General features: G+C 62.8%; 55 protein-coding genes and 2 pseudogenes (1 of these 57 running past the window's edge). 39 read left to right on the top strand and 18 right to left on the bottom strand.

The features are described 5' to 3' along the window. Together uvrB and BSP239C_RS03690 are read left to right on the top strand one after the other, a co-directional pair. A protein-coding gene (gene uvrB, locus BSP239C_RS03695; RefSeq protein WP_101570280.1) for an excinuclease ABC subunit UvrB crosses the window boundary here: on the top strand, positions 1-832 show its end. Its footprint begins 1,301 nt before the window's first position; the window shows 832 of its 2,133 coding nt (coding positions 1,302-2,133); its start codon lies off the left edge, out of view; it ends in the stop codon at positions 830-832. Positions 833-1,035: 203 nt separating this feature from the next. Further along, on the top strand, positions 1,036-2,097 hold the full coding sequence (locus BSP239C_RS03690) for a TerC family protein (RefSeq protein ID WP_101570279.1): 1,062 nt from the start codon (positions 1,036-1,038) through the stop codon (positions 2,095-2,097). Positions 2,098-2,200: 103 nt separating this feature from the next. Here BSP239C_RS03690 and BSP239C_RS03685 read toward each other — a convergent pair whose 3' ends face one another. Continuing rightward, a complete protein-coding gene (locus tag BSP239C_RS03685; RefSeq protein ID WP_101570278.1) occupies positions 2,201-2,491 on the bottom strand; it encodes a YciI family protein in 291 nt (96 codons plus the stop codon). 66 nt (positions 2,492-2,557) lie between these two features. Here BSP239C_RS03685 and BSP239C_RS03680 point away from each other — a divergent pair, with 66 nt between their 5' ends. The 10 genes from BSP239C_RS03680 (at position 2,558) to secG (ending at position 16,130) form a co-directional block, all read left to right on the top strand. After that, a complete protein-coding gene (locus tag BSP239C_RS03680; protein WP_101570277.1) occupies positions 2,558-5,083 on the top strand; it encodes an RNA helicase in 2,526 nt (841 codons plus the stop codon). Between the two features lie 15 nt (positions 5,084-5,098). After that, positions 5,099-7,969 carry an excinuclease ABC subunit UvrA gene (gene uvrA, locus BSP239C_RS03675; protein ID WP_101570276.1) on the top strand — a complete coding sequence of 957 codons (2,871 nt, stop codon included), beginning with the start codon at positions 5,099-5,101 and terminating at the stop codon, positions 7,967-7,969. Continuing rightward, positions 7,962-9,821 carry an excinuclease ABC subunit UvrC gene (gene uvrC / locus BSP239C_RS03670; RefSeq protein WP_101570275.1) on the top strand — a complete coding sequence of 620 codons (1,860 nt, stop codon included), beginning with the start codon at positions 7,962-7,964 and terminating at the stop codon, positions 9,819-9,821. Before uvrA ends, uvrC begins: the two co-directional genes overlap by 8 nt. A 91-nt stretch (positions 9,822-9,912) precedes the next feature. Then, complete coding sequence (gene rapZ / locus BSP239C_RS03665; protein ID WP_101570274.1) at positions 9,913-10,809, top strand: RNase adapter RapZ; 897 nt, start codon at positions 9,913-9,915, stop codon at positions 10,807-10,809. Position 10,810: 1 nt separating this feature from the next. Continuing rightward, positions 10,811-11,806: a uridine diphosphate-N-acetylglucosamine-binding protein YvcK gene (yvcK, locus tag BSP239C_RS03660; RefSeq protein ID WP_101570273.1), complete on the top strand. Its 996-nt coding sequence runs from the start codon at positions 10,811-10,813 to the stop codon at positions 11,804-11,806. 26 nt (positions 11,807-11,832) lie between these two features. Next, on the top strand, positions 11,833-12,816 hold the full coding sequence (whiA, locus tag BSP239C_RS03655) for a DNA-binding protein WhiA (RefSeq protein WP_009881375.1): 984 nt from the start codon (positions 11,833-11,835) through the stop codon (positions 12,814-12,816). Between the two features lie 9 nt (positions 12,817-12,825). Then, complete coding sequence (gene gap / locus BSP239C_RS03650; RefSeq protein ID WP_101570272.1) at positions 12,826-13,827, top strand: type I glyceraldehyde-3-phosphate dehydrogenase; 1,002 nt, start codon at positions 12,826-12,828, stop codon at positions 13,825-13,827. Next, positions 13,824-15,041 (top strand): phosphoglycerate kinase, encoded by a 1,218-nt coding sequence (gene pgk, locus BSP239C_RS03645; RefSeq protein ID WP_101570271.1) that lies wholly within the window; start codon positions 13,824-13,826, stop codon positions 15,039-15,041. The genes gap and pgk overlap by 4 nt, the downstream gene beginning before the upstream one ends. A gap of 14 nt (positions 15,042-15,055) precedes the next feature. Then, positions 15,056-15,841, top strand: coding sequence for a triose-phosphate isomerase (tpiA, locus tag BSP239C_RS03640; protein WP_101570270.1), 786 nt, complete (start codon positions 15,056-15,058; stop codon positions 15,839-15,841). Positions 15,842-15,884: 43 nt separating this feature from the next. Further along, positions 15,885-16,130, top strand: coding sequence for a preprotein translocase subunit SecG (gene secG / locus BSP239C_RS03635; protein WP_101570269.1), 246 nt, complete (start codon positions 15,885-15,887; stop codon positions 16,128-16,130). 191 nt (positions 16,131-16,321) lie between these two features. Here the strand turns inward: secG and BSP239C_RS03630 are convergent, their stop codons facing one another. From BSP239C_RS03630 to tkt, 3 genes are read right to left on the bottom strand one after another with little or no spacing between them, the layout of a single operon-like run. Next, on the bottom strand, positions 16,322-17,944 hold the full coding sequence (locus BSP239C_RS03630; protein ID WP_101570268.1) for a glucose-6-phosphate isomerase: 1,623 nt from the start codon (positions 17,942-17,944) through the stop codon (positions 16,322-16,324). Then, positions 17,941-19,044: a transaldolase gene (gene tal, locus BSP239C_RS03625; RefSeq protein ID WP_101570267.1), complete on the bottom strand. Its 1,104-nt coding sequence runs from the start codon at positions 19,042-19,044 to the stop codon at positions 17,941-17,943. The genes BSP239C_RS03630 and tal overlap by 4 nt, the downstream gene beginning before the upstream one ends. Beyond that, a complete protein-coding gene (gene tkt, locus BSP239C_RS03620) occupies positions 19,041-21,122 on the bottom strand; it encodes a transketolase (RefSeq protein ID WP_101570266.1) in 2,082 nt (693 codons plus the stop codon). Before tkt ends, tal begins: the two co-directional genes overlap by 4 nt. A gap of 142 nt (positions 21,123-21,264) precedes the next feature. Here tkt and BSP239C_RS20670 point away from each other — a divergent pair, with 142 nt between their 5' ends. The 3 genes from BSP239C_RS20670 to BSP239C_RS03605 are packed head-to-tail and all read left to right on the top strand — an operon-like array spanning position 21,265 to position 22,611. Continuing rightward, complete coding sequence (locus tag BSP239C_RS20670; RefSeq protein ID WP_180958913.1) at positions 21,265-21,441, top strand: hypothetical protein; 177 nt, start codon at positions 21,265-21,267, stop codon at positions 21,439-21,441. Further along, positions 21,402-21,623, top strand: coding sequence for a hypothetical protein (locus BSP239C_RS03610; RefSeq protein WP_145997405.1), 222 nt, complete (start codon positions 21,402-21,404; stop codon positions 21,621-21,623). The genes BSP239C_RS20670 and BSP239C_RS03610 overlap by 40 nt, the downstream gene beginning before the upstream one ends. A gap of 10 nt (positions 21,624-21,633) precedes the next feature. After that, on the top strand, positions 21,634-22,611 hold the full coding sequence (locus tag BSP239C_RS03605; protein ID WP_101570263.1) for a heme o synthase: 978 nt from the start codon (positions 21,634-21,636) through the stop codon (positions 22,609-22,611). Between the two features lie 401 nt (positions 22,612-23,012). On the opposite strand, the pseudogene BSP239C_RS03595 reads toward BSP239C_RS03605, so the two are convergent. The 4 genes and pseudogenes from BSP239C_RS03595 to BSP239C_RS03580 form a co-directional block, all read right to left on the bottom strand. Continuing rightward, positions 23,013-23,422, bottom strand: a pseudogene (locus tag BSP239C_RS03595) (VOC family protein). A gap of 16 nt (positions 23,423-23,438) precedes the next feature. Continuing rightward, positions 23,439-24,338 (bottom strand): heme A synthase, encoded by a 900-nt coding sequence (locus BSP239C_RS03590; RefSeq protein WP_101570262.1) that lies wholly within the window; start codon positions 24,336-24,338, stop codon positions 23,439-23,441. A gap of 8 nt (positions 24,339-24,346) precedes the next feature. Then, positions 24,347-25,078, bottom strand: coding sequence for an ABC transporter permease (locus BSP239C_RS03585; protein WP_226830499.1), 732 nt, complete (start codon positions 25,076-25,078; stop codon positions 24,347-24,349). A gap of 14 nt (positions 25,079-25,092) precedes the next feature. Next, complete coding sequence (locus BSP239C_RS03580; RefSeq protein WP_101570469.1) at positions 25,093-26,019, bottom strand: ABC transporter ATP-binding protein; 927 nt, start codon at positions 26,017-26,019, stop codon at positions 25,093-25,095. A 103-nt stretch (positions 26,020-26,122) separates the two neighbouring features. Here BSP239C_RS03580 and BSP239C_RS03575 point away from each other — a divergent pair, with 103 nt between their 5' ends. The 10 genes from BSP239C_RS03575 to BSP239C_RS03530 all read left to right on the top strand — a co-directional run bounded on the left by BSP239C_RS03575 (position 26,123) and on the right by BSP239C_RS03530 (position 35,229). Continuing rightward, positions 26,123-26,842, top strand: coding sequence for a metalloregulator ArsR/SmtB family transcription factor (locus BSP239C_RS03575; RefSeq protein WP_101570260.1), 720 nt, complete (start codon positions 26,123-26,125; stop codon positions 26,840-26,842). Continuing rightward, positions 26,839-28,269, top strand: coding sequence for a Fe-S cluster assembly protein SufB (gene sufB, locus BSP239C_RS03570; protein ID WP_101570259.1), 1,431 nt, complete (start codon positions 26,839-26,841; stop codon positions 28,267-28,269). The genes BSP239C_RS03575 and sufB overlap by 4 nt, the downstream gene beginning before the upstream one ends. A 36-nt stretch (positions 28,270-28,305) precedes the next feature. After that, entirely contained in the window at positions 28,306-29,481 is a 1,176-nt protein-coding gene (sufD, locus tag BSP239C_RS03565; RefSeq protein ID WP_101570258.1) for a Fe-S cluster assembly protein SufD, read from the top strand. Then, complete coding sequence (locus BSP239C_RS03560; RefSeq protein WP_101570257.1) at positions 29,478-29,801, top strand: non-heme iron oxygenase ferredoxin subunit; 324 nt, start codon at positions 29,478-29,480, stop codon at positions 29,799-29,801. The genes sufD and BSP239C_RS03560 overlap by 4 nt, the downstream gene beginning before the upstream one ends. A gap of 51 nt (positions 29,802-29,852) precedes the next feature. Continuing rightward, a complete protein-coding gene (gene sufC / locus BSP239C_RS03555) occupies positions 29,853-30,611 on the top strand; it encodes a Fe-S cluster assembly ATPase SufC (RefSeq protein ID WP_101570256.1) in 759 nt (252 codons plus the stop codon). Beyond that, positions 30,611-31,861 carry a SufS family cysteine desulfurase gene (locus BSP239C_RS03550; RefSeq protein WP_101570255.1) on the top strand — a complete coding sequence of 417 codons (1,251 nt, stop codon included), beginning with the start codon at positions 30,611-30,613 and terminating at the stop codon, positions 31,859-31,861. Before sufC ends, BSP239C_RS03550 begins: the two co-directional genes overlap by 1 nt. Before the next feature lie 10 nt (positions 31,862-31,871). Continuing rightward, the gene (gene sufU, locus BSP239C_RS03545; RefSeq protein ID WP_101570254.1) at positions 31,872-32,339 is read left to right on the top strand and encodes a Fe-S cluster assembly sulfur transfer protein SufU; all 468 of its coding nucleotides are present in this window, start codon (positions 31,872-31,874) and stop codon (positions 32,337-32,339) included. Positions 32,340-32,341: 2 nt separating this feature from the next. Then, entirely contained in the window at positions 32,342-32,677 is a 336-nt protein-coding gene (locus BSP239C_RS03540; protein ID WP_101570253.1) for a metal-sulfur cluster assembly factor, read from the top strand. Positions 32,678-32,887: 210 nt separating this feature from the next. Then, on the top strand, positions 32,888-33,634 hold the full coding sequence (locus tag BSP239C_RS03535; RefSeq protein WP_101570252.1) for a ribonuclease H: 747 nt from the start codon (positions 32,888-32,890) through the stop codon (positions 33,632-33,634). Continuing rightward, positions 33,631-35,229: an ABC-F family ATP-binding cassette domain-containing protein gene (locus BSP239C_RS03530; RefSeq protein ID WP_101570251.1), complete on the top strand. Its 1,599-nt coding sequence runs from the start codon at positions 33,631-33,633 to the stop codon at positions 35,227-35,229. The genes BSP239C_RS03535 and BSP239C_RS03530 overlap by 4 nt, the downstream gene beginning before the upstream one ends. Before the next feature lie 82 nt (positions 35,230-35,311). On the opposite strand, the gene BSP239C_RS03525 is transcribed toward BSP239C_RS03530, so the two are convergent. Genes BSP239C_RS03525 through BSP239C_RS03515 form a run of 3 tightly spaced genes read right to left on the bottom strand, consistent with a single transcriptional unit; the run spans position 35,312 to position 36,863 of the window. Further along, a complete protein-coding gene (locus BSP239C_RS03525) occupies positions 35,312-36,214 on the bottom strand; it encodes an SURF1 family protein (protein WP_101570250.1) in 903 nt (300 codons plus the stop codon). Then, a complete protein-coding gene (locus BSP239C_RS03520; RefSeq protein ID WP_101570249.1) occupies positions 36,214-36,426 on the bottom strand; it encodes a hypothetical protein in 213 nt (70 codons plus the stop codon). Before BSP239C_RS03520 ends, BSP239C_RS03525 begins: the two co-directional genes overlap by 1 nt. Beyond that, positions 36,423-36,863 (bottom strand): DUF3099 domain-containing protein, encoded by a 441-nt coding sequence (locus BSP239C_RS03515; RefSeq protein WP_101570248.1) that lies wholly within the window; start codon positions 36,861-36,863, stop codon positions 36,423-36,425. The genes BSP239C_RS03520 and BSP239C_RS03515 overlap by 4 nt, the downstream gene beginning before the upstream one ends. Positions 36,864-37,010: 147 nt before the next feature. Here BSP239C_RS03515 and BSP239C_RS03510 point away from each other — a divergent pair, with 147 nt between their 5' ends. From BSP239C_RS03510 to BSP239C_RS03500, 3 genes are all read left to right on the top strand, one after another. After that, positions 37,011-37,721, top strand: a complete 711-nt coding sequence (locus BSP239C_RS03510) for a beta-ketoacyl-ACP reductase (protein ID WP_101570247.1) — start codon at positions 37,011-37,013, stop codon at positions 37,719-37,721. 97 nt (positions 37,722-37,818) lie between these two features. Beyond that, positions 37,819-38,577, top strand: a complete 759-nt coding sequence (gene fabI, locus BSP239C_RS03505) for an enoyl-ACP reductase FabI (protein ID WP_101570246.1) — start codon at positions 37,819-37,821, stop codon at positions 38,575-38,577. Positions 38,578-38,599: 22 nt separating this feature from the next. Then, positions 38,600-39,109 carry a histidine phosphatase family protein gene (locus BSP239C_RS03500; RefSeq protein WP_257930060.1) on the top strand — a complete coding sequence of 170 codons (510 nt, stop codon included), beginning with the start codon at positions 38,600-38,602 and terminating at the stop codon, positions 39,107-39,109. 63 nt (positions 39,110-39,172) lie between these two features. On the opposite strand, the gene serB is transcribed toward BSP239C_RS03500, so the two are convergent. Both serB and BSP239C_RS03490 read right to left on the bottom strand, forming a co-directional pair. Continuing rightward, positions 39,173-39,853, bottom strand: a complete 681-nt coding sequence (serB, locus tag BSP239C_RS03495; protein WP_101570245.1) for a phosphoserine phosphatase SerB — start codon at positions 39,851-39,853, stop codon at positions 39,173-39,175. Continuing rightward, entirely contained in the window at positions 39,850-40,584 is a 735-nt protein-coding gene (locus tag BSP239C_RS03490) for a hypothetical protein (protein WP_101570244.1), read from the bottom strand. Before BSP239C_RS03490 ends, serB begins: the two co-directional genes overlap by 4 nt. Before the next feature lie 44 nt (positions 40,585-40,628). On the opposite strand from BSP239C_RS03490, the gene BSP239C_RS03485 reads away from it, so the two are divergent. The 4 genes from BSP239C_RS03485 to BSP239C_RS03470 all read left to right on the top strand — a co-directional run bounded on the left by BSP239C_RS03485 (position 40,629) and on the right by BSP239C_RS03470 (position 44,101). After that, positions 40,629-41,414, top strand: a complete 786-nt coding sequence (locus BSP239C_RS03485) for an ABC transporter ATP-binding protein (protein ID WP_101570243.1) — start codon at positions 40,629-40,631, stop codon at positions 41,412-41,414. Positions 41,415-41,434: 20 nt separating this feature from the next. Further along, on the top strand, positions 41,435-42,247 hold the full coding sequence (locus tag BSP239C_RS03480) for a sulfite exporter TauE/SafE family protein (RefSeq protein ID WP_101570467.1): 813 nt from the start codon (positions 41,435-41,437) through the stop codon (positions 42,245-42,247). A gap of 4 nt (positions 42,248-42,251) precedes the next feature. Next, complete coding sequence (locus BSP239C_RS03475; protein ID WP_101570242.1) at positions 42,252-43,166, top strand: RNA methyltransferase; 915 nt, start codon at positions 42,252-42,254, stop codon at positions 43,164-43,166. 164 nt (positions 43,167-43,330) lie between these two features. Beyond that, positions 43,331-44,101: a phosphatase gene (locus BSP239C_RS03470; RefSeq protein WP_101570241.1), complete on the top strand. Its 771-nt coding sequence runs from the start codon at positions 43,331-43,333 to the stop codon at positions 44,099-44,101. 9 nt (positions 44,102-44,110) lie between these two features. Here the strand turns inward: BSP239C_RS03470 and BSP239C_RS03465 are convergent, their stop codons facing one another. Next, positions 44,111-44,662, bottom strand: coding sequence for a YbaK/EbsC family protein (locus BSP239C_RS03465; RefSeq protein WP_101570240.1), 552 nt, complete (start codon positions 44,660-44,662; stop codon positions 44,111-44,113). Positions 44,663-44,838: 176 nt separating this feature from the next. Here BSP239C_RS03465 and BSP239C_RS03460 point away from each other — a divergent pair, with 176 nt between their 5' ends. Further along, the gene (locus tag BSP239C_RS03460; RefSeq protein WP_101570239.1) at positions 44,839-45,093 is read left to right on the top strand and encodes a type B 50S ribosomal protein L31; all 255 of its coding nucleotides are present in this window, start codon (positions 44,839-44,841) and stop codon (positions 45,091-45,093) included. Between the two features lie 117 nt (positions 45,094-45,210). Here BSP239C_RS03460 and BSP239C_RS03455 read toward each other — a convergent pair whose 3' ends face one another. Genes BSP239C_RS03455 through BSP239C_RS03445 form a run of 3 tightly spaced genes read right to left on the bottom strand, consistent with a single transcriptional unit; the run spans position 45,211 to position 47,315 of the window. Beyond that, complete coding sequence (locus BSP239C_RS03455; protein WP_101570238.1) at positions 45,211-46,035, bottom strand: PfkB family carbohydrate kinase; 825 nt, start codon at positions 46,033-46,035, stop codon at positions 45,211-45,213. Between the two features lie 44 nt (positions 46,036-46,079). Next, the gene (locus BSP239C_RS03450) at positions 46,080-46,544 is read right to left on the bottom strand and encodes a tRNA (cytidine(34)-2'-O)-methyltransferase (protein ID WP_101570237.1); all 465 of its coding nucleotides are present in this window, start codon (positions 46,542-46,544) and stop codon (positions 46,080-46,082) included. Between the two features lie 15 nt (positions 46,545-46,559). After that, positions 46,560-47,315 (bottom strand): class I SAM-dependent methyltransferase, encoded by a 756-nt coding sequence (locus BSP239C_RS03445; RefSeq protein ID WP_101570236.1) that lies wholly within the window; start codon positions 47,313-47,315, stop codon positions 46,560-46,562. A 284-nt stretch (positions 47,316-47,599) separates the two neighbouring features. Between BSP239C_RS03445 and BSP239C_RS03440 the strand changes: the two genes are divergently transcribed. The 6 genes from BSP239C_RS03440 to BSP239C_RS03415 all read left to right on the top strand — a co-directional run bounded on the left by BSP239C_RS03440 (position 47,600) and on the right by BSP239C_RS03415 (position 57,452). Next, entirely contained in the window at positions 47,600-49,189 is a 1,590-nt protein-coding gene (locus BSP239C_RS03440) for an HNH endonuclease signature motif containing protein (protein WP_101570235.1), read from the top strand. Positions 49,190-49,228: 39 nt separating this feature from the next. After that, positions 49,229-49,909, top strand: coding sequence for a DNA recombination/repair protein RecA (locus tag BSP239C_RS03435; RefSeq protein ID WP_257930059.1), 681 nt, complete (start codon positions 49,229-49,231; stop codon positions 49,907-49,909). After that, positions 49,899-51,584, top strand: a complete 1,686-nt coding sequence (locus BSP239C_RS03430; RefSeq protein WP_101570233.1) for a DNA polymerase Y family protein — start codon at positions 49,899-49,901, stop codon at positions 51,582-51,584. Before BSP239C_RS03435 ends, BSP239C_RS03430 begins: the two co-directional genes overlap by 11 nt. Beyond that, a complete protein-coding gene (locus tag BSP239C_RS03425) occupies positions 51,584-54,892 on the top strand; it encodes an error-prone DNA polymerase (RefSeq protein ID WP_101570232.1) in 3,309 nt (1,102 codons plus the stop codon). Before BSP239C_RS03430 ends, BSP239C_RS03425 begins: the two co-directional genes overlap by 1 nt. A gap of 201 nt (positions 54,893-55,093) precedes the next feature. Next, positions 55,094-56,416 carry an O-acetylhomoserine aminocarboxypropyltransferase/cysteine synthase family protein gene (locus BSP239C_RS03420; protein WP_101570231.1) on the top strand — a complete coding sequence of 441 codons (1,323 nt, stop codon included), beginning with the start codon at positions 55,094-55,096 and terminating at the stop codon, positions 56,414-56,416. Between the two features lies 1 nt (position 56,417). After that, positions 56,418-57,452 carry a homoserine O-acetyltransferase gene (locus tag BSP239C_RS03415; protein ID WP_101570230.1) on the top strand — a complete coding sequence of 345 codons (1,035 nt, stop codon included), beginning with the start codon at positions 56,418-56,420 and terminating at the stop codon, positions 57,450-57,452. 107 nt (positions 57,453-57,559) lie between these two features. On the opposite strand, the pseudogene BSP239C_RS21030 reads toward BSP239C_RS03415, so the two are convergent. Then, positions 57,560-57,671: pseudogene (locus BSP239C_RS21030) on the bottom strand (IS5/IS1182 family transposase); the annotation flags it as partial.

Genomic DNA, 57,671 nt, shown 5'->3' with positions numbered 1-57,671 from the left:
CGTCGACCCGGAGATCGTCGTCAAACCGACCAAGGGACAGATCGACGATCTGCTCGACGAGATCAGAACCCGCGTCGACGCCCAAGAGCGGGTCCTGGTCACAACACTGACGAAGAAGATGGCCGAGGACCTCACGGACTACCTCCTCGAACACGAGGTGCGAGTCGAGTACCTCCACTCCGACGTCGACACTCTGCGGCGAGTCGAACTCCTGACAGAGCTGAGAGCCGGCTCATTCGACGTCCTCGTCGGAATCAACCTTCTTCGTGAGGGCCTCGACCTGCCCGAGGTCTCCCTGGTGGCCATCCTCGACGCCGACAAGGAGGGTTTCCTCCGTTCTGCCACCTCCCTGATCCAGACGATCGGTCGTGCAGCGCGTAACATCAACGGCCAGGTTCACATGTACGCCGACACCATCACACGGTCCATGCGGGAGGCCATCGACGAGACCGACCGTCGACGCGAGATCCAGGTCGCCCACAACAAGGAACATGGAATCGATCCCATGCCGTTGGTGAAGAAGATCGCCGACATCACCGAACGGCTGCAACGGGAGGACGCGGACACACGTGAGCTGCTGACCGAATTCGACTACGGCAAGGGCAAACGCGGGTACAACTCGACACTCACCGACGAACAGCGTCAGGCTGCCGGCAAGGCCGGTTCCCTGCGTCCACCGGCAGCGGACCTGACCGAGCTCATCGAATCCCTGACATCGCAGATGCACACGGCAGCGGCGGAGCTGCAGTTCGAACTCGCCGCCCGCCTCAGAGATGAACTCTCGGACCTGAAGAAGGAATTGCGGCAGATGAAGCAAGCCGGGCACGCCTGAATCGGTGCGCATGTGCGTGGCCCAGCATCCGCCCGACTATACTGGTGAGGCTGGCGAAAGGGAGTATCCCGTCCATCCGTGCTCGTCATCACGATCCTTCGAAGGGTCCGGGCGCGGAGCGCACGCCGCCACTGCCGCAGTGGTCATAGCGTGGGAGAGACTTTCGGCACGGGTACATCACCGACTCCTTTTGAAAGGCATCCATGGATATCCTGTCCTCCACTCTCGCAGCAGGCGGTCAAGCCGCAGCTGGCAGCGAGTCCGCCATTCCTCCGTGGTTCATGATCACCTCGGGCATCGTCGTCGTCGCGATCCTCATCTTCGATCTTCTGCTCGTCGTCAAGCGTCCCCATACCCCGTCGATGAAGGAAGCGGGCATCTGGGTCGCGTTCTACGTCGGCCTCGCCATTGTGTTCGCCGGTGCGCTCTTCGCCATCGGCGACGCAACGCACGGCAGTGAGTTCCTCACCGGTTGGCTGCTCGAATACTCGCTCAGCATCGACAACCTGTTCGTATTCATCATCATCATGGGCAGCTTCTCAGTGCCACGGAAATACCAGCAGGAAGTTCTCATGGTGGGCATCATCATCGCCATCGTCTTCCGCGGTATCTTCATCCTGGCCGGTTCTGCGATCATCACCGCGTTCGTCGAGGTCTTCTTCATCTTCGGCATCTTCCTCCTCATCGTCGCGTACCGGCAGGCATTCAGCGATGAGGATGAGGGCGATGGAGAAAACGGACTCATCCGTCTTCTGCGCAAACGAATCAATGTCGTCGACGAGTACCACGGCAACAGTCTGCGCGTCACTCTCGAAGGCAAGAAGTACTGGACACCAATGTTCATCGTCTTCATTGCGATCGGTTCCACGGACGTCATGTTCGCGCTCGACTCGATTCCGGCGATCTTCGGTGTCACCCAGAATACGTTCCTCGTCTTCACCGCCAACGTCTTCGCGCTCATGGGTCTGCGCCAGCTCTACTTCCTGCTCGGAGGTCTCGTCGACAAGCTCGTCTACCTCCATTACGGAATCGCAGCGATCCTCGCCTTCATCGGCGTCAAGCTCTTCGTCCACGCTCTCCACGAATCGGACTGGGACTTCCTGTCCTGGGGCGCGTCAATCCCAGAGATCCCGACGTGGCTGTCGCTGAGCTTCATCGTCGTTGCCATGGCGGTGGCAACGATCGCTTCCTTGGTGAAGATGAAGAAGGACGGCATTCCCATCCGCAGCACCGACGCCGAGGAGTCAGACGACTCCCAGGACTGAGCGAAGGGCCCGCTGGCCACCGGTATGACTGTGCGCGGGTATCCTCCCGAATGGGGAGACCCGCGCACAGCGGCCATGCGGCCTCACTCCTGAGGGAATAGGCTCAGGCTGGGGAGAACGGACCGAAGACTGGGGTCCACTCCCGAACGACCGTTTCGTCGATGACACCGATCGAGGCGTAGGGATCGTTGGCCAGATGGGCATCGAGTTCCTTGCGGTCGGCGGCCTGCATCAGCAGCAGGCCACCGGGCACCGGCTCATTGTCCAGCGGACCCGAGGCCAGTACAGTTCCGGCTTCATACAGATCGGACTGCCACGCACGATGAGCGGGGCGCGCATCCATGCGAGTATCTGTATCGGGACCATAAACATAGTTGACGGCGAAAACCGGCATCTGAAACTCCTGAGGTTCGATCAATAGGATGGACATCAGTCTAAACGGAAAGGTCTGTGCATAGTTGTGGTGCGATTGCAGGAGATCCCAGCGGAATTCGCTGATGAAGACGCGGTGTACGAGGCCTTCGGCCACTACTGCGACGAGCTGGGAATCGAACCGTACCCCGCTCAGGACGAAGCCATCCTCAACATTCTGGCCGGCGACAACACGATCGTCGCCACGCCCACAGGTTCGGGCAAGTCACTGGTGGCGCTGTTCGCCCTCTACCAATCATTCACCCGGGGGATCAGGGCCTATTACACGGCCCCGCTCAAGGCTCTGGTGAGCGAGAAGTTCTTCTCCCTTATCGACGCCTTCGGTGCTGAGAACGTCGGTATGATCACCGGCGATTCCACCGTTAACGGAGATGCGCCCGTGATCTGTGCGACGGCTGAGATCCTGGCGAACCAGGCACTGCGTGAAGGCGGTCTGGTCGATGCAGGCATGGTCGTCATGGACGAATTCCACTACGTGGCCGATCCTTCACGCGGCTGGGCATGGCAGGTTCCGCTGCTCGAAATGCCGCAGGCGCAGTTCGTGCTCATGTCGGCAACCCTCGGCGACACGAGTGAAATCTGCCGCACCATGGAAGACACCACCGGCCGTGACAGCTCCGTAGTCACCTCGGCGACCCGACCGGTGCCTCTGGAATACGAATACTCCACCGAACCCCTCTCCGACACGCTGCGCTCCCTGGTGCGCAATGACAAGGCCCCCGTCTACGTCGTGTCCTACTCACAGGCGGGCGCCATCGACCTGGCCACAGGTCTCCTCTCCGTCGACCTCGCGTCGAAGGAGCAGAAGGCCGCAGTCGCGGCAGCCATCAAGGGCTTCACCTTCGCGAAGGGATTCGGGCAGAGTCTGCGCAAACTGCTCCTGCACGGAGTCGGCGTCCACCATGCCGGAATGCTGCCCAAATACCGCAGGCTGGTCGAACAGCTCGCGCTCAAAGGCCTGCTGTTGGTCATCTCCGGAACCGATACCCTCGGCGTCGGCATCAACGTTCCCATCCGCTCCGTGCTGCTGACAGGGCTGACGAAGTTCGACGGCCGGAAGATGCGCAAACTCAGCGTCCGCGAATTTCAGCAGCTGGCGGGCCGTGCTGGTCGCGCCGGTTTCGATACCCGCGGCTACGTCATCGCGCAGGCACCAGAACATGTCATCGAGAACATGCGGGCAGAAGCCAAAGCGGCCAATGCGGACAAGAAAAAGAAGAAGGTCAAGAAGAAGTCCGCCCCCGCCGGGTTCGTCGGCTGGTCGGAGGAGACCTTCACAAAACTCATCGAATCCCAGGCCGAATCTCTGCGCTCACGCATGAAGATCGACCATTCGACGATCCTCAACCTGGTCGCCCGCCCAGGCTCGAACGTGGCGATGATCAGCCGCTTCATCGACAAGACCCACGAAAGCCGGGAACGCCACCTCGATCTCAAACTCACGGCACTGAACATCGGGCGCTCACTGATCGACGCCGGTCTCATCGAAGCCGAGGACGGAGAGCTGGTGCCGACCACGGATCTGGGACCCCAGTTCGCTCTCAACCAGCCGCTGGCACCCTTCGTGCTCGCCGGACTCGAACTGCTCGACCCTGATTCAGAGACCTTTGCCCTCGATGTGGTCTCATTGGTCGAATCCACCACACCGGTGCCGTTCCCCGTCCTCAAAGGCCAACTCGATCGGATCAAGAAGGACACCTTGGCCGAGCTCAAGGCCGAAGGCCTCGAGTACCCCGAGCGGATGGCCATCCTCGACGAGATCGAAGGACCGAAGCCGCTGGCGGAGGTCCTCGAACCCGCCTTCGAACACTTCATCGAGGTGCACCCGTGGTTGCGCTCCGGCAACTTCGAACCGAAGTCGATCGTGCGCGACATGGTCGAGCAGGCGATGGGCTTCACCCAGTTCGTCAGCTACTACGCTCTCACCCGGGTCGAGGGCAGCCTCCTGCGCTACCTCACCGACGTCTTCCGGGCACTGACACACAATGTCCCCGCCGATGACAGGACCGATGAACTCTCGACCATCATCGAATGGCTGGGGGAGACGATCGCCCGAACCGACTCATCCCTGCTCGATGAATGGCGCACCCTGCAGGGACTGTCCCCGACGGACTTCGCGGACGAAGAGCTGCCCGACCTCGATCGGAAGTTCTCCGACAACGTGCGGGTCTTCACCGCCGAGGTGCGCAATGCTCTGTTCCACCGGGTGCTCCTGGCCGAACGCGCCGACTACGCGGAACTGGGCCGTCTCGATGCCGACAGCGGCTTCGACGCCACAGCCTGGGAAGACGCGATCGAAGACTTCTACGAAGAGTACGGTGACCTCCTCACCGACGGGAAGGCCAGAGGCAAGGAATATATCTCGATCGAACCTGGTTCCCAGACATGGACCGTCCGTCAGACCTTGGCCGATCCCGATGACAACCGGGACTGGGCCATCGACGCCGAGGTGGACGTGCGCGCCAGTGATGAAACCGGAGACATCGTGCTCCGTGTCCTCGCAGTCGGAGAGATCAGTGCCCGTCCCCATTCAAGCAATGTCAGTGCCGAGTAATACAGTGGACAGGTGATGAAAACTAACAGTGGTGAGCAGTCGGCAGGCGTGTCACATCTCGACACTCTGTGGGTCAAGGGCGCGCGCGCCCATAACCTCAAGAACGTGGAGGTCGCCCTGCCCCGCGATTCCATGATCGTCTTCACCGGTCTGTCGGGGTCAGGGAAGTCATCTTTGGCGTTCGACACGATCTTCGCCGAGGGGCAGCGCCGCTACGTCGAGTCCCTGTCCGCCTATGCCCGAATGTTCCTGGGCCAGATGGACAAACCCGATGTCGATTTCATCGAGGGTCTGTCACCGGCGGTGTCGATCGATCAGAAATCGACGTCGCGTAACCCCCGATCCACGGTCGGCACCATCACCGAGGTGTACGACTTCCTGCGTCTGCTGTGGGCTCGGATCGGAGTACCGCATTGTCCTGTGTGCGGTGAGATCATCACGAAGCAGACCCCACAGCAGATCGTCGATCAGCTGCTCGAACTCGAGGAGAGGACGAAGTTCCTCGTCCTCGCACCGATCGTCCGCTCCCGTAAGGGCGAGTTCGTCGATCTCTTCACCGAGCTGCAGGCCAAGGGCTTCGCCCGCGCCATCGTTGATGGCGAGCAGATCAGCCTGAGCGAACCACCAACCCTGGAGAAGCAGTACAAGCACACGATCTCCGTCGTCGTCGACCGGCTGGTGTCGAAGTCCGGCCTGCGCCCCCGGCTGACCGACTCCGTCGAGACGGCCCTCGGCCTCGCCGATGGACGCATCGACGTCGAGATGGTCGACGAGGGCGTGACCCGGACCTTCTCGGAGCACATGTCGTGCCCGAACGAGCACCCATTGGCCATCGACGAGATCGAACCCCGCACATTCTCGTTCAACTCACCCTTCGGCGCGTGCTCCACCTGCGACGGCATCGGCACTCGTCTCCAGGTCGACGAGACTCTCGTCGTCCCCGATGAGGACCTCAGCCTCGGAGAGGGAGCCATCGCCCCGTGGGCCGGCGGAAAGCAGGTGACGAAGTACTTCAACCGTCTCCTCAAGGGCCTCGGGGACGAACTCGGTTTCGACATGAAGACCGCGTGGAAGGATCTGCGCAAGTCAGACAAGACAGCGATCCTGACCGGCAAGGATTACAAGGTCCACGTCAAATACAAGAACCGGTTCGGGCGCGAACGCACCTACTCAACCGGTTTCGAAGGCGTCTACCAGTACATTCAGCGCAAGCACGAGGAGACCGAGTCCGAGTGGTCGCGGGAACGCTACGAGTCCTATATGCGCGAAATCCCCTGCGCGAGCTGCAACGGTGCCCGGCTCAAGCCGGAGATCCTCGCCGTCAAGGTCGGCGGCAAGTCGATCGCCGAGGTGTCCGAGCTCGCTCTCGACGAATCCGCGGAATTCCTGTCGCAGTTGGAACTGGATCCCCGCGACGCAGCCGTGGCAGCGCAGGTGATGAAGGAGATCAACGCACGTCTGGGCTTCCTCCTCGACGTCGGGCTCGACTACCTCAGTCTCGACCGTCCCGCTGGCTCCCTGTCCGGCGGTGAGGCTCAGCGCATTCGCCTGGCCACGCAGATCGGTTCGGGCCTCGTCGGGGTCCTCTACGTCCTCGACGAACCCTCGATCGGCCTCCACCAGCGTGACAACAGGCGCCTCATCGAGACCCTGAACAAGCTCAAAGAACTCGGCAACACACTCATCGTCGTCGAACACGATGAGGACACCATCGCATCGGCCGACTGGATCGTCGACATCGGCCCCGGCGCGGGCGAACACGGGGGAGAGGTCATCTACTCCGGCCCGGTCCCCGGGCTCAAAGACGCGGACCGGTCCATCACCGGTGACTATCTGGCCGGGCGCCGAGCAATCCAGGTCCCCACGACCCGTCGGCCAGTGGACAAAGAACGAGTCGTCACAGTGGAGAAGGCCGTGGAGAACAACCTCCGCGACGTCTCAGTCTCCTTCCCGCTGGGTGTGCTCACCGCCGTCACCGGCGTCTCCGGATCAGGCAAATCGACCTTGGTCAACGAGATCCTCTACACTCAGATGGCCAACGTCCTCAACGGCGCCTCACGGGTACCCGGTCGACACAAGCGAGTCACCGGTCTGGACAACCTCGACAAGGTCGTCCATGTCGACCAATCGCCGATTGGTCGCACCCCGCGGTCGAACCCGGCGACCTACACCGGTGTCTTCGACCGCATCCGTCGCCTGTTTGCAGAGACCGAATCGGCGAAGGTCCGCGGTTACCAGCCGGGACGCTTCTCCTTCAACGTCAAGGGCGGACGCTGCGAGAACTGCAGCGGCGACGGCACGATCAAGATCGAGATGAACTTCCTGCCCGACGTCTACGTCACCTGCGAGGTCTGCGGGGGAGCCCGCTACAACCGCGAGACGCTGGAAGTGACCTTCAAGGGCAAATCCATCGCCGAGGTGCTCGAGATGCCGATCGAACAGGGCGCGGAATTCTTCGCCGCGATCCCCGCCATCGCACGGCACCTCAACACCCTCGTCGAGGTGGGCCTGGGCTATGTTCGCCTGGGACAGCCCGCGACCACACTCTCCGGTGGTGAAGCTCAACGCGTCAAGCTTGCGGCTGAACTCCAGAAGCGTTCCCGCGGCCGCACCGCCTACGTGCTCGACGAACCGACCACCGGACTGCACTTCGAAGACATCTCGAAGTTGCTGCATGTGCTGCAGGGACTCGTAGAAAAGGGCAATACGGTCATCGTCATCGAACACAACCTCGACGTCATCGGAAACGCCGACCACGTCATCGATCTGGGACCCGAAGGCGGACGCGGCGGTGGCAAGATCATCGCCCAGGGCACACCAGAAGAGGTAGCGGTCAACAAGAAGAGCCACACCGGACGGTTCCTCAAAGCGATGCTCGATGGCTGATCCAGCGTCCTATCGCCCGGCCACGGGCAGTATTCCGACTTCGGCCGGGGTCTACAAATTCCGTGACCCCGACCGGCGGGTGATCTATGTCGGGAAGGCGAAGAACCTCCGCAATCGACTGAACTCGTACTTCTCGAACCCTGCGCAGCTGCATCCGCGCACCTCGACGATGGTCCACACCGCCTCCTCGGTGGAATGGACAGTCGTCGACACCGAGGTCGAGGCGCTGCAGCTGGAGTGGACGTGGATCAACGAATTCAACCCGCGGTTCAACGTCATGTTCCGCGACGACAAGTCCTACCCCTACCTCGCGATCACGATGAATGAGAAGGTGCCGCGGGCCTTCATCACCCGTGGCAAACGTCGCAAGGGCGTGAAGTACTTCGGCCCCTTCGCTCAGGTGTGGGCGATCAAGGACACACTCGACCTGCTGCTGCGGGCCTTCCCGATGCGTACCTGCACCGCAGGAGTGTACCGACGAGCCGAACGCAGCGGTCGTCCCTGCCTGCTGGGCTACATCGACAAGTGCGCCGCCCCCTGTGTGGGACAGATCAGTGTGGAGGGCCACAAGGACCTTGCCCGCAGCATCTCCGACTTCATGTCTGGCAACACCGGCCGCTTCATCAGCTACCGGCAGAAGGAGATGGCTTCGGCGGCGAAGGAACTCGACTACGAACGGGCGGCGCGCCTGCGCGATGAGATCGCTGCCCTACAGAAGGTGCTCGACAAATCGGCGGTCGTCCTCTCCGTCAACGCCGACTGTGATGTGTTCGCACTCGTCACTGAGGAACTCGAAGCTTCGGTGCAGGTCTTCCACGTCCGGCAGGGACGCATTCGGGGACAGCGGGGCTGGATCATCGAACGCTCCGACGATCACAGCCCAGCCGAACTCACCACCGATTATCTGCGGCAGGCATACACAGGTCTCGACGCGGATGCCATTCCCCGCGAGATCCTCGTCGACACGGTCCCCGCCGATCTTGCCTCACTCGAGATGTGGCTGAGTGAACAGCGCGGATCCCGAGTCACAGTTCGGGTTCCGGAACGAGGAGAGAAGAAGGCAGCTCTCGAAACCGTCGCGAAGAACGCGAAGGAAGCGCTGCTTCAGCACAAACTCAAACGGTCCTCCGATCTGACCACCCGCAGCACGGCGCTCAAAGAGATCCAGGAATACCTGTCGCTGCCTGAGGCGCCGCTGCGAATCGAATGCATCGACATCTCCCACACCCAGGGATCCAATGTCGTGGCTTCACTCGTCGTGTTCGAAGACGGGCTCGTGAAGAAGCGCGACTATCGTCATTTCGCCATCCACGGTGAAGCCGCAACCGATGACACGGCATCGATGTACGACGTCGTCTCACGTCGATTCAGTCGGTACCTCGAGCAGTTGAGCTCCGATGAACCTGATGAGCGGTTCGGCTACCGCCCCAGCCTCCTCGTCGTCGACGGCGCTGGTCCCCAGGTGGCGGCGGCGACCAGGGCACTGCATGATCTGGGCATCGTCGACATCTCGGTGGTGGGATTGGCCAAGCGTCTCGAAGAGGTGTGGATCCCAGACGATCCGTTCCCTGTCATCCTGCCCCGGAACTCCGAGGGACTGTTCCTCATGCAGCGCCTGCGCGATGAGGCTCACCGCTTCGCCATCAGCTACCACCGTTCGAAACGGGCCAAGGCGATGACCAGCTCCGTCCTCGATGACATCTCCGGTCTGGGCGAGTCCAAACGGACCGCGCTGCTGCGCCATTTCGGCTCGGTGAAGAAGGTTCGCGCGGCGAGCATCGAAGAACTGTGTGAGGTCCAGGGCATCGGCCAAGCTCTCGCAGAGAAGGTCGCCGCCGCACTCGCAGACTGACGTCGCAGCCGGCGCTGAGGCCACTGGCGGACAACTGCTCTAGAGTGGTCTTCGACAGCTGTCTTCAACCGTGCAGCCCCAAGGAGGACGTGTGAGTACGCAGGCCGAATCGAACGGCGCCGACCATCCCATCGAGGTTGTCCTCGTGACAGGAATGTCCGGAGCAGGTCGGACCACCGTGGCCAATGTGCTCGAGGACATGGACTGGTACGTCGTCGACAATCTGCCTCCGCAGATGATGCGTCCCCTCGTGGAACTCGTGGCCCGCGCCGACGGTGCACTGCCGAAGATCGCCATCGTCACCGACTCTAAGGGGCGAGCGAAATACGAAGAACTCGAAGACACGATCAGTGACTTCGTCGATCAGGGACTCTCCCTGCGCATCCTCTACCTCGAAGCCGCAGACGAGGTCCTCGTCAGACGCTTCGAATCCACCCGCCGTCCCCACCCGCTGCAAGGCGATGGGACGCTGCTGGATGGAATCGAAGGCGAACGCTCGGCCCTCGAATCGCTCAAACGCCGTGCCGACATCATCATCGACACCTCGGACCTCAACGTCCATCAGCTCTCCACCCAGGTGCGCAAACGCTTCAGCACCGGAGACACCCCGCTGCTGCGTCTGACCGTGATGAGTTTCGGCTTCAAATACGGTCTGCCGAAGGACGCTGACCACATCGCCGACGTCCGCTTCCTGCCCAACCCGTACTGGATTCCGCATCTGCGTGGACATAACGGGCTCGACTCCGATGTCGCTGACTTCGTGTTGAACCAGAATGGGGCCGAAGAGTTCATCGAGCGTTACACCGCGACCTTGGAGACGGTCTCGCAGGGCTACCTTCACGAAGGTCGCGGCTATGCCATGATCGGTATCGGCTGCACCGGCGGAAAGCACCGTTCGGTGGCGATCAGTGAACGCGTGGCCAAGAGCCTCGCCGCGCTGACCGGTATTCCGGTCACCGTGCGCCACCGTGATCTGGGGAGAGAGTGAGATGGAGACCGAAGATCTCCCGCAGATCATCCCCGCGGTCAAGGACAAGGGTCCCAAGATCGTCTCCTTCGGGGGAGGCCACGGCCTCTACTCCGCTCTGCGTGCCTTCCGCCTGCTGACCGAGTCCCTCACTGCCGTCGTTACGGTAGCCGATGACGGAGGTTCCTCCGGTCGGCTGCGCGACGAACTCGGCGGACTCCCGCCCGGGGACCTGAGGATGGCCCTGGCGGCCCTCTGCGACGACGGGAACTGGGGCAAGACCTGGCGCGACGTGATCCAGCACCGGTTCGACTCCGACGGCGAGCTCAGCGGACATTCCGTGGGCAATCTGCTCATCTCCGCTCTGTGGCAGATCCACGGTGATCATGTCGCCGGGCTCGACTGGATGGCCAAGCTGCTGCGTGCCCACGGTCGCGTCCTGCCCATGTCTTCGATCCCGCTGACGATCGAGGCAGATGTGAAGTTCCCGGGCTCCTTCCAGGTCGTCCGCGGCCAGTCCGTGCTCGCCTCCACCCTCGGACATGTCGAGACCGTCCGGCTCGACCCGCCTGTCCCGCCGGCACGGCATGAAACGATCGACGCCGTCGCCGAGGCCGATGTGCTCAACCTCGGACCCGGATCCTGGTACACCTCGGTGATGCCGCACCTCCTCGTGCCCTCTCTCGCGGAAGCGATCGGACGATCTTCTGCGGTGAAGTCCCTCACGTTGAACCTCAGCTCCAGCGACGCCGAAACAAGAGATCTCAGTCTCAGTCAGCACCTCGTATCACTGCACAAGCACGCGCCCTCCCTCGAGCTGAACTATGTGCTCGTCGACGAGGCTTCAACACTGGCAGAGCCTGATCTGGAACGGTGTGCACATGAGATGTTCAATGCCAAGCTGTGGGCCCGTCCCCTGCAGTCACGACGGGCAGGACAGCATGACACCCTCAAGCTCGCCGCGTGTTACCGTGACATGTTGGTGGACGCTGGCATCGGCGTGGACGAGCAGTGGTAGAAAATTCAGTTGCAGGAGGACGAACAATGGCACTGACCGCTCAGGTCAAGGACGAGTTGGCACGGGTGAAGATCACCCGTACTTCTGCTCGCAAAGCCGAAGTGTCTGCGATTTTCCGCTTCTCTTCTGCACTTCACCTCGTCAACGGTTCGATCGTGCTCGAAGCCGAACTCGACACCGCCCAGGCCGCCAAACGTCTCCGCAGCGAGATCAAGGATCTCTACGGTCAATACGCTGACATCGTCGTCATCAACGCTGCCGGAATCCGCCGATCCAATCGCTACCTCCTCCGAGTCACCCGTGACGGCGGAGCCCTGGCTCGCCAGACCGGTCTCGTCGACAATCGTGGACGGCCCGTGCGCGGTCTGCCCTCTGCCATCGTCAACGGTTCTGTCGCCGATGCCGAAGCTGCCTGGCGAGGAGCGTTCCTCGCCCACGGATCACTGACCGAGCCAGGTCGTTCCTCTGCGCTCGAAGTTACGTGCCCGGGACCAGAAGCGGCACTGGCTCTGGTCGGTGCTGCCAGGCGACTGGGACTGAGCGCGAAGGCACGCGAAGTTCGCGGCGTCGACCGCGTCGTCATCCGCGACGGTGACGACATTGCAGCCCTGCTCACCCGCATGGGATCTCACAGTGCTGTCCTCGTGTGGGAGGAGCGTCGAATGCGGCGGGAGGTGCGTGCCACAGCGAACCGTCTGGCCAACTTCGACGATGCGAACCTGCGCCGCTCCGCCAGAGCCGCAGTGGCCGCCGGTGCCCGAGTGGAACGCGCCCTGGAGATCCTCGGCGACGAGGTTCCCGAACACCTGCGCTACGCCGGACAGCTGCGCGTGACACACAAACAGGCATCGCTGGAGGAATTGGGCCAACTGGCCGATCCGCCGATGACCAAAGACGCCGTCGCCGGTCGCATCCGTCGTCTTCTGTCCACGGCCGACAAACATGCCGAAGATCTGGGAATTCCGGGCACGGAGGCCAGTCTCACCCCGGAAATGCTCGAAGATCGCTAAGATCGAGGCATGAGACGAATCGCCATCAACGGCTTCGGCCGTATCGGTCGTGCCCTGTATCGCCTATCCCTCGAACCCTCATCCGACTTCGAGGTCGTCGCCATCAACGATCTCACCGACACACAGACACTGGCCCATCTGCTGGCCTATGACTCGGTGTGGCCGCGCTTCGAGCACACTGTCGAAGCCGGTGACGATTCGCTGACCGTGGACGGGAAGACCATCTCGGTGCTCAGCCAGGCCGATCCGAACGAAATCGACTGGTCCGCACACGAGGCTGAACTCGTCGTCGAATCCACCGGCCGCTTCACCCGACGTGACCAAGCCGAGGCCCACCTCGGCGGGACCGTGAAGACAGTGGTGTTGTCGGCTCCGGGCAAGGATGTCGATGGAACGTTCGTCATGGGCGTCAACGAAGCCGACTTCGACCCCTCCCAGCACACCGTCGTCTCAAACGCCTCCTGCACAACCAACTGCATGGCCACCATCGTCAAAGCCGTCGATGACGCCATCGGAGTCGAATCGGGACTGCTCAACACCGTCCACGCCTACACCGGCGATCAGATGCTCGTCGACGGTCCGCACCGCGATCTGCGTAGGGCCCGTGCCGCGGCCGTCAACATCGTCCCGACCACCACAGGCGCCGCCCGCACCGTCGGCAGAGTGATGCCCCACCTGGCAGGCAAACTCGACGGACTCGCGATCCGCGTTCCCGTCCCTGCCGGGTCGATCATCGACTTCACCTTCACCCCGAAACAGGGGGCCACCACCGAAGAGGTCAACGAGACCCTGGCGAAGGCCGCGGAATCCTCGCCGTACCTCGAATACAGCACAGCACCACTGGTGTCGACCGACATCGTCGGCACCACCGCCTCGGCGATCGTGGACTCTCAACTCACGATGACACTTGGCAATCAGATCAAGATCGTGGCCTGGTACGACAACGAATGGGGCTACACCAACCGCCTCAAAGACATGGTCAGCTACATCCTCGGTGAAAGGAACAAATGAGGACTTACGACGACCCGCAGATCTTCTCCCACCGCACGGTACTCGTCCGCAGTGACCTGAACGTGCCGATGGATGAGGGCACGATCACCGACCGCGGTCGCATCCTGGCCTCGGCCGGCACGATCAAGGCTCTCGCCGAGGCTGGGGCGCGGGTGATCGTGATGTCCCACCTGGGACGGCCCAAGGGTTCACCCGATCCGCAGTATTCGCTGCATCCGCTGGCTCCTGAACTCGCCGAGGCGATCGGCCGTGATGTCGCATTCGCCGCCGACACCGTCGGTGAGGAAGCGAAGACCAAAGCGGCAGCATTGGCCGACGGTGAGGTTCTCCTGTTGGAAAATCTGCGCTTCAACCCGGGGGAGACCTCGAAGGATGACAGCGAGCGGGCAGCCTTCGCCGCGCAGCTGGCCGAGCTGGCAGACGATTTCGTCTCCGACGGCTTCGGAGTCGTCCACCGCAAACAGGCCTCCGTCTTCGACATCGCCAGCCTGCTGCCGCACTACGCAGGATCACTCGTGCGAGCAGAAGTCGAAGTCAGCGATCTCCTGCTCAACGATCCGCAGACACCTTTCTCCGTCGTCCTGGGGGGCTCGAAGGTCTCCGACAAGCTCGGAGTCATCGACAACCTCATCGACCGTGCAGACAATCTGCTCATCGGCGGCGGGATGGTCTTCACCTTCCTCGCCGCACTGGGCCACGACATCGGATCCAGCCTCGTGGAGAAGGACCGAGTCGAGGACGTCAAGGGCTACCTCAAACGTGCCGAGGCTGGGGGAGCGAACATCATCCTGCCCACGGACATCGTGATGGCAGCCTCCTTCGCTGCCGACGCGGAGAACTGGGTGCGCCCAGTTGCAGAACTCGAGTCGACCCCCGCCGGCGCGCAGGGTCTGGGACTCGACATCGGACCCGACTCGGCCGCAGCCTATGCTGATGTGATCTCCGAATCGACCACCGTGTTCTGGAACGGCCCCATGGGCGTCTTCGAATTCCCCGCGTTCGCGGCAGGAACCAAGGCCGTGGCAGCGGCACTGACCGATGAACCCGGCGCCGATTCGTCACGACTGACCGTCGTCGGCGGAGGAGATTCGGCCGCAGCCGTGCGCACGCTCGGCTTCGCCGACGACGAGTTCGGCCACATCTCCACAGGTGGCGGTGCCAGCCTCGAATACCTCGAAGGCAAGACGCTGCCCGGACTCGAAGCACTCGCGTGAGAAAGAAGGCGACAATGAGCGACCGCACCCTGCTTCTGGCCGGCAACTGGAAGATGAACCACGATCACCTCGAAGCGATCTCGAGCGTCCAGAAACTCGCCTGGGCACTCGAGGACGCCAAACTCGACGAAACCAAATGCGATGTCGTCGTCATCCCGCCCTTCACCGATATCCGGTCCGTGCAGACCCTCATTCAGGGCGACAAACTGTGGTTGACCTACGGTGCGCAGGATGTTTCACAGTACGAACCCGGAGCCCACACCGGAGAGATCGCAGCATCGTTCCTGTCCCGTCTCGGCTGCACCTATGTCGTCGTCGGTCACAGCGAACGGCGAGCGAACAACCACGAGACCAACGACGTCGTCGCAGCCAAGGTCAAGGCTGCTCTCGCGCAGGACATCACACCGATCCTGTGTATCGGTGAGTCGCTGGAGCAGCGACAGGAGAAGATCCACGTGGACTTCACACTGACTCAGCTGGAGGAGTCGCTGGCCGGCCTGGACGCCGCCGCACTCGAGGGACTCGTCATCGCATATGAACCTGTCTGGGCCATCGGCACGGGAGAGACGGCAACCGCCGAGGATGCAGCTGAGATGGCTGCGGCCATCCGCGCCCACTTGGTCGAGAAGTACGGCCCCGCATTGGCGTCGAGCACCCGGATCCTCTACGGCGGTTCGGTCAAGACCGACAATGTCGCGCAAATTCTGGCCTCCGATGACGTTGACGGCGCACTCGTCGGGGGAGCCAGCCTCAACGGGCCCGACTTCGCCGCTTTGTGCAAGGCCGCAGTGGCGAAGTAGACTGACCAACACATCCTCTGACGAAATATAGGTAGTTCTCGACGTGGAAATCCTCAACATCATTCTCATTGCGCTGCTCGTGCTCACGAGCATCTTTCTGATCCTCCTCATCCTCATGCACAAGGGCAAGGGTGGAGGCATGTCAGACATGTTCGGCGGCGGCATGTCCTCATCGCTGGGATCCTCTGGCGTGGCCGAGCGCAACCTGAACCGGTTCACGACGCTGATGGCGATCATCTGGGGTGCATGCATCATCCTGCTGGGGCTCATCACCCGCTTCAACGCCTGACATTGCCGTCGGCTCTCCCTGACACTGCAGCCGACTCTCGTGGGCACAGGCAGTGTATCTGCATGGCCCCTGGCCGGTGCAGTCTCTGGTACAGACCCTGAACGTTACGACATGTGCGCTTTCCACGTTCGATGAAGAAGGACCCTGACCGATCGGTCAGGGTCCTTCTTCATGCTCAGAGCCGGGAAGTGTCAGTCGACTCCATAATGATGCCTGGGCTCCACCTCTGCAATCGCACGGCGCAGCTGCTCAAGGCCCTGCGCACGGTCGAGCAGGTGAACCCTGAGGAGAGGGCGGCCCTTCTCACCCAGTGCAGCGGCATCGCCGAGGGCCTGCGCACGCTGCAGCTCGGTGAAGCCGTAGCGACGCCCAGGTACCAGCAGGTCCGTCCGAGGTTCGGCTGTGATCTGCAGGAACACCCCATTAGGGTGCCCACCCTTGTGGTACTGGCCGGTCGAGTGCAGATACCGGGGTCCGAAACCGAAGGTGGTCTGCACACCGGAATGCTGTGAGACCAAGGCACGGAGGTTTTCAGCTTCGGCATCCGCGATGCGGTCGAGGAACGCCTGCACACCGACGTAGCCGTACTCGTCGACCTGCGCGAAAAGTTCTGCGATGGCGTCGACGAGATCGGTGGCCTGTTCGAACTCACCGAAGACTTCGATCTGCTCCTCACGGATCGCCGGCTCTGCCGGTGCCGTTGACGAGCCGTGTGATAGTGCCTGCCGGGCGTGTTCCTTCGCCGACTCCACATCCGGTTGGTCGAAGGGATCGACTCCGATGCTGTAGCCGGCGATCGCAGTGGCGAACTCCCACAACACGAACAGTTCGCCCAGGTCACCGTCGAGTTCGGAGTCGAATCCGGATGGAGCCTCGACCTCGGTGATGGGACCCAAGGTGCACAGCATCGCATCGGCGCGGGCATCGGAGAAGCCGATGTCAGCGGAACCGTTGACGACGACCGGCAGGATACCCTGACCGTCCTTGCCCAAAGACTCCGCCACGAGCTGTTCGACCCATTTGCTCAGACCCGACAGAGCCGGGGTGGTCTCGGCGAGGACGAGCTTCTCCGTGGCCCTGGCATGACCTATGCCCAGCCACGTGCCGAACTGCAGCGCGGGATTATCAGGAGTATCGGCTCCCAATCCGTCCACGGTCTCGGCCGCCGACGCCGCAATCGCACGGACGTCGACACCGGCAAGGCCGGCAGGGACGAGGCCGAAGGCCGACAGTGCACTGTAGCGTCCCCCGACCGTGGCATCGGTATGGAAGGTGGCCAGGAACCCCTGCTCAGTGGCCAAAGTGTCGAGCTCGGTGCCGGGATCGGTGATGGCGATCAGGCGAGACGCAGGATCGATGCCCACCGATTCGAAGGCTGCCGAGAACGCACGCCGAATCGCATCGGTCTCGATCGTCGTGCCGGACTTGGACGCGACGATGAGCACAGTGTGTGAGAGATCGGTCCCGATCGCCTCGGCGACCTGATTGGGGTCGGTGGAATCCACGACCTCAAGCCTGACTCCGGCGGCTTCGGCCATGACCTCTGGGGCCAGGGACGAACCGCCCATCCCCGTCAGACTGATCGAGCGCAGGCCCTGGGCCTCCAGCCGAGACCGCAGAGCCTCGATCTCAGCGACGAGCTGTTCAGCCCTCTGTGGCAGATCTACCCAACCCATGCGCGGCACAGGCTGCTCATCAGCGGTGAACAAGGACGCATCCTTGGCCGCCAGGCGAGAGGGAACACACGCTTCGAGGAGACGGCCTAATTCGGCCTCATAGTCCTCAGAGACCGGAACACTGTACTGGAGTCTCATGCGCGGTCCAAAGCAGTGCGAATCGTCTCCTGGAGCTCTGCCCAGCTGACGTCGAATTTCTCGAGTCCTTGAGTCTCGAGCACGGTCATCACCTCCGCGTAGTCGATTCCCAGTCGTGCCAATCGGTCGAAGACCTCGTCAGCGGCCCGGTAGTTCTCCGGAGCGATCTTCGCAGTCACTTCACCGTGATCGGCGAAGGCCTGCATCGTGGGCTCAGGCATCGTGTTCACGGTGTTCTGGGCCACGAGTCCCGACACGTACATGGTGTCGGGGTAATCAGGGTTCTTGACTCCGGTCGACGCCCACAGCAGTCGCTGCGGAGTGGCGCCGGCGAGTTCGAGTACCCGGAAGCGCTCGGAGGTGAACAGCTGCGAGTGGATCTCATGAGCGAGGACGCAGTTCGCGATTCCCGCCTGCCCCTTGAGTTCTGCTGCAGCTTGGTCATCGATGCTGTCGAGGCGCGCATCGATCTCCGCATCCACACGAGAGACGAAGATCGAGGCCACCGATTTGATCTGGCTGAGGTCATGCCCAGCAGCACGTGCCTTCTCTAGGCCCTGGAGGAAGGCCTCCACGACATGTCGGTAGCGAGTCAGTGAGAACACCAGGGTGACGTTGACGCTGATGCCTGCCGCGATGGTCTCGGAAATTGCGCGCAATCCGGCTTCGGTCGCGGGGATCTTGATCATCGCATTAGGTTCGCCGACGCGTTCCCACAAGGCCTTCGCCGCTGCGACGGTGCCCTCGGCATCGTGTGCCAGTGGGGGAGCGACCTCGATCGACACACGCCCGTCCTCGCCGTTCGTGGCGTCGTAGACGGGCCGGAAGAGTCTGGCCGCTGCTGCCACGTCCGAGGTGGTCAGAGATTCAATCGCCTCATCGGCGGAGACCTTGTCCGTGCCGAGTTCGGCAACGGCGGAGTCGTAGCTGTCGGACCCGGCGATGGCATTGGCGAAGATCGTCGGATTCGTGGTTACTCCGGTGACATTCGAGTCCTCGATGAGCCGCGCCAAGTCGCCGGATTCCAGGCGGGTCCGTGACAGGTCGTCGAGCCAGATGGAGACTCCGTGTTCGCTCAGCTGTGCCAGATTGCTGCTCATGCGTCCGCCTTCGTCGCTGCGATCGACTCTTCGGCGGCGGTGACGACTGCCGCCGAGGTGATTCCGAACTTCTCGTACAGTGTGGCGTAATCGGCCGAAGCGCCGAAGTGCTCGATCGACACAGCACGGCCTGCATCGCCGAGGTATTTGTGCCAGCTCATGGCCGATGCGGCTTCGATGCTCACGCGGGCCTTGAGGCCGCGAGGGAGAACCGCCCGGCGGTAGTCCTCGGGCTGCGCGTCGAACCACTCCTGGCACGGCATCGAGATGACACGTACGGCGGTGCCCGCCGCCTGCAGCTCTTCGGCAGCGGTGATCGCGATGGCGACCTCAGAACCGCTGGCGAGGATGGCCACCTCGGGCTCTACGGCGGTGTCGAAGAGTACGTAGCCGCCACGAGCCGCCTCTGAGGCCGGAGCGTACTTCTCCCGGTCGAGGACGGGAACGGCCTGACGCGTGAGCACGAGTCCGCTGGGTCCATCGGTGCGATCGAGGATCTTGCGCCACACGACCGAGGTCTCGTTCGCGTCGGCAGGGCGGACCAGATCGAGACCGGGAATCGCACGCAGTGCGGAGAGGTGCTCGATCGGCTGGTGGGTGGGACCGTCTTCGCCGAGACCGATCGAATCGTGTGTCCACACGAAGACGTTCGGCAGCTGCTGCAGAGCGGCCAAGCGGATGGCAGGGCGCTGGTAGTCGCTGAAGACGAGGAAGGTGCCGCTGTAGGGGCGAGTGCCGCCGTGCAGCGCGATGCCGTTGCCGATGAGTCCGGCAGAGAACTCACGGACGCCGAAGTGGATGTTGCGCCCGTACTCGTGGCCGGAGAATGCACCTGTCGAACGATGCTCAGGCAGGAAGCTCGCATCGCCCTTGATCAGTGTGTTGTTCGAACCGGCGAGGTCCGCGGATCCGCCCCACAGCTCGGGCATGGTGGCGGCAATGGCGTTGAGGACCTGTCCGGAGGCGGCCCGAGTCGCGATGCCCTTGTCGCTGGGTTCGAAGACGGGGAACTCGCTGTCGAGTCCGGCCGGAAGTTCGCGCTTGGACAGACGGTCGAAGAGTTCGGCGCTGGCCGGGTTCGCCTCGCGCCATGCCTTGTAGGACTCGTCCCACTCGATGTGGGCGCTGCGGCCGCGGTCCAGTGCCGAACGGGTGTGATTGAGCACCTCGGCGGGGACATCGAAGGTCGCCTCGGGATCGAAGCCGAGGATCTCCTTGGTGGCCTTGATCTCATCATCACCGAGTGCCGAACCGTGTGATCCGCCGGTGTTCTGCGCATTCGGGGCGGGCCAGGCGATGATCGTCGAGAGACGGATGAAGGAGGGACGTGAGTCCGCCTTCGCCGCTTCCATGGCTGCGTGGAAGGCATCGAGGTCTTCCTTGTACTCGGCGCCGGCTCTGAAGTCCACGTGCTGCACGTGCCAGCCATAGGCGGCGTAGCGTGCGGCGGTGTCCTCGCTGAACGCGATCGCCGTGTCATCCTCGATGGAGATCCGGTTGTCGTCCCAGATCACGATCAGGTTCGACAGTTCCTGGGTTCCGGCCAGGGATGAGGCTTCACCTGAAACGCCTTCCTCGAGGTCGCCATCGGAGGCCAGGACCACGACGGAATGGTCGAAGGGAGAGGTTCCCGGGGCGGCATCTGGGTCGAAGAGTCCGCGTTCACGGCGTGAGGCCATGGCCATCCCCACCGCCGAGGCGAGGCCGGATCCCAGCGGGCCTGTGGTGATCTCGACGCCTGCAGTGTGACCGACCTCCGGGTGGCCGGGCGTCAGGGAACCCCAGGTGCGCAGTGCCTTCAGATCGTCGAGCTCAAGTCCGAAGCCGGAGAGGTAGAGCTGGACGTATTGAGTCAGTGAGCTGTGTCCGCACGAGAGAACGAAGCGATCGCGGCCGGCCCAGCTGGGGTCGGCGGGATCATGCTTGAGCCCGTACTGGTAGAGGTAATGGGCAACAGGTGCCAGACTCATCGCGGTTCCGGGGTGACCATGTCCAGCCTTCTGCACAGCATCTGCGGCAAGGAGGCGGGCGGTGTCGACTGCGCGGTTGTCGAGTTCTGTCCAGGACAGGGAGTTCATGTCTTCGAGCGATCCTTCGTTCGTCTTAGAGGCGTGCACTCAAACTCTACCGCGCCGGGTCGCAAACGCGAGGGCTGAGATAGGGTGTCATCGCCCGCACCCGTTCCAGGCAGGTAGCACCGTGGCCGAAGGCAAGAGCACAGTGACTAAATCGACAGCCTGCCTCGGTGCGTGGTCGGCACGGGTTGTGCCTGCAGCATTCATCGTCATCACGTTCGTCGTGGGATGGATCCTGGGCCGACCGCTGACTGGTGAGACTGACGCTTCGGCACTGGTCTCATGGCTCCTGTTCGTGGTGATTCTGGCCTCGCCGTGCTGAGCGACGAGTCGTCGACCGCAGCTCTGGGGCTGCTCTCGGTCATCGTCGTGCAACTGGTCATGTTGGCACCGCTGACCTTTGTGGTGGCCTTCATCATCTGGACCGTGCGACGCAGATCTGGCCCGAGAACAGACTCCGAAACACAGCATCCGCCGACTGGCAAAAAATTCGACAGAGGGTAGAATCGACGACGTGAGTGAACTTCGTCAGAACCAGGACACGCAGAGTGAACGTCCTCTGCAGAGGGCAATCGACGAGGAACGACTTTCAAAAAGTCCTCGCTCGATCATCAGTGCCTACATTGCGCTGACCAAACCTCGCGTGATCGAACTCCTGCTGGTGACCACCGCGCCGGTGATGTTCCTCGCCGCGCAGGGAATGCCGAATATCTGGCTGGTCATCAACACTCTGATCGGCGGCGCAGCGGCCGCAGCCTCTGCTTCGGTCTTCAACTGCTATGTCGATCGTGACATCGACGCCAAGATGGAGCGCACCAAGCACCGCCCGCTGGTGACCGGTGAGATCACACCACGAGCCGCACTCATCTTCGCCTTCGCCCTGGGCCTGGGGTCGATCTTCTGGCTGGGCGGCTTCACGAACTGGGTGACCGCCGGTCTCACCGCCTGCGCCATCCTGCTCTACGCGGTCTTCTACACCCTGATCCTCAAGCGCCGCACGACGCAGAACATCGTCTGGGGCGGCGCAGCAGGCTGCATGCCTGTGCTCATCGGCTGGTCCGCTGTCACCGGCGGGCTGTCCTGGGAAGCTCTCCTGCTCTTCCTCGTCGTCTTCTTCTGGACACCTCCGCACTACTGGCCGCTGGCAATCAAATACAAGGCTGACTACGACGCCGCAGAGGTTCCGATGCTGCCCTCAAAGGTGCCGCCGACGAATGTCGGGCGTCAGATGATCGCCTACACCTGGGCGATGGTCGCGTGCTCGTTGGCGCTCATTCCACTTGCCCCGATGGGCCCCGTCTACACAGCAGTCGCGGTCCTCGCCGGTGCCTGGTTCCTGTTCTCCTGCTACGCTCTCGTCTCCCGGGCGAAGAAAGGCAAGAGCGGAACGCAGCTGCGGGCGATGAAGGTCTTCCACGGCTCGATCACCTACTTGTCGCTGCTCTTCCTCGCAGTCGCGATCGACCCGTTCGTCCTCCCCGGCTTCTGGTAGACCTCAAACGCCCTCTGACGGGCTCTCTCCGACAGACTCCGGCATCCATGAATTTGCTCATTGTCACTGTGCGCCGAGAATGGTTGGCACAATCAGCAAACTGATCCCGCTTTCTGCCTCGACATATCGAGTTGACGCTGGCCGAACCAGGGTGTGTTTGCTTTGCCGTGGAGCAAAGTGACAATCCGTTGGTGTGGGAGGTCTCCGAATGTTTCAAGGACGTTCGTTCCTTCGAATTCCATCAAGAGCGTCAAAGCGAGCGAATGGGGTCGTGCGACGGCCATTATCAAGCGCAGCTACAAAATGTCGGGTAGGTAGCGCACGATCGTAGACCGACCTGTCCGTACTGGGACGTGAGCGCCGGACGCAAGGGGCGGGCAAGTGTGTAGGGGTCGGGCCGCTCAGCCGGCGTTGACGAGCTCTTCGATGACGGTGTTCTTCATCCCGATCAGCGCCTTCAGCTGAGCATCTCCGTTCATCAGCTCGCCGAGGTTGGCCGGAATGATCTGCCAACTGATCCCATACTTGTCCTTGAGCCAGCCGCACTGCTCGCTGGAGTGAATAGCCGATAGCGACGACCATAATGGTCGATCTCGGCCTGGTCACCGCGTTCGTCGGTCAGTGTGATCGCTTCGTTGAAGGTGAAAGCAGGGCCACCGTCGAGGCAGATGAAACGATTGCCGTCGAGTTCGAAGATCCCCTTGATGACCTTGCCGCTCATTCCCGCGTAATGCGGGTTGAGGGACTCATCCGGGTAACGGTCGATGGAGACGATGTGCGAGTTGGGGAAGACGGAGCAGGAGAACTCCATCGCCTCCACGGCGTGGTCAGTGAACCACGGGCGCGGCCTGATCGGTGATGGCATGAGTGCCCCTCGGGTAGGCGCTGTCGAGGACGACAACGCTTGCCGCGATCGTGGCCGAGAGGCCGATCATATGGAATGCCACGAGCACTATCGGCACCCCGGTGAAGTATTGGACGTAGCCGATGATCCCCTGAGCGACCTCGACGATGAGAAGCACAACCAGGGGCTTGACCATGACGGTATGCCGTTTCACCGCGAAGACGAGTGTGGTGATGGTCGCGATGACGAGCAACCAGACTGGGAATCCGTGGGCGCGGGTGATCCAGATGTTGTCCAGACCGTTTCGCGTCGACATCGTCGAGCCCGAGTGTGGTCCCGCACCTGTGGTGAGGACACCGAAGACGACGATGATCGCTGTCAGGGCAAGGATGATCCAGCCCAGGGCAGGCAACGGGGACGGTGCCTTCTGGCCGGTGCGCACACCAGTGTCGTAGGTGCGGCGAACGAAGTAGGCGGCGACGCCGACGGCGATGGCCGAGGGGACGAAGTGACCGGCAACGATCCACGGATTGAGCTTCGTCCAGACCGTGATCCCGCCGAGGACTGCCTGAAACGGCACGATGGCGAGGAGACCGAGATTGAGCATGAACAGGTCAGGGCGCTGTTTGCGGCTCTTCCACAGCATGAGCAAGATGATGACGCCGAGAATGGCCAGGAGCACCGCGAGGGTGCGGTTGCCGAATTCGATGAGGCCGTGGATCCCCATCTCAGGCGTCGTCACGAGGGAGTCGTCCGTGCATTTCGGCCAATTCGTGCAGCCGAGCCCCGAACCGGTGAGGCGGACGATGCCGCCGCTCAGGATGATTCCGGCCTGCGCAATGAGCATGGCCCAGGCGGCGACGCGGATCCTCTTTGTGACCATTTCTCTCCTCATTCGAATCGGAACCACCTGCGTGCCGCAAGCGTTCCCACCAGCCCCCACACGAGGAGCACGATCAATGCTTTGATATCCATTCCCGCACCGCCGACGGCAGCGCGCATCGCATCGCCGAGGGCACCGGAAGGCAGATAGCCGACCACGGTGCCCCATTCTCCCGGGTGCGCGATGACGAGCCCGCCGACACCGGCCATAAGCACCCAGATCAGGTTCGCGCCTGCCAGAGTGGCCTCGGCGCGCACGGTTCCTGCCATGAGCAAGCCTAGAGACAGGAGCGCTGCGGTGCCAAGAACCGTGGCCAGGATCAGTGCGAGGACGTTCATGGGGCCGTCGAAGCCGAGGCCCAGAGCGATAGCGAAGGCAAGTATGAATTGGATGATGACAACGGCGATGACCGCTCCCAGCTTGCCCAGGATGAGACCGTTCGTGCCCAGCGGCGTCGTCGCCAGCTGGCGCAGGACCCCATAGCGGCGGTCGAAGGCAGTGGCGATCGCCTGACCGGTGAACGCGGTCGACGCCAGACACAGACTCAGTGCGCCGGGCAGTGCCACGGTCAGCGGGTCCGTTCCCTCTGCTACGATGCCCAGGCCGCGGAGCAGAGGAGTCTTCGCCAGGAATATGAGCATTCCCAGCGGCAGGATGAGTGAGAGCAGCAGCTGTTCGCCATTACGGAGGACGGAGATCGTCTCGAACTGCACCTGCGACATGACGCGTCTGGAACTCATTGCGTAATCCTGGCTCATCGCAGCGGCCTGCCAGTGAGTTCGAAGAACACATCAGCCAAGGACTGCGAATGCATGTCGATGTCCGTGATCGCCAGTCCCGCATCGGCAACTGCCGTACACAGGCCCGCGATCTGTGCACTGTTGAGGTCGCCGTCGGCGACGAAGGCCGGTCCCACCGCCGAGGTGGGGGCGATCGTGTTCATGGATGCGAGAAGTTCTCGTGGTGCCGGCTCCAGGAGCTGGCTGACGGTGATGACAAGTCGGCGACCGGCGGGGGAGGCATTGCGCAGCTCCTCGGGTGCACCCTGGGCGATGATGCGACCGCGATCGATGACGACGACCTCATCGGCGAGCTCTTCCGCCTCGGCGAGGTCATGGGTGGTCAGGACCACAGCCACCGAGGCGGCCGCGAGCTCCCGGATGAAATCGTGGACGACCGCCCGAGCCTGGGGATCAAGCCCCGCGCAGGGCTCATCGAGGAAGACGAGCCGGGGCCGACCGATCAGTGCGGCCGCCAGTGCCACGCGCTGCTTCTGGCCGCCGGAGAGGCGACGAATCGTGCGGGAGGAGAATTCGTGGATGCCCAACGGCTCGGCGAGTTCGTCGATGGTCAGCGGGTTGGGATAGAGCGAGGCGAGATGTCGCAGCACCTGGATTGGTTTCGCGCTCATCGGCAGCCCGCCGTCTTGGAGCATGACACCGGCGAGCAGCGATGTGCGTCCATGTTCACGGTAGGGATCGTGGCCGAAGATCTCGACCTGGCCGGCATCGGGAGGCCTTGTGCCCACCGCCAGGGAGATCGTCGTCGACTTGCCAGCACCATTGGGGCCGAGCACACCGAGGATGGATCCGGTGGTGGCATCGAGGTCGATCCCGTCGACGACGTGGTGTGCGCCGTACGAGTAATGGAGACCACGGATAGTGAGGGCCGATTCTGACACCACACCATTCTACGACGCGTCGAATCGGCCTGTAGTTAGGCTCACCTAGTTTTACGAAACAAATTACGCAACAATAGTGTTGTGTTAGTCAAGGAGGTGGAGAATGGTTGCGAACGACACAGAAGATCGCCGTACCCGAGAGAAGGTATTTCGATCGGTGCTCGATGAAGGGCCGATCACTGCCTCGGCGTTGGCGAAAGGGCTTGACCTGACTCCGGCGGCGATTCGTCGTCATATGGATGCGCTGGCGGACGAGGGCTTCATCGAAGTCCGAGAGCTCGCTGGCAAGCAGGCAGGCCGTGGCAGACCGGCCAGACATTATGTGGTCACCTCGCGTGGTCACGGGTCGGTCAGTCACTCCTATGACCAGCTGGCAGTCGACATCCTGCGGTTTATGAAGGACCGAGTCGGTCCTGAAGCCGTTGAGGGTTTCACCGAGGACCTGGTTGCGAAACTCCGCGACCGCCTCGGCCCGGAGCTGGACCGACGGGGAGGCACCACCGTGGCTTCCCGCTCCCGGGGACTGGCTGCCGCATTGACCAAGGAAGGGTACGCCGCCTCAGCGACACCGGTGGCGGCCGGAACCCCTCTCGAAGCGATGCAGCTGTGTCAAGGGCATTGTCCGATCCAGGCAGTCGCCTCCGAGTTCCCCGAGATCTGCGAAGCAGAGCTCGCGATGTTCTCGGACTATCTGGGCGTCGATGTTCGTCGGCTGTCCTCACTGGCTCACGGCGACCATGTCTGCACCACCCACATTCCGACCTCGGAACTCACCAGACCACTCATCCACAGCAATGATCGACCTCAAGGAGGTTCACGATGACTGACACAGGCAATCGGATCATCGATGCTAACCCCGAGCTCAAAGACCTCGGGCAGTACGCATACGGTTGGCACGACAGCAACGACGCAGGCGAGTTCGCTGCGCGCGGTCTCTCGGAAGACGTCGTCCGCAACATCTCGAAGCTCAAGGACGAACCGGACTGGATGCTCCAGCGCCGCCTCAAGGCGCTGAAGCTGTTCGAGAAGAAGCCGATGCCCAGCTGGGGTGCTGACCTCACCGGCATCCACTTCGACGACATCAAGTACTTCGTCCGCTCGACAGAGGGCCAGGCTACGTCCTGGGAAGATCTGCCAGAGGACATCCGCAACACCTACGATCGCCTCGGCATCCCCGAAGCAGAGAAGCAGCGTCTCGTTGCCGGTGTGGCCGCCCAGTACGAGTCTGAGGTCGTCTACCACCAGATCAACGAAGAGCTCGAGAAGCAGGGCGTCATCTTCATGGACACCGACACCGGTCTCCGTGAGTACCCCGAGATCTTCGAAGAGTACTTCGGGTCGATCATCCCCTCCGGTGACAACAAGTTCTCGGCACTGAACACGGCAGTCTGGTCCGGCGGCTCCTTCGTTTACGTCCCCAAGGGCGTCCACGTCGAGATCCCCCTGCAGGCCTACTTCCGGATCAACACCGAGAACATGGGTCAGTTCGAGCGCACCCTCATCATCGCCGACGAAGGCTCGTCCGTGCACTACGTCGAGGGCTGCACCGCACCGATCTACAAGACCGACTCGCTGCACTCGGCGGTCGTCGAGATCGTGGCCAAGAAGGATGCGAAGGTCCGTTACACGACCATCCAGAACTGGTCGAACAACGTCTACAACCTCGTCACCAAGCGTGCCATCGCCGAAGAGGGCGCTTCCATGGAATGGGTCGATGGCAACATCGGCTCCAAGGTCACCATGAAATACCCGGCGATCTGGCTCACCGGTGAGCATGCACGCGGAGAGACCCTGTCCGTGGCATTCGCCGGCGAGGGCCAGCACCAGGACACCGGTGCCAAGATGGTCCACTCGGCTCCGAACACGCACTCCTCGATCGTGGCGAAGTCCGTGGCTCGCGGCGGCGGACGCTCCGGCTACCGTGGACTCGTCCACGTGCACCCTGGAGCCAAGGGCTCGTCGAACAATGTGCTCTGTGACGCGCTCCTGGTTGACAACATCTCCCGGTCGGACACCTACCCATACATCGACATCCGTGAGGACGACGTGACCCTCGGTCACGAGGCCACCGTGTCGAAGGTGAGTGAGGATCAGCTCTTCTACCTCATGAGCCGCGGCATGGAAGAGACCGAGGCCATGGCGATGATCGTGCGCGGGTTCGTCGAACCCATCGCACGTGAGCTGCCGATGGAATACGCCCTCGAGCTCAACCGCCTCATCGAAATCCAGATGGAAGGTGGCGTGGGCTGATCCAGCCTGCCACCGACTGCTTAAGGAGTTTTCTAAGTGACTGATACCACCAATCCGTTGGGCCTCGATGAGCACTCTCATGGCGCCGACGTTCATGTCCCCGATTCCAAGCGGGACGCACGCACACGCAGCTTCGATGTCGACGACTTCTCCGTCCCGAACGGACGCGAAGAGGAATGGCGCTTCTCACCGGTGCGCAAGCTCAGCGATTTCTTCACCGATGCTGCTTCCGGGGCGAAGCTGACCACGAAGGGCGAACTGCCAGAGGGGATCTCCGTTGAGGAGATCTCGCTGGAGGCCGCACAGGAGCTGGGCATCCTCGAGCCCGAGGACCGGGCCGCTGTAGTGGCAGCCAACCGTGCTCCCGCCGTGACCCACTACTCGGTTCCCGCCGGAACTGAGATCGATGGCGCTGTGATCATCCACGCCGACGGCACCGGCAACGACATCTCGCACGGGCATACCGTCGTCTCCGTCGGAGCGAACGCGAAGGCGACCATCGTCGTCGAACACGAAGGATCGGCTCGGTTCTCCGAGCTCGTGTCCCTCGTCATCGGTGATGGTGCAAACGTGACCTTTGTGTCCCTGCAGCTCTGGGATGACGAATCCCAGCACCTGGGCCAGCACGACGCGATCGTGGGCAAGGATGCGAAGTTCAAGCACATCGTCATCACCCTCGGCGGTGACATCGTGCGCCTGAACACGAACGTGCGCTACTCGGCAGCCGGGGGAGAGGCCGAACTTCTCGGACTCTACTTCGCCGATGCCGGTCAGCACCTCGAGCACCGCACCTACGTCGACCACAACACGCCTAAAGCAACGTCGAACGTCCACTACAAGGGCGCTCTTCAGGGCAAGGACGCACGCAGCGTCTGGATCGGCGATGTGCTCATCCGCCCCGAGGCCCTCGACATCGACACCTACGAGCTCAACCGCAACCTCATCCTCTCCGATGGGGCACGTGCTGACTCGGTGCCGAACCTGGAGATCGAGACCGGCGACATCGCCGGTGCCGGACACGCCTCCTCGACCGGCCGTTTCGACGAAGAGCACCTGTTCTACCTGATGAGCCGCGGCATCCCCGAGGAAGTCGCCCGTCAGCTCGTGGTCCGCGGATTCTTCAACGAAGTGATCCAGAAGATCCAGGTGCCCGAGATCGAAGAAGTCCTCAATGAGCGAATCGAGGAAGAACTCTCCCGGAGCGTTCTGTGACCATGATCGACGTTGCGGCCGCCTCCGAGGTGGCCGCGGGCGCGACGATGCGAATCGAAGTGGACAACTACGAGATCTGCATCGCCCGCGACTCCGACGGCACGATCCATGCCATCGACGATGTCTGCACCCACGGCGAAGTGTCGCTGGCCGAGGGCGAAGTGGAGGGCTGTGCCATCGAATGTTGGCTCCACGGCTCCCAGTTCGACCTCACCACCGGCCGACCACTGAGCCCACCGGCCTTCGAGCCCGTCGCAGTCTATGACTGCAAGGAGATCGCCGGCCGCATCCTGCTCGACCCGAGCACAGTGCTCAATTGACCAGCACGCTCAACTGATCACCACGCTTACCCTGAACTGAAAAGGATTGACATGTCCATTCTGAAGATCACCGACCTGCACGTCAGCGTCGAAACCGAAACCGGTCCCAAGCCGATCCTCAACGGCATCAACTTGGAGATCAACTCCAACGAAACCCACGCCATCATGGGCCCCAACGGCTCCGGCAAGTCGACTCTGGCCTACTCCCTGGCCGGTCACCCGAAGTACAAGGTGACCTCCGGCGAGGTCACCCTCGACGGAGAAGACGTCCTCGCGATGTCCGTCGACGAGCGCGCTAAGCACGGACTCTTCCTCGCCATGCAGTACCCCGTCGAGGTCCCCGGCGTGACCGTGACGAATTTCCTGCGCTCGGCCAAGACCGCCATCGACGGTGAAGCTCCGAAGCTGCGTCACTGGACGAAGGACCTCAAGTCCGCGATGGAGAAGCTGCGCGTGGATCCCGAGTTCGCCAGCCGCAACGTCAACGAAGGATTCTCCGGCGGCGAGAAGAAGCGCCACGAGATCTTGCAGATGGAGATGCTCAAGCCCAAGTTCTCCGTTCTCGACGAGACCGACTCCGGTCTCGACGTCGATGCCCTGCGCATCGTCTCCGAGGGCATCAACCGGGTGCGCGAAACGACGGATGTCGGCGTTCTCCTCATCACCCACTACACCCGCATTCTCAGCTACGTCAAGCCCGATCACGTCCACGTGATCATCAAGGGCAAGGTTGCTGAAGAAGGCGGACCAGAGCTGGCCGAGCGCCTCGAGAACGAAGGCTACGACCGCTTCCTGCAGGCACCAGCCTGATGTTCTCTCGCCTGCGGAACGACTTCCCGATCCTGGACACCAGGATCGGGGAGTCGTCCCTGAGCTATCTCGACTCGGGCGCGACTTCCCAGAAGCCGCAGTGCGTCATCGACACGTTCACCGAGTACTACTCGCAGCGCAATGCCGCCGTCCACCGTGGAGCTCATTCGCTCGCGGTGATGGCCACCGACGCATTCGAGGCAGGCCGGGAAGCAGTGGCGAACCTCGTCGGCGGAACACCGGAACAGGTGATCTGGACGAAGAACGCCACCGAGGCACTCAATGTGGTCGCGCTGGGCATCGACCGAGCCAGCCATGGCTTCGGGGGACAGGCCGCACAGCGTTTCGCAGTGGGACCCGGTGACTCCATCGTCGTGACCGAGATGGAACACCACGCGAACCTCGTCCCCTGGCAGCAGCTGGCACAGTCCACTGGCGCCCAAATCCGTTGGCTTCCGGTCACGGATTCCGGGGAACTCGATCTCAGTAACCTGGATTCCATCGTCGACGAGACCACCAAGGTCTTCGCCTTCACCCACGTGTCGAATGTGCTCGGCACCATTAACCCGGTCGACACGCTCGTCGCTCGGGCCCGGCAGGTCGGAGCGCTCGTCGTTCTCGACGCCTGCCAATCCGTCCCGCACATGCCCGTGAACTTCGTCGACCTCGACGTCGACTTCGCCGCCTTCTCCGCACACAAGGCGCTGGGACCCACCGGTCTCGGCACCCTGTGGGGCAGATCGGAGCTGCTGAATTCACTGCCGCCCGTGCTGACCGGCGGTTCCATGATCACCACGGTGACCATGGAAGGGTCACAGTTCATGGATGCTCCGCAGCGTTTCGAGGCGGGCACACAACCTGTGGCCGAGGTCGCGGCATTTACCACCGCGGTCAATTACCTTGCCGAGGTGGGTCTGCAGAATATCTTCGATCATGAGCGCGAACTCGCCACCGTACTGCTCGATGGAATCGCCGAGATCCCCGGTATCACGGTTCTCGGGTCCGCCGAGAACAGGATCGGGACTGTGGCCTTCGACGTCGACGGAGTCCACGCCCACGATGTGGGTCAGTACCTCGACTCCCAAGGAGTCGCAGTGCGGGTCGGGCATCATTGCGCGCAGCCTCTGCACCGACGCTTCGGCGTCACTGCCACGACACGGGCGAGCACCTACCTGTACAACAACACCGAGGACTGCGAACAGTTTCTGCACGCCCTGGGCGAAGTCCGCGGCTTCTTCGGAGTCGAGTGAGGGACGTTTCATGAGCACTCAGATGCAACAGCTCTACCAACAGGTCATCCTCGATCATTCCCGGGAGCGTGCTGGCAACTCCGACTTACTCGGCGACAGTGCTGCTGGGGCACACGGCTCCTCGCACCAGATCAACCCCACCTGTGGCGACGAGATCGAACTCGAGACCGAGATCGGCGAAGACGGCGGAATCGCCGTGCGCTGGACCGGTGACGGATGCTCGATCTCCATGGCCTCGGCCTCTGTTCTGACAGAGCTTGCTGCGGAGAACAGTGTCGAGGGCATGCTCGACATCGAAGCGAAATTCCACGAACTCATGCACTCTCGTGGAACAATGGCGGGAGATGAGGAAATACTCGGCGACGCTGCGGTGTTTTCCGGAGTGTCCAAGTTTCCGGCCAGGATCAAGTGCGCGCTCCTGTCCTGGGTCGCGTTCAAGGACGCACTCAACCAAGCCCAAACGTCTCTGAAGGAGTAAGAATGCCCGAAGTGATAGACGCACCGCAGAATGCCAGCATCGACGAGGTGCGCGAAGCGATGATGGACGTCATGGATCCTGAGCTCGGCGTCAACATCGTCGACCTCGGACTCGTCTACGGACTCTCCGTCGAAGACGACGGCACCGCCGTTGTCGAAATGACGCTGACGTCTGCGGCCTGCCCGCTGACCGATGTCATCGAAGACCAGACCGCTCAGTGCCTCGAGGGCATCGTGCCGGCCTACCGGATCAACTGGGTCTGGATGCCGCCGTGGGGTCCCGACAAGATCACCGAGGACGGACGCGAACAGATGCGTGCCCTGGGCTTCAACATCTGAGCTTCTGATTGCTGCCGACGTCCCCGCGGGGACGTCACACCCTCACCTCGCCGAGGTGGGAGCGCCGATTCCGGTGCCCCCACCTCGGCGATGTTCATGACGGGGTCCCTCGCCTGCGGGACCGTAGGGGGTTGTGGAGATCACCTGCCCTGAATGCAGGGGCTCACGCTCGGCATGAAAGAATGAAAGCCGACTTTCCTAGGAGAACCATTGACGATCATCGCGGCCGCAGACGGGTCAGCCCTCGGCAACCCCGGACCCGCAGGCTGGGCCTGGTACGTCAACGACGACTGTTGGCACGCCGGCGGGTGGAAAGAGTCGACGAACAACCGTGGTGAACTCATGGCCGTCCTCGACCTCCTGAACTCCACAGCGGAAGCCGATGAGGACCTCAAAGTCTTCTGCGACTCCAAGTACGTCATCAATGCACTCACGAAGTGGATGCCCGGCTGGAAGCGCAAGGGGTGGAAGAAGGCTGACGGCAAGGATGTGCTGAACAAGGACCTCCTCGAACAGCTCGACTCCGCGCTCAAGGGCCGCGAGGTCGAATTCGAATGGGTCAAGGGCCACTCCAACCACGCCATGAACGAAGCGGCAGACGACCGCGCGCGGGCCGCAGCCACCTCGTATCAGAAGAACACCTCGGTGCCGGCCGGACCCGGATACGTCCCCGTGGGGACGTCGGAGTCGATCACCGCGCCCTCCGCACCAGTGTCTTCCGCACCCGCGGCACTGATCGCGGAAGACGACCGGAACGGCGTAAAGGACCGGGCCGCCGAAGGGAGCCGAGACGCCGAGGCTCCGGCAGCCGAGGGTTCGGCGGCGGCGACCACGCTCGTCTCCTGTCGAGTACCCACCTACATTGCAGACGAACTCGTCAAGCGGGCACAGTCTCAGGGAATCCACCCGCAAGAATTCTTGGCCGATATCATCGGTCGCAGTTTGGAGAATGAATGATTCAGGCATCCGACCTCGAAGTCAACGTCGGCGCCCGTACGCTGATGTCCGAGGTCTCCTTCCGCGTTGATAAGGGCGACCGGGTCGGCCTCGTCGGACGCAACGGGGCGGGCAAGACCACCCTGACGAAGGTGATCATGGGTGGCCACAGCGCCGCGAAGGGCAGCGTGTCCGTGTCCGGGTCGGTGGGCTACCTGCCTCAGGATCCCCGCAGCGGTGACCCACAAGCCACCGGCATGGAGCGGATCCTCTCTGCTCGCGAGCTCGACGTTCTCGTCAAGCGTCTGCGCAAGGCAGAGAACCAGATGGCCTCTCCTGACGAGAATGTTTCGACGAAGGCTCTCGATCGCTACCCGCGCATCGAAGCCGCATTCATGGCTGCCGGCGGCTACTCGGCGGAGTCTGAGGCCTACGCGATCGCTGCCAACCTCGGCCTCGACGAAGATCTCATCAACCAGGAGATCGGCACCCTCTCGGGTGGTCAGAGGCGCCGTGTGGAACTCGCCCGCATCCTCTTCTCAGCCCCGGACACGATGATCCTCGATGAGCCGACGAACCACCTCGACGCGGAATCCGTGTTGTGGCTGCGCGACTACCTCAAGGGCTACTCCGGCGGGCTCATCATCATCAGTCACGACCTCGACCTCATCGACGAAGTCGTCAACAAGGTGTTCTTCCTCGACGCGACCCGGCAGACGATCGACATCTACTCGATGGGCTACCGCCTCTACCTCAAGCAGCGCGAAGACGACGAACGTCGACGCCGTCGTGAGCGCGCCAATGCCGAGAAGAAGGCGTCTGCCCTGCACGCCCAGGCGAACAAGATGATGGCGAAGGCGACGAAGACCGTGGCCGCCCAGCAGATGGCCAAGCGCGCCGACCGTCTGCTGTCGGGACTCGATGCCGAACGCAGTTCAGAGAAGGTCGCAAACCTGCGGTTCCCAGCCCCAGCCGACTGTGGACGGGTGCCACTGACGGCGGAGGGACTATCTCGCAGCTTCGGGTCTACAGAGGTCTTCACCGGCGTCGACCTGGCTATCGACAAAGGCTCACGTGTGGTCATCCTCGGCTACAACGGTGCAGGTAAGACAACGCTGCTGCGCCTGCTGGCCGGTCTCGACGAACCCGACTCGGGTGAGGTCGTCCCCGGCTTCGGTCTTAAGCTCGGCTACTACGCGCAGGAACATGAGACGCTCGACCTGGACCGCAGCGTGCTGGAGAACATGAAGCGCAATTCTCCGCACCTCGATGACACCGCTGTGCGCAATGTGCTCGGTTCGTTCCTGTTCTCCGGCGATGACGTGCACAAGCCTTCGAAGGTGCTCTCTGGTGGTGAGAAGACTCGTCTGGCGCTTGCCACTCTCGTGGTCTCCAGCGCCAACGTCCTCCTCCTCGATGAGCCGACGAACAACCTTGACCCGGCCTCTCGTGAGGAGATCCTCTCGGCGATTCGCCGCTATGAGGGCGCCATCATCCTCGTCACACACGATGAGGGCGCGGTCTCCGCGCTCGACCCCGATCGTGTGCTGCTGCTTCCAGATGGCGACGAAGATCTGTGGAACGACACCTACCTGGACCTCGTCACGCTTGCCTGACACGGAATCAACTGGCCTGACGTTGAATGTCGCGGCCCCCTGAGCATTGCGCTCAGGGGGCCGTTTTCATGTGATTCCTCGCTCAGCTGTGCCTGAACCGGTCCTCGATGAACGCGTCCTCTTCGGCCTCATCGTGACCGTAGATCTTCGCCGATCCCAAGCGGTTGCGCCCGTAGCGGTTGCCGGGTTGGGAGATCTTCGCACCCGCACCCAGAGCCGCCTTGTCGACCACGACGTACTCGACGTCGCCGGTGAATTTCTGGGCCGCCTCGGCGTCGGCTCGTCGTTCTCTCCTAGCGGATATCGACACGGCGATGATTATCATGATGCCGAAGGTGAACCACTGGAGCATGTAGGACAGGTGGTTGCCCGGATCGAGGTCGGGTGCGGGCAGAGGCATCAGGCCGTTCTCGTCGGGCTGGCCGCTCCCGGTGTGCACGGCCTCCGCATAGACGTTCTCGTACGCTGAGTCCATGCCCGGGATGCGGGCGGGATCGATCGCCTTGATCAGCCCGTCCGGATTGTTGTCCTTGGATCCGTCTTGAGCAGGTTGCAGGCGGGCTTTGATGGTCTGTTCTCCGGTGGGGGCCGGCGGGACATCTTCGGGTTCGGAGACCCAGCCCCGCACGATTGCGATCGTTTCTCCGGTTGTGAGTTCGAAGGGAACGACGGCGTAGAAGCCCACCTTGTCATTGACCGTGCGGTTGCGAGCGAAGACGGTATCGGATTCCAGATAGTGGCCGGTCAGGGACACCTGACGCCACTCATCGTCCTCATCGAGGTGCGCCGAGGTGGAGACCAGGATGCTCGTGATGTCGACTGGTGCGGACGAATAGTTCGCATTGACCGTGGCGATCTCGTGTTGCCTCTGGTCCTGACGGTCCTTCTGCCACAGGGCCAGGAAGACGCAGGCGATGACGACGATGATCGTCATGGCGATGTACTTCAGCCAGCGTGCGCTGAAGAGGAAGGAATAGCGAGACATCAACCGGCATCCTCCGGGATGTCGTTGATGTCAACGTCGCTGATGTACAAGCTGCGCAGGGTGAGGAACTCACGCAGATAGTCGAGATGTTCATCACACGCCAGCCAGGTCTTGCGGCGTTTGGGCATGTGCAGGCTGGGATTGTTCCACAGGATTGCGCGGGTGGCATCTGCCCGGCATGCCTTCGCCGAGCACTGGAGCTTCTCGGTCAAGTCTCATCACCTCGAGTCGGGTCTGCATGTGGTGTTTCATCGGCTGACCCGGTCTCTTTGGCTGACGCAGCGTCATCGGCCTCACCGGGAATCGTGTCCCCAGGGATCGTCTCCCCGGAGATCGTGTCACTGGAGATGGTCTCTCCGGTTGCCGGCGGCAGCTCGGGCATCGGTGCCCCGTCAAGCAGTGCGGCGGCGTCATCGTTGGTACGTTCCCGGCCGGCGTTGGCGAAGATCACGGCAGGGTAGGGGAGGATGACAGCACCGCCGACGCAGATCCACATCAGCACCGTCAGATCCGCCCGGAACATGAAATAGGCGGCCACGAAGCAGAACGTTCGAATCCCCATGGTGATCGAATATTTGATGATCCGCGACTTCATGTCGTCATCAAGGGCGGTGTCTGCCGTGGTGATCTGCTGCGGGTGCTTAGACATAACCTTCTTCGCTCGATTACTCCTACAAAATCATACTCTTCGTTTGTGTGAGTCGTATCGACACCCGTCGGTTCACGATAGGTTAGTGACGGTAAGTTTGATCTCAAGAGTCGATCAATCTGTATTGTCCACCAACAGGAGAGATTCGTGTCAGAACCACGCATAGTCCTCGTGACCGGAGGAAACCGCGGAATCGGCCGCACCATCGCCGAGGAATTCCTCGCTCAGGGCGACAAAGTCGCCGTAACCTCCCGCAACGGAGACGCACCCGAAGGTGCTCTGGCCGTGTCCGCAGACGTCACCGATACAGCTTCCCTCGATGCGGCCTTCGCAGAGATCGAAGAGAAGCTGGGCCCTGTCGAGGTGGTCGTGGCCAACGCCGGCATCACCCGCGACAATCTGCTCATGCGCATGAGCGATGAGGAGTTCGAAGCGGTCGTCGACACCAACCTCACCGGAACCTTCCGCACCATCAAGCGTGCCATCACCGGAATGATCCGGGCGAAGAAGGGCCGCATCGTGCTCATCTCCTCCGTGTCCGGACTCTACGGAGTCCCCGGTCAGGCGAACTATTCGGCGTCTAAGGCCGGACTTGTCGGTCTGGCCCGCTCGGTCACCCGTGAGCTGGGATCGCGCGGCATCACCGCCAATGTCGTTGCCCCGGGCTTCATCCGCACAGACATGACGGATGAGCTGCCGGAGAAGCAGCAGAAGGAATACCTCGCGACGATTCCCGCGAAGCGATTCGCCGAGGCGAGCGAGGTCGCGAAGGTCGTGCGCTGGGTGTCCTCGGACGAGGCCGCATACATCTCCGGTGCCGTCATTCCCGTCGACGGCGGACTGGGGATGGGGCACTGAGCCCCGTCAACATCTAGACTTCACACCAAGGACGGCGCCTCCAAAGGCGTCGACGACAACGATTTCACCCACGTTTGAACAGTTTGAAAGGACCACAATGGGAATTCTTGACGGAAAGCGCATCCTCGTCACCGGCGTTCTGACCGAGGCATCCATCGCCTTCGCAGCCGCCCGCATCGCTCAGGAGCAGGGTGCCGAAGTCATCCTCTCCAGCTTCGGCCGCCAGATGAAGATCACCCAGGTGATATCCGAACGTCTGCCCGAGCCCACCAAGGTCATCGAACTCGATGCCACCAACGAAGAGGACCTCGCGGCACTGCCCGAGCGCCTCGAAGGCAACATCGACGGCATCGTCCACGCCATCGCCTTCGCCCCTAAGGACGCGCTCGGCGGCGTGTTCCTCGACACCCCCTGGGACTCCGTGTCCGCAGCGATCCAGGTCTCCGCGTTCTCGCTCAAGGCCATCACGGTCGCCGCGAAGCCCGTGCTCAACGAGGGAGCCGGTGTTGTCGGACTGACCTTCGACGCGACCATCTCCTGGCCGGTCTACGACTGGATGGGTGTGGCCAAGGCCGCCTTCGAGTCAACTGCCCGTTACCTCGCGAAGTACGTCGGCGAGGACGGAATCCGCGTCAATCTCGTCTCGGCCGGACCGCTGAAGACCACCGCCGCCACCTCGATCCCCGGCTTCGGAACGCTTGAAGACATGTGGGGCGACCGCGCACCGCTGGGCTGGGACCAGAAGGACACCACCCCTGCGGGCAAGGCGATCGTCGCCCTGCTCTCCGACTGGTTCCCCGCCACCACCGGCGAAATGGTCCACGTCGACGGCGGATTCCACTCCACCGGCGCCTGAGCCACCCACCGAACCGGAGACGATGACGATGCCTGTGCTCATTCTCGCCCGCCATGCGAAGGCCGAGGCCGAGGGCCCGACGGACTTCGAACGCTCGTTGAGTGCCAACGGTCTGGCTCAAGCTGTCGAAGCCGGAGCCGAGATCGCCGAGCGCTGGTCACCAGACGTGGCCATCGCCTCGGCGGCCAGGCGCACCGTCCAGACGGGACAGGCCGTGGTCGAAGCCGTCAACCGGCACAACGGGGAACCCGAAACGGGTGTCGGCCTCGAACTGCGCCAGGACGAGTCCCTCTACAACGGAGGAGTCGATGACTGGGTCGACGCGATCAACTCGATCCCGGCCGATTCTCAGTGCGCCTATATCGTGGGCCATCAGCCCACCGTCGCCGAGGTGCTCGGCCACCTGAGCCCCGCCACCGGGGTTCCGGATGCGTTCCGTCCCTCCTCGCTCGCGATCTTCGACCTCGAGACCTGGGACGTCGAGCCTGGGAACTACCCCGCACCCGAACTGCGGGTCTTCCTCGGCGTGTGAACGCCTACACAGGCGAAGAACCAGGTGCCTCAACGAGATTCAGGCACCTGGTTCTTTTTCACATCACACCTGAGCGCGTTCCTCGATGAGGGTCAGCACCTCACGCAGATCACGCTTGTTCACCGCAGCGTCGGCGGCGGCCACGAGGGCCGGCTTCGCACAGAAGGCCACACCCAGACCCGCCGCCTGGATCATTCCGATGTCGTTGGCGCCGTCGCCGATGGCCACGGTTCGTCTCGGATCGCAGTCATATTTTTGTGCGAGCTGTCCGAAGATCTCGGCCTTCGCACTCGGATCGATGACCCGACCGCTCGTGACACCGGTCAGCAGACCATCCTGGGAGTCGAGCCCATTGGCAAACACCTCGGTGATGCCCAGGCTCTTGGCAACAGGGGCGATGATCTGAGTGAAGCCGCCGGAGACCAAGGCGACGACGCCACCGTCGGACTGGACGGCGGCCACCACTTCCCGAGCGCCCTGGGTCAGCGTGATCTGTGCGCGCACCTCGTCGAGAACGGTCACCGGCAGGCCGTTGAGCAGGGCCACTCTCTCGGCCAGGGAAGCGGCGAAGTCCAACTGGCCGGCCATGGCACGTTCCGTGATCTCGGCCACCTGGTCGCCGACATTCGCGTGGACGGCGATGAGGTCGATGACCTCCTCATTGATGAACGTCGAATCGACGTCCATGACCAGCAGCTGGATTGAGTTCTCTGGCATCGGGGTTGCGGAGTCTGAGTCATTCACCCCTTCATCGTAGCGACAGCCATGATGTAGTCGGCGGCCGCGGGGTGAAGGCGTGAGAGCAGATCGCCGAAGGCTGGTGGCGCCACTGTGGCCGGAGCCAGCACAGTGCGCATCCTCTCGTGGATGTCGAGGGCGGCATAGATGGCGCGAGCGTCGGCGACGGACGGGATGAGCCTCGAGATCGGGTGGTGCATGCTCAGCTCCTCCTGCCAATCCCGCCACGGCCCCTCCCTCCAGTCGGCCGGAACCTCGATCGTTTCGATGAGGTTCAGACCCTCCATGACGAGCAGCCGCAGGCGGCGCAGCGCCTCGGCGGGTGTTCCGACCGTGACCGGGCGAAAGACCGTGTCCCGGCAGGCGATGACCTCGATGTTCGCCTCGGCGCCGAGGAGGGCCACCGCAACCTGGTGGGAGCCGGAATGGAGGACGATCGGGGCACTGTGGCGACCGACCCTGAGCCGGTCGACCTTGTCCACGGGAGGCGTCGTATGCGGCAGTGAAGGATGGTGCAGGGCCAGCCGGGCATGCGTGATCCCGGCCGCCGCAGCCTCGGCGGTGAAGAGCAGCAGTCCGGTCGGTGGCGAGGTGCCGAAAACTTCGTCGGCGACGATGAGAGGGACATCACGATCGTCGTCGAGAAAGGCGGCACTGACCTCGTCTGGGGCGAGGCTGGAGTGCAGGCGATGGTTCATCGCCAGGGTCAGCAGCAGTGAGTCGGTAGTCAAGTCCATGTCGAACCAGAATAGACGCCGAGCCTGCGATAGAGTTGGCTGATATGAGTGATGTCCTGACTTTGGATTCTGTTTCCGTGCGCCGAGGAGCCAATTTCCTCCTCCAAGATTTTTCCCTGACCGTCTCCGAAGGTGAGCATTGGGCCGTCCTCGGACCCAACGGCGCCGGGAAGACGACGCTGCTGGAATTGGCCGCAGGACGAATGCACCCGACGACCGGTTCCGTCGGAATCCTCGAGGAGCGCCTCGGGCGCGTCGACGTCTTCGAGCTGCGTCCGCGCATCGGCTATGCTTCGACGGCCCTGGCCAACCGCATTCCTCTGTCCGAGGCTGTCCTCGACACGGTCCTGACCGCCGCCTACGGCGTCACCGGTCGTTGGGTCGAGGAATACGAAACCGATGACATCGAACGGGCCAAGGACCTTCTCGGAGCGTTCAACATCAGCCACCTGGCAGATCGCACCTTCGGCACCCTGTCAGAGGGCGAGCGCAAGCGTGTGCAGATCGCACGTGCCCTGATGACGGACCCTGAGCTGCTGCTCCTCGACGAGCCCGCTTCTGGGCTCGACCTAGGCGGACGTGAAGAGCTCTTGGCAGCACTGACGGAGATTCTGTCCTCGAAATGGGCTCCGGCGACGATCATGGTCACCCACCACGTCGAGGAGATCCCTGTCGGCATCACGCACGTGCTGCTGCTGGCCGAGGGCACTGATATGGCTGCCGGGCCCATCGATGAGACCCTGACGGCCGACAACCTCTCTGCGACCTTCGGTATCGACGTCAAGCTCACCCGCGACGGGCAGCGTTTCCACGCCCGATCCCAGTACTGAGCATGGACCCAGTTCTCGGAATGGAACTGTGGCAGATTGCGCTGATCGTCCTCGCCGGAATCGCCGCGGGCGGAATCAACGCCGTCGTCGGCTCCGGCACTCTCATCACCTTCCCGGTACTCGTGGCTTTCGGTGTGCCACCGGTCGTGTCGACGATGAGCAACGCGGTCGGACTTATCCCCGGCAATATTGCCTCGTCCTTCGGCTATCGGGAAGAGCTGAAGGGCCAATGGCGGCGGATCCTCGGCTTCGTGCCTGCTTCCATCCTGGGCTCGCTGACCGGTGCTTATCTGCTGCTCCACCTGCCCGAAGACGCCTTCGAGACGATCGTCCCGGTCCTCCTCGTCGTGGCCCTCATCATGGTCGTGGGTCAGCCTGCACTCTCCCGCCACCTCAAAAACCGTTCCGTGCGCCGCGCCGAAAAGGCGGGCAAGGAGCATGTGCCGGCCTCGGTCGGTGACACGCTGACCACCGGCCGCTATATCCTCGTCCTGGTCGTCGTCTTCCTCACCGCGATCTACGGGGGCTACTTCGCCGCCGCCCAGGGGATCATCCTGATCGCTCTGCTCGGCCTCCTCCTCCCCGATGACCTGCAGCGTCTCAACGGACTGAAGAACGTCTTGGTCCTCGTCGTCAACACGGTCTCGGCCAGCACCTACATCATCGTCGGCCACGACCGGATCAACTGGATCGCCGTCGTCTGCATCGCCATCGGCTCCCTCATCGGCGGCTATTTCGGTGCCAGGGTGGGACGGAAATTCTCGCCCGTCCTGCTGCGCTCCGTCATCGTCATCCTCGGACTCGTCGCCATCTGGCGCATCCTCACCCTGTGATCGTATGAATACACCGGCCAAGGCACCACTGACACAGCAGCAGGTCATCGACCGTGCCGCCGAACTCGGCATCACTGCCGAGCGTCTACGGTTCTTCGATGAGGGAACGGTGGCCACCGACAATGCCACAGGCGCTGGGGCCTCTCCGGCCGACCTCCACGACTACACTCAGCTGACCGATGTCGGCCTGCGCAGTGTTCGCGAACCGGCCGAGGGACTGTTCATCGCCGAATCCTCGAAGATCATCCGCCGCGCCCACGCAGCAGGCATGGTTCCCCGGTCATACCTGACCAGCCCCAAATGGCTCTTCGACCTAGCCGACCTCATCGCCGCCAATGATGCCCCGATCTTCATCGGCACCGATGCCGCTGTCGAATCCCTCACCGGCTTCCACCTTCACCGAGGTGCTCTGGCCGCGATGCACCGACCGCAGCTTCCCAGCGTCGCCGAGCTCGTGACCGATGCTCAGCGCATCGTCGTCATCGAGGACGTCGTCGACCACACGAATATCGGCGCCATCTTTCGGTCAGCCGCGGCCTTCGGCGTCGATGCCGTCCTGGTGACCCCCAGGTGCGCCGACCCGCTCTACCGGCGTTCGATTCGCGTCTCCATGGGCACCGTGTTCCAGGTTCCATGGACTCGGATCGAGTCCTGGCCGGCAGGGGTTGATGCCCTGCGTGAGCTCGGTTTCCACGTCGTCGCTCTGGCTCTCGAACAGGATTCTGTGGCGATCCGAGAGTTCGCGGCCACTGCGCCCGAACGCACCGCCATCGTCTTCGGCACCGAAGGCGACGGTCTGCGCCGATCAACGATTGCCGCCTGCGATTCGACTGTCATGATCCCGATGTCTGGGGGAGTGGACTCACTCAACGTCGCAGCCGCCTCGGCGGTGGCCTGCTTCGCCCTGCAGGAAGACTGACCTCGTGTCAGAGGTCCACAAGGCAGCAACTTGCCACGCTGTAGGGCAGAGACGTGAAGACTATCGGCAAGCACGCAGCCAATGCATTACGCGAAGAGTTTGCCGATGCATCAGTTGTCGCAAAATCTGCGACAACTGCAGCACCTGAGACTGAGAGGACCACAGTGGACCGCACCACACTCGCCCACGCCCTGGAAGCAGCTCGCATCACCGGTGAGGTGGCGACTCCTCGAGGGAACAACCTCTCACACATCCATCGTTTCCTGGCACAGGAGAAGCAGTTCGACTTCGGCGTCGATCTGACCCGAGACTGGGACTATGACTCCGTGTTCGCGCTTATGGTCGACCGGTGCGGGCTGCGCCCGGAACCCGATTTCGTCGAGGGCATCGACACGATTTCGACGCAACGCTGCATCGACGCACTCGAACAGTTAGCCACCGCCATCGGCGCGGTCACCCGAGCTGGGGGAGAGATCCTCTTCGCCACCGGCCACCCGGCCGGGCTGCTTCCTGTGCACATGGCGATGGCCGCCGCAGCCGAGTCCCACGGTGCGCGGATCACGCACCAGGCCAACGCCGTTGACGTCCCGGGCATCGGCGGCGACTGCCGACAGATCAACCGTGTGTGGACCTGGCATCAGCATGGCGGGACCCCGCACACACACCTCGCCGAACCCATGCATGCACTTCTTGACGACATCACCCGCCGAGGCGGCCAGACCCCAGATCTGATCGTGGCCGATCATGGGTGGGCCGGTGCGGCCTCGAGCCGTGGGCTGCGCACGTTGGGCTATGCCGACTGCAACGATCCGGCACTCTTCGTCGCTGAGGCTCAAGGAGCCATCGAGGTCACCGTTCCCCTCGATGACGACGTCGTGCCCTACCTCTACGAACCGCTCATCTCCTATGTCCTCGACAAGGCAGGACTGAGCTGACCGAGGACCTCAGTCGATCTCGTTTGCGAGCCCCTCGACCACCTCGGCAGTGGGAAGCGATGCCAGCGCCGCGCCGGAGAGCATGAGTTTGGAACCACGGATCCCCGAACCGATGATGAGCTCGTCGGCCTCGGCCACACGTGAGTCGATGAGGATCCGGTAGTCGGCAGGCAGACCGATGGGTCCGATGCCGCCGTACTCCATCCCCGATTCGCCGACCGCGCGATCCATGGGCAGGAACGAGGCCTTGCGCACGTCGAGGAGCTTCTTCACCCGCTTGTTCACATCGGCACGTGTATTGGCGAGGACCATGCAGGCAGCGATTCGTTCCTCACCGGAGCGCGCACCGGCCACGAGAACACAGTTAGCCGAGGTTTCGGGTCCGAGACCGGTGGCATCGAGCAGGGCCGCTGTGTCTGCGATCTGCGGATCGATGGCGAACGCATCGACGTCGCCGGTGATCGAAGAGATCGCCTCGGCGGTGGATGCGGCCATGAGTTCGGGAGCAGATGCTGCGGGCGTGAGGTCGAATTGCGCGGAGATGCGTTCCTTGGTGTTCATGGCCACAGTTTAGGAGACAGTGCGGGAATCGCTTTGAGCCAGTCCATCAGATAGACTGAGCTGTCGCTTCGTGTCCGGTTCCTACGGTTCGAGGCGTGTCCAGCAGACGAATTCGGGCACTGGCGGATGGGTCGACCCATACCAGGCGCCTGAGCGGATTCAGCAAAGGTAAGAATATGAAAAAGGACATCCACCCGGAATACGCACCGATCGTGTTCAACGATCTGTCGTCGGGAACCAAGATCTTGACCCGTTCGACCGCGAAGAGCGACAAGACGATCGAATTCGAAGACGGCAACACCTACCCCGTCATCGACGTTGAGATCTCGAGCGCATCGCACCCGTTCTACACCGGAAAGCAGCGTATCCTCGACTCCGCAGGCCGCGTCGAGAAGTTCAAGGATCGCTACAAGGGCTTCGGCAAGCGCTGAACCCCAGTCGGTTTCGGCCGACCCGACGGTTCCGACCGTCATGCATGACTTATGCGAACTGCCCCGCACGCCTGAGATGGTGTGCGGGGCAGTTCCTTTTCTATCTGCTTTGGAGCCTCAGTCCACGCTGACGCGGACATCGGGTGACGGCTGAGTGCGAGCCGCCGGATGGAACAGCGAGGCCACGCCGGTGGCATTGTCGAGGCAGTTCGCGATGCCGTGGGCGACTTTCTCCTTCGCTGAGACGACCGCGTCCTCGATGCTGAGACCGGTGGCGATGCCAGCGGCGATGGAGGAGGCGAATGAACAGCCTGCACCGTTGACGAGTTTCTCATTGACCTTGCGTGAGCGCAGCGTCGTGACCTTCTGACCGTCGAAGAGGATGTCGATCGCGTCGTCACCGGCCAGGCGCGCACCGCCCTTGACGACGACGTTATTAGCACCCTGACCGTGGATGATCTTCGCGGCCTCGATCATGCCCTCAACCGAATCGATCGGATCGAGGCCGGCCAACGTTGCGGCCTCCTCGAGGTTCGGGGTGATGACGGTGGCCAAGGGCACGAGGTTGTCGACGAAGAGATCCTTGAGATCGACCATGGTGCCCGCGCCCTTGCACACGAGGACAGGGTCGAAGACATAGGGCAGCTCGTTCGTCTTGAGCTTTTCGGCCAGCACGAGTGCCGAGTCCACGGACCCGAGCATGCCCGACTTGATCGCGTCGAACTTGTGCACCGCCAAGGTCGATTCGAGCTGCCTGGTCACCACCTCGGGGTCGATGAATTCGACGACGTGGCTGAAGCCATCGGCCGGATCGAAGGTGACGATGCAGGTCACGGCGGCGGTGCCGAATGCGCCGTATTCTTCGAACATCTTCAGGTCGGCTTCGAGGCCGGCTCCGCCTGAGACATCGGAACCGGCGATTGTGAGCACTTTGGAAGTCATGGTGGTCCTTTCGAAATTACTGTCGGGCAGAAGTCTACGCGCGTTCAGGCCCCGGCGTATCCCTGTTGCCGCCAGGCCTCATAGATTGCAATCGATGCGGAATTGGCGAGGTTGAGCGAACGTCTGGAAGGCAGCATCGGGATGCGCACGGACAGATCCACATGCTCATCCTCGACGACGGAATCGGGCAGACCCGTCGACTCCTGACCGAAGAGGAGGACATCACCATCACGGTAGTCCACCTCGGCGAAGGACTGATCCGTATGGGTGGTGAACGCGATGACCCGACGCTCGCCGAGGTGGTTCCACAGATCCGTCAAAGACGTATGGACCGTGACGTGGGCAAGATCGTGATAATCCAGTCCCGCACGACGCAGCTTCGCATCGGAGAGGTCGAAGCCCAGAGGTTCGACGAGATGGAGGTGGGCACCCGTGACCGCGGCCAGGCGAATGGCATTGCCGGTGTTGCCGGGGATCTCGGGCGTGTGGAAGACGATGTCGATGTTCATATGACACCTATTTTGTCACTGTTCGACCGTTGCCCGTTCCCCGGGTGCAGTCGTGGTGGTTGTGGTGGCCTCCAGGCGGACGAGCAGATAGCCCTGCCGTGTCCTCTCTGGAAACTGGCCGGCCCGGTCCGGCTCGCGTTCGAGCCGAGTCGCGGGTGCGAACCCATGTTTGTGAAGAAACGTGAGAACCTGATCGATCGAGCGGCGGTGGAAGTCGAGATCGACGTCGAAGCCGGCCGCCTCGGACTGGTGGTCGATACGGGCGCCGAGCTGGAAGGCCAGCTGGAACCATCCACCCGGCCGCAGCACTCGAGCAGCCTCGGAGAAGACGGTGTCCAGGGACGCATCGGGAACATGGATGATGGAGTACCACGCGACGAGTCCGGAAAAGCTGTTGTCCTCATAGGGCAGTGCCGTCATCGATCCGGTGGTGAAATCGAGATTCGGGTAGAGACAAGATGCCAGGGCAATCATGGCGGGAGAGAGGTCGAGGCCGGAGGGGGCCAGACCCAAGGCGGCAAGGAAAGCTGTGATCCGCCCTGGGCCGCACCCGATCTCAAGGGCCTCGGGTTTCCCGGTGGAGAGCACGAGTTCGGAGAAGGCTGCGAGGACGGCACGATCGTGTGGCTTGGCTGTGAGCTCGGCGGCGATCCAGTCCGTATAGGTCTCAGCGATCGCATCGTAGGAGGCCCGAGTGGCTGCCTCTCTGGCTGATTCCCGCGCCCCTTCCACGGGGAGTTCTGCCGCGTCATCGGTCGTCCCATCGTTCATGAACTCAGCCTACGGTGTGAGGTTCGGATTCAGCGTCGGCGTCCCCGCGGGGACGCTTTGGTGATGGTGCGATTCCACGTGTATAGAACAAAGAGAGCTCCGTATAGTACACATGGATCTTTACGGCGAATCCGATTCGAAAGCAGATCATTCATTCACTCGACTGGATCATTACGATTCCGATCTTATGTCAGTGGCGCCTCGTATGGTGAAAGCACGGTTCGAGGTCATGGGGACTCACGAACCGAACGGCCGCAGAGGTCGAAAGGGGAAAGGTGGGAACCATGGTCGAGAACACGGCTGCAGATCCGTTTGCGGACTATCCGGATCCATTCGCAAGGTCGGAGCTGCTCACAGCGATGAGTGTCGATCCTGATGACTACGGCGGAGATTCGAAGGCGCAGTCGGATACCGCCGAGTCTCTGCAGACCGAGTCAAGTGCCGACGTGGGCGCTGGAGCGAGGCTGGGTGATCTCACGTCCGAAGAGCTGGTTGCCGACATCCAGCGCAACATCTCGTGTATCGCGTTCTGCCATGCCCGTGTCATTGCGCTCATCGACGAGGTCGAGCGCAGAGGCTTGTGGGCGCAGTGGGTGGGCGTGACGTCGCTGCCCCAGTGGGTCATGCACATTGCGGCGGTGAGCGCACACACTGCACGGGAATACGTCCGAGTGATGATGGCGCTGCGCGAAATGCCGAAGGTGAAGAAGAGCCTGGGGGAGGGCAACGTCAGCTTTTCCAAGGTGCGTGAGGTCACCAGGCTGGTGGGGCGGATCCCCGATGAAGAGGCGCTGCGACTGGCCGATGTCTCCACCGGAAGCCAGATCGGAGTGATCGCTCGCAACTACCTCCAACTGTCCGGCGGGAACGAGGGCGGGGAATCTCCCTGCGCCCTTCCGAGCGACAGCGTGAGTATGCGGACCATCGGGCCTGGACGGACTCGCGTCACGATCGACCTGGGCGAGGATGAGGCCGCGGAGTTCTCCTCGATGCTCGACGCCGCTCGGCATGTTCTCGAACAGCCGTCCTCTGCGGATGACGCCGGCGGCGAAGGGCAGGAGGATGAGCCATCGTATGAGCCGATCTCGCAGGTCATGTGCCTGATGGAGATCGTGCATGCGTTTCCGCAGGCAGCGTCGCCTGGAACCGTTGACGTTGACCGCGCCCGCATGCTCGTCCATGCCTCCGCCGAGGTGGTGACCCGATCCGGCTCCCGTGCCGAAGCCCTCGACGACGTCCCCGCGGGGACGTCTGCGGATCAAAAGACAGACCTGACCTGTCGAATCGATGGCTTCGGCGGCATCACCTCGGCGACGGCGGAACGGCTGAGCTGCGAAGCTCTGATCAGCGGAACGATCAAGGACGCCGATGGAGACGTACTCATGCTCGGACGGTCGAAGAGGCTGGTGAGCAGGCGCCAACGCCTAGCGTTGAGCGCACGGGACATGGGATGCCAGTTCCCCGGCTGCCGTGCCCGCCGAAGGTGCGACGCACACCACATCCGCCCCTGGTCACAGGGCGGAGCGACGGACCTGGACAATCTCATCCTGCTCTGCCGCACCCACCACACGGCGGTGCACAGATATGAGTTGAATATCTCACGGACCTCAGCTCCCTTCGCCGGAACTCTGGGCGGGCAGGCGGCATTCGCCTTCTTCCTGCCCGGCGGTTCGCAGCTGCTTCCGCTTGAAGAGGGGAAGCGCGGGCGCATCGTCTTCGACACGGCACGGCTGGTCAAGGTCGCCGAGGAGGCGGTCGCGGAAGCGGATCCGAGGACCGTCGGCGGCGGGTACGGCTTCAGCCTGGACTATTGCATTGCGTGGATATTCGAGGCGGAATGGAGACACGCCCGGGCGAACAATGTCGCTGCGTAAATCTTGCCTATTTAGAACACTAGTTCGATAATGGATGTCATGTCTGCAGTGCCACTCGTTGAACAGCTCAGCCGGGAGATGGGTATCTCCACGGCCGCCGCTCTGTTCGATGGGCTTGCCCCTCGCACCGTGGATCCGGTGTTGGCACCGATGTTTCGCCGAGGCGGCCTTCCCCGAGGGGAGATCGTGACACTGACCGGGGGCCAATCGTTGAGCTGTGCCCTCGCCACGATCGCCGTCGCAACCCAGGAGCAGAAATGGTGTGCCGGCATCGGACTCGGCGAACCTGCCGTGTCATCCATTGCCGATCTGGGTGTTGACCTCGACCACTTCGTCAACCTCGTCACCCCGGCCGAGGACTGGCTGCGTGTGGTCTCAATCCTCATCGAATCTTTCGACGTCCTCGTCGTCGACCCGGGGTTTCTGCCCAGTGCTGGGGAGCGCGCTCGGCTGCTGGCGAAGGTGCGCGAACGCAAGATCAGCTTCATCAGCCTGACATCGATGCCCGGAAGCACGGAGCAGATCGAGATCACCGACACGCAGTGGTCGGGCACAGAACGCGGTCATGGACGTCTTCGCTCCTGCCTCGTGCAGGCCCGATCACAGACCGGCGTCCACCGGTTCCTGCTGCCGGGACCGGAAGGGACTCCTGCCGAAGCACCAGCGCCCACCCCGGCGGAGGGCATATCCGAACGGCCGGTGATCCGCAGTGTCAGCTGACGTCGCTGCCGAATCCACCGCTGTGCGCACCGATGACCATCGCACACTCGTTCTCAGCGTTCCCGACTGGTCCGCGGTGGCTGCTGCGACCGAACATGATCTCAGTCCTCGTACTCCGGTGGCGGTGCTCAGCGGAGGCAAGGTGGTCGCGGCCAATGCTCCTGCTCGCGCGGCCGGAATCGCTCTGGGCAACAACAAGCGGGCGGTCGGATACCGCTGCCCCGAAGCACATGTGGTCGCTTGGGACGAGGAGGCAGACAACAGACACTTTTCTGCCGGAGTCGGAGCGCTCGAGGAACTCGTGGCACGGTTCACTCTGCTCAGTCCCGGCACGCTCGCCATTCCCCTGGACTCGCTCAAACACGGCTATGCCGATGAGCCCAGCGCCGTTGAGGCTCTGATCTCAGCACTCGTATCGGCGACCGGGTGGGAGTTCTTCCCCGGCATTGCCGGCACCGTGTTCGCAGCAGTCCTTGCTGCGGGGCAGGCACGCCGGGTCGAACCAGGCGAGACTGCGGAGTTCCTAGCTGTGCAGCCGGTCAGCACCCTCGAATATGCCGGGGCAGGTGCGACCGAACTCATCGATACCTTCACCCAGTTGGGCCTGCGAACCTTGGGGGATCTGGCCGCGCTCGACGCACGGGACGTGAACTCACGATTCGGGGCGCTAGGCAAGCGTGCGCACGACCTGGCCACGGGAGTCGAGTGGACGCCTCTGAGTGATCATGTCCGGGAAGAACGACTCAATGTCGAACTCGGTCTGGACACGCCGACGACTCGCAGTGACACTTTGGGATTCCTGACCCGCCAGCTTGCCGCCGAGCTCCTGACCGCCGTGCGCAGCCGAGGACTCGTGTGCACACAGATCACGATCGAGCTCATCGCCGTCTCGGGACAGTCCTCGAAGCGGACCTGGCGGATCGAAGACATGAACGAGAACACCATCGCCGACCGTCTGCGGTGGCAGGCAGAGGGATGGTTGGCCGGAGCCACTCGACAGGGACCAGCCGCTGCCAGAACCGGACCACAGACCGGATCCGGACCACAGGCCCAGGCCGGGTCGGCTCCTCAGATCGGAACGGCTCCCGACGATCCCGGCCCCGATCCGGAGGACTTCTCCGAGGAGGGCATCATCGCTGTGGGCCTTGTGGCCGCGGAGCTGACCACTCCCATCGGCGCGACGAGGAGTCTGTTCGATGAGAACACCGGGCAGGTCACTCACACGCTGGAGCGGCTGCAGGGACTGTTCGGCCCCGACTCGGTCCTGGTCCCGGGTCTGCAGGGCGGATGGGATCCGGCCGAGACGAACCTGTGGACACCGTGGCAGCAGGCGGCATCGCCTGTGCGCAGCCCCGGAGCTCCCTGGCCCGGGGCACTGCACGCACCCCGACCCACGACGGTCGAACATCTGCCCGTCGATGTGCTCGCCGCAGGAGGGCGACCAGTGGGGGCTCGTCCCGCAGGTCTGGAATCGGCACCGTATGCGATCCGCTTTCCCACCGGGACCACCGAGGAGATCGCTGACTATTCAGGTTCCTGGCCCGTGGAATCCGGTTGGTGGGATCCGGCGAAAGCCATCTATCGGACCCGCCTGCAGGTCGTCACCGGCTCGGGGCAGGCGCTGCTGCTGAGCAAAGAGAACGGCCAGTGGTACATAACCGGACGGTACCGCTGATGGGCTTTTCGAATCCGCGCACCCCCTGGTCCCAGCTGGCCCAGCGGTTGGAAGGCAAACACGCCGATGGGTCCGATGCTCCTGCCTTCTCCCGACCCGACCGTCATCAGGTGTCGGTGGGTCCCGGCGGCTCCGATGGCACCGGTCGGTATTCGGGTCCTGGGCAGGGGCCCCTTCTGCGGACCTCCACGGTCGAGTGGGCCGAGCTGCATGTGCACTCCCAGTTCAGTTTCCTCGATGGGGCCTCCGACCCGGAGGAACTCGTGACCGCAGGCGCCGCAGCAGGGCTGACGTCCTTGGCGCTGACCGATCACAACGGTCTCTACGGTGCGGTGCGGTTCGCCCATGCCGCCGCCGAGGTGGGTCTGCCCACCGTCTTCGGCGCGGAGCTGTCCGTGGGGTTGGAGGAGAAGATCCCCGGCCAGACCGACCCCGATGCCACCCACCTTCTGGTCCTCGCCCGCGGGGTCGAGGGCTACCACAGACTGTCGATGGCCATCACCGAGGCCAACCTGGCCGGGGAGAAGAACCGACCGGTCTTCGGTCTCGAAGAGCTGGCCGCGATGAGCGGGGACTGGACGATCCTCACCGGCTGCCGCAAAGGTCCCCTGCGTCGAGCCCTGAACGACCCAGATGGTGGACTCGGCGCCCTGCAGAACCTCATCGCGCTCTTCGGAGCCGAACGGATCGCGGTGGAACTCAGCCGGGATGGGACTCCAGACGATGATGAACGGCTGCGCCACCTCGGCGAGCTTGCACAGCGAACGAATCTGCCGGTCGTAGCCAGCAACAGTGTGCACTTCGCTACCCGGGCGCAGTGGAAGTCAGCGCAGGTGAGAGCCTCGGTGAGGTCTCGGCTGTCCCTCGACGAATTGGCCGGGTGGCTGCCTGCGACGGCGAATGCCCGGATCCACACAGGGGAGGAGATGGCCGCACGCTTCCCTCGTCAGGCTCTGGAGAACGCCGTGGCCATCGGCAAAGAGTGCTCCTTCGTTCTGAACTCGGCGCGTCCAGAACTGCCGCGTGCCCCGATGCCCGATGCCAGGGGCGCCGAGGAATATCTGCGTGAGCTCATCGAAGATCGCGGCGCCAAGCGCTACGGATCCCGGAGCGTGAATCCGAAGGCCTGGGCACAGCTGGATCGGGAGATGAACATGATCGCGGAACTGGGGTTCTGCGGATACTTCCTCATCGTCTACGACATCACCGAGTTCTGCCATCGGGTGTCCATCTTCTGCCAGGGGAGAGGCTCGGCGGCGAACTCCGCAGTCTGCTATGTCCTCGACATCACCGCCGTCGACGCGGTCAAGCACGAACTCCTCTTCGACCGCTTCCTCTCACCCGATCGCAAGGGCTACCCGGACATCGACATCGACATCGAATCGGGCAGGCGCGAAGAGGTCATCCAATATGTCTATGATCATTTCGGCCGTGAACGGGCCGCCCAGGTCGCCAATGTCATCACCTACCGGGCGAAGTCAGCGATCCGCGACGCGGCCTTCAGCCTGGGCTACGAACCGGGTCAGCAGGATGCGTTCTCAAAAGCCAGCAACCGCTGGTCAACCCTGCCCGAAGCGGAGGACTCCCCAGTTCCGGCCCCGGTGCTCAGCATCGCAGATGACCTTCTCGGCTCACCCCGGCACCTGGGCATCCACTCGGGCGGCATGATCCTCGCCGATCGTCCCATCGGTGAGGTCGTGCCGATCGAGAAGGCCACAATGGGTCATCGCACCGTTGTCCAATGGGATAAGGATGACTGTGCGGCCATGGACCTGGTGAAATTCGATCTGCTGGGACTGGGCATGCTCACCGCACTCCACGAGATGGTCGACCTGGTCCACCGGCACACGGGCGAACTCATCGAACGCGCCCACATCGACGACGAGGACGAGGCGGTCTATAAGATGCTGCAGAAGGCCGATGCGGTGGGAGTCTTCCAGGTCGAGTCCCGGGCTCAGCTGGCGACCCTGCCGCGCCTCAAACCCGAGAAATTCTACGACCTCGCCGTTCAGGTCGCCCTGATCAGGCCCGGCCCCATCCAGGGCGGATCTGTCCACCCCTACATCCGCAGACGGCAAGGACTTGACGACGTGGAATACCTCCACCCTCTGCTGCGCAAGTCCCTGGCCAAGACCTACGGGGTGCCGCTGTTCCAAGAGCAGCTCATGCAGATGGCCATCGACGTCGGCGGTTTCACCGGTGCCGATGCCGATCAGCTGCGGCAGGCGATGGGATCGCGACGGTCAGAGAAGCGGATGACCGAACTGGCGCAGAAATTCCAGACCGGTTCGGCCGCCAAAGGAGTCGACGAGGAGACCGCGGAGTCCATCTTCTCCACGATTGCCGCGTTCGCCAACTACGGGTTCCCCGAATCTCACGCGATCAGCTTCGCGAATCTCGTCTACCAGTCGGCCTGGTTCAAATACCACCACCATGCGGCCTTCACAGTGGGCCTGCTGCGCAGTCAGCCGATGGGCTTCTACTCACCGCAGTCGCTCGTCGCCGATGCCCGCCGCCACGGTGTGAGAATCCTGCCCGTGGACATTCGCCATTCGATGTCCGGCAGCGACCTGGAGCGCCTCGAGACCGATGACACCGGAGTCTCGGGCGAGTTCGGGATCCGGTTGGGCCTGGATTCGGTGGCCCATGTGGGGTCCTTCGCCGAGGTGATCGTGACCGAACGTGAGAACGCACCATTCACCTCGGTGGCGGACCTAGCTGAAAGGACAGGGATCGGGAAGCAGGCACTCGAAGGACTCGCTACCGCGGGGGCGCTGAGCTGCTTCGATCTTGACCGCAGACAGGCACTGTGGCTGGCCGGCGGGGTCGCGGGAGCACACCCGGGAGTGCTGCCGGGAACCGCCACGATCTCCTCGGCGCCGACCCTGCCGACCATGGACGCCTTCGACACGACCTTGGCCGAACTCTTCTCCACCGGGATCACCGTCGACGGGTACCCGACCGAGATCCTGCGAGCGTCCCTGATCGAACGCGGTTACGCTTCGACGGCGGATGCCGCGGCGGCTGCCGACGGGACCCGGATGACGGTGGCCGCCATCGTCACGCACCGACAGCGCCCGGCCACCGCCTCGGGAATCACATTCATCAACCTCGAGGACGAGTTCGGGATGCTCAACGTCGTGGCCACGGCCGGGCTGATGAAACGGTTCCGGCCGATCGCAACCTCGCGCAACGCCCTCGTGGTCACCGGGCTGATCCAACGCGGGGGAGAGGTCGTGAGTCTCTACGCCCACAAGCTCATTCCGCTCGAGGTGCAGCTGCCGACCAAGGCCCGCAATTTCCGCTGAGACCACGACTGCGAACGCCGACATGAGTGTGCGTCGATATAGATCCGGACGGTGCAAGTGGTGTGACGAAACATGACGCCAGGTGACATAAACATGACGAGATCGCATGCTTGCGGCCTGAGAGTCGATGACAGTAGTGACATCACCAATTCACTCGCGCGGACCACCACGGGCGAATCAACCGTACTCGAAGGAGACATCATGACGCAGTCATTTGAAACGCGACAGATCCATGCCGGCCAGACACCGGACCCGACCACCGGCTCCAGGGCACTGCCCATTCACCAGACCACCTCATTCGTCTTCGACAGCAATGAGACCGCGGCCAACCGCTTCGCACTCACCGAACTCGGCCCCATCTACACCCGCATCACCAACCCGACCACAGAGGTCGTGGAGAACCGCATCGCCGACCTCGAAGGCGGAGTCCACGCTGTGCTCACCGCATCGGGACAGTCAGCAGCCCTGCTGGCCATCACAAACATCGCCGAAGCCGGTGATCACATCGTCGCCAGCTCCAGCCTCTACGGCGGAACCTACAACCTGCTCCACGTGACCCTGCGCAAGCTCGGCATCGAGACCACGTTCGTCGACGTCGATGACCTCGATGCGTGGAAGAACGCGGCGCAGGAGAACACGAAGCTCTTCTTCGCCGAGGTTGTGTCCAATCCTCGCTCAGATGTCCTAGACATCTCGGCAGTGGCCGACATCGCCCACGAGGCCGGTGTTCCGCTCTTCACCGACAACACCCTGGCCACCCCCTACCTGGTGCGCCCGATCGAACACGGTGCCGACGTCGTTCTCCATTCGGCCACCAAATACCTCGGCGGACACGGCACCTCGATCGCCGGAGTCGTCGTCGACAGCGGAAACTTCGACTACGGCACACAGCCGGAGAAGTTCCCCGGCTTCAACACCCCGGACGAGTCCTACAACGGTCTGGTCTATGCCCGCGACCTCGGCGCGGATTCGCCGTTCGGTGCCAACGTCTCCTTCGGCCTCAAGGCCCGTGTGCAGGGTCTGCGTGATCTCGGACCGGCCGCCAGCCCGTTCAATGCCTTCCTCATCGCCCAGGGACTTGAGACTCTGAGCCTGCGCATCGACCGCCATGTCGAGAATGCGAACACAGTTGCCTCCTACCTCGAAAACCACGAGCAGGTCAGCCGCGTCGCCTTCGCCGGACTCGAGTCCAGCCCATGGCACGACAAGGCGAAGAAGTACCTGCCCAACGGTGTCGGCTCGGTCCTGTCCTTCGACATCATCGGCGGCTTCGACGCCGCTGTGGCCTTTGTCGATGCGCTCGAACTGCACTCACACGTGGCCAACATCGGCGACGTCCGCTCCTTGGTCATCCACCCGGCATCGACGACTCACTCGCAGCTCGGCGAAGAGGCGCAGGCTGCTGCCGGTGTGAATCCGGCCCTCGTGCGTCTGTCCGTGGGGCTCGAAGGCAGCGAGGACATCATCGCCGACATCGACAAGGGCTTCGCCGCTGCCGCAGCGATTGCATCGGCCGCCGCCTGACATGACTACCCAGAGCACTTCCGTCGAGCGAATTCTGGGCTTCGTCACAGAATCCGGACACACGTTCGGAACTGTCGAGGTCGCCTACGAAACCTTTGGCACACTCAACTCGGACCGCAGCAACGCGGTTCTGATCGAACACGCCCTGACCGGCGACACCAGCGTCACCGAATGGTGGGCGGGCGTCGTCGGCCCGGGCGAGGCGATCGACACGAACGAATACTTCGTGGTGTGTGCGAATTCTCTCGGCGGGTGCTCGGGTACCACTGGACCCCAGTCCGTCTATGACGACGGATTGCCCTATGGGTCCAGATTTCCTACGGTCACGATCCGCGATATGGCCCGCTTGGAACACAATCTCGCACAGATACTCGGAATTGACTCCTGGCATGCCGTCATCGGCGGGTCGATGGGTGGAGCCAGAGCCCTCGAATTCTCTCTCCTCGACAAACGCAAGGTGAAGAAATGCGCGATCATCGCCGCACCAGCCTTCTCCGAAGCCGACCAGATCGCCTGGGCGATGATGCAGGAACGCGCCATCGAACTCGACCCCGACTACTACTCCGGTGACTACACCGCGGTCGGCGCTTTCCCTGCCCAGGGCCTGGGACTTGCCCGGCAGATCGCGCACCTGACCTATCGCAATGATGCGGAGCTCAACCACCGGTTCTCCCGACGGCGCAGATCACCTGATTACTACGAGGTCACCTCGTATCTCGATCACCAGGCGAAGAAGCTCACCGCCCGGTTCGACCCACACAGCTACGTCGTGCTCACCCGTGCCCTGCGCGACCACGATGTGCGCATCGGTCGTTCACACGACCTGGCGACATCATTGGCCGACAGCTGCACCGACAACCTCGTCGTCTCGGTCTCCTCGGATCGGCTGTTTCCGCCCGCACAGGTCGAATTGCTCGCCCAGAGTCTGCCCGGAGCCGTGACCCATCACGTCATCGAATCCGACGTCGGGCATGACGGCTTCCTCACGGAGACTGCCGCGATTTCGGCGGCGTTGAAGGACTTCCTCAACGCCTGAGCGCAGGCAGACGTCTGCGATCAGGCAAAAAACACCTGAGTCCATGCAGCTGGCCTGCGACCGGCGCACACGAGCCAGTCTGCGGCCGATGCTAGGGCATGTCTCCTTTATTGGCGGAGCCATGTCAGGATCGCGCTGATCACGACGGCCGCTCGATAGGTGATGGCGAGCTTGTCGTATCTCGTCGCTAACCCCCGCCATTGCTTGACGTAGGCAAAC

It is taken from the genome of Brevibacterium sp. 239c (assembly GCF_900169365.1).
Taxonomy (GTDB): Bacteria; Actinomycetota; Actinomycetes; order Actinomycetales; family Brevibacteriaceae; genus Brevibacterium.
Note: the sequence above shows the minus strand (reverse complement) of the source record. Positions and strands in the feature narration are given on the sequence as shown.

Coding starts and splice junctions, on each gene's coding strand:
- BSP239C_RS03540 (WP_101570253.1), top strand. CDS start 32,342: ATGCCCGAAGTGATAGACGCACCGCAGAATGCCAGCATCGACGAGGTG.
- BSP239C_RS03485 (WP_101570243.1), top strand. CDS start 40,629: ATGAGTGATGTCCTGACTTTGGATTCTGTTTCCGTGCGCCGAGGAGCC.
- tkt (WP_101570266.1), bottom strand. CDS start 21,122: ATGAACTCCCTGTCCTGGACAGAACTCGACAACCGCGCAGTCGACACC.
- uvrA (WP_101570276.1), top strand. CDS start 5,099: ATGAAAACTAACAGTGGTGAGCAGTCGGCAGGCGTGTCACATCTCGAC.
- BSP239C_RS03490 (WP_101570244.1), bottom strand. CDS start 40,584: ATGGACTTGACTACCGACTCACTGCTGCTGACCCTGGCGATGAACCAT.
- BSP239C_RS03630 (WP_101570268.1), bottom strand. CDS start 17,944: ATGAGACTCCAGTACAGTGTTCCGGTCTCTGAGGACTATGAGGCCGAA.
- pgk (WP_101570271.1), top strand. CDS start 13,824: ATGAGGACTTACGACGACCCGCAGATCTTCTCCCACCGCACGGTACTC.
- tal (WP_101570267.1), bottom strand. CDS start 19,044: ATGAGCAGCAATCTGGCACAGCTGAGCGAACACGGAGTCTCCATCTGG.
- sufC (WP_101570256.1), top strand. CDS start 29,853: ATGTCCATTCTGAAGATCACCGACCTGCACGTCAGCGTCGAAACCGAA.
- whiA (WP_009881375.1), top strand. CDS start 11,833: ATGGCACTGACCGCTCAGGTCAAGGACGAGTTGGCACGGGTGAAGATC.
- sufB (WP_101570259.1), top strand. CDS start 26,839: ATGACTGACACAGGCAATCGGATCATCGATGCTAACCCCGAGCTCAAA.
- BSP239C_RS03460 (WP_101570239.1), top strand. CDS start 44,839: ATGAAAAAGGACATCCACCCGGAATACGCACCGATCGTGTTCAACGAT.
- BSP239C_RS03500 (WP_257930060.1), top strand. CDS start 38,600: ATGACGATGCCTGTGCTCATTCTCGCCCGCCATGCGAAGGCCGAGGCC.
- gap (WP_101570272.1), top strand. CDS start 12,826: ATGAGACGAATCGCCATCAACGGCTTCGGCCGTATCGGTCGTGCCCTG.
- BSP239C_RS03420 (WP_101570231.1), top strand. CDS start 55,094: ATGACGCAGTCATTTGAAACGCGACAGATCCATGCCGGCCAGACACCG.
- BSP239C_RS03445 (WP_101570236.1), bottom strand. CDS start 47,315: ATGAACGATGGGACGACCGATGACGCGGCAGAACTCCCCGTGGAAGGG.
- yvcK (WP_101570273.1), top strand. CDS start 10,811: ATGGAGACCGAAGATCTCCCGCAGATCATCCCCGCGGTCAAGGACAAG.
- fabI (WP_101570246.1), top strand. CDS start 37,819: ATGGGAATTCTTGACGGAAAGCGCATCCTCGTCACCGGCGTTCTGACC.
- BSP239C_RS03590 (WP_101570262.1), bottom strand. CDS start 24,338: ATGGTCACAAAGAGGATCCGCGTCGCCGCCTGGGCCATGCTCATTGCG.
- tpiA (WP_101570270.1), top strand. CDS start 15,056: ATGAGCGACCGCACCCTGCTTCTGGCCGGCAACTGGAAGATGAACCAC.
- BSP239C_RS03455 (WP_101570238.1), bottom strand. CDS start 46,035: ATGACTTCCAAAGTGCTCACAATCGCCGGTTCCGATGTCTCAGGCGGA.
- BSP239C_RS03690 (WP_101570279.1), top strand. CDS start 1,036: ATGGATATCCTGTCCTCCACTCTCGCAGCAGGCGGTCAAGCCGCAGCT.
- BSP239C_RS03440 (WP_101570235.1), top strand. CDS start 47,600: ATGGTCGAGAACACGGCTGCAGATCCGTTTGCGGACTATCCGGATCCA.
- BSP239C_RS03465 (WP_101570240.1), bottom strand. CDS start 44,662: ATGAACACCAAGGAACGCATCTCCGCGCAATTCGACCTCACGCCCGCA.
- BSP239C_RS03475 (WP_101570242.1), top strand. CDS start 42,252: ATGAATACACCGGCCAAGGCACCACTGACACAGCAGCAGGTCATCGAC.
- BSP239C_RS03685 (WP_101570278.1), bottom strand. CDS start 2,491: ATGCCGGTTTTCGCCGTCAACTATGTTTATGGTCCCGATACAGATACT.
- BSP239C_RS03610 (WP_145997405.1), top strand. CDS start 21,402: ATGGCTCCTGTTCGTGGTGATTCTGGCCTCGCCGTGCTGAGCGACGAG.
- BSP239C_RS03435 (WP_257930059.1), top strand. CDS start 49,229: ATGTCTGCAGTGCCACTCGTTGAACAGCTCAGCCGGGAGATGGGTATC.
- BSP239C_RS03425 (WP_101570232.1), top strand. CDS start 51,584: ATGGGCTTTTCGAATCCGCGCACCCCCTGGTCCCAGCTGGCCCAGCGG.
- BSP239C_RS03585 (WP_226830499.1), bottom strand. CDS start 25,078: ATGAGTTCCAGACGCGTCATGTCGCAGGTGCAGTTCGAGACGATCTCC.
- uvrC (WP_101570275.1), top strand. CDS start 7,962: ATGGCTGATCCAGCGTCCTATCGCCCGGCCACGGGCAGTATTCCGACT.
- BSP239C_RS03480 (WP_101570467.1), top strand. CDS start 41,435: ATGGAACTGTGGCAGATTGCGCTGATCGTCCTCGCCGGAATCGCCGCG.
- BSP239C_RS03515 (WP_101570248.1), bottom strand. CDS start 36,863: ATGTCTAAGCACCCGCAGCAGATCACCACGGCAGACACCGCCCTTGAT.
- BSP239C_RS03525 (WP_101570250.1), bottom strand. CDS start 36,214: ATGTCTCGCTATTCCTTCCTCTTCAGCGCACGCTGGCTGAAGTACATC.
- sufU (WP_101570254.1), top strand. CDS start 31,872: ATGAGCACTCAGATGCAACAGCTCTACCAACAGGTCATCCTCGATCAT.
- BSP239C_RS03415 (WP_101570230.1), top strand. CDS start 56,418: ATGACTACCCAGAGCACTTCCGTCGAGCGAATTCTGGGCTTCGTCACA.
- BSP239C_RS03575 (WP_101570260.1), top strand. CDS start 26,123: ATGGTTGCGAACGACACAGAAGATCGCCGTACCCGAGAGAAGGTATTT.
- BSP239C_RS03450 (WP_101570237.1), bottom strand. CDS start 46,544: ATGAACATCGACATCGTCTTCCACACGCCCGAGATCCCCGGCAACACC.
- BSP239C_RS03530 (WP_101570251.1), top strand. CDS start 33,631: ATGATTCAGGCATCCGACCTCGAAGTCAACGTCGGCGCCCGTACGCTG.
- BSP239C_RS03550 (WP_101570255.1), top strand. CDS start 30,611: ATGTTCTCTCGCCTGCGGAACGACTTCCCGATCCTGGACACCAGGATC.